38 protein-coding genes (2 of these 38 running past the window's edge) are annotated in these 57,671 nt (G+C 34.2%); 30 read left to right on the forward strand and 8 right to left on the reverse strand.

Annotated features, from left to right (window positions below; genetic code table 11):
- The 11 genes from EMN46_RS08670 to EMN46_RS08720 form a co-directional block, all read left to right on the forward strand.
- On the forward strand, positions 1–377 hold the 3' portion of the coding sequence (locus tag EMN46_RS08670; RefSeq protein ID WP_154200409.1) for a methyltransferase. The gene continues 724 nt to the left of window position 1, outside the view; the window shows 377 of its 1,101 coding nt (coding positions 725–1,101); the start codon falls outside the window, past its left edge; its stop codon occupies positions 375–377.
- A 243-nt stretch (positions 378–620) separates the two neighbouring features.
- Complete coding sequence (locus EMN46_RS08675; RefSeq protein ID WP_154200410.1) at positions 621–3,194, forward strand: membrane or secreted protein; 2,574 nt, start codon at positions 621–623, stop codon at positions 3,192–3,194.
- A 1,279-nt stretch (positions 3,195–4,473) separates the two neighbouring features.
- Positions 4,474–5,220, forward strand: a complete 747-nt coding sequence (locus tag EMN46_RS08680) for a hypothetical protein (protein ID WP_154200411.1) — start codon at positions 4,474–4,476, stop codon at positions 5,218–5,220.
- A gap of 1,098 nt (positions 5,221–6,318) precedes the next feature.
- The gene (locus EMN46_RS08685; RefSeq protein ID WP_154200412.1) at positions 6,319–8,895 is read left to right on the forward strand and encodes a type I restriction-modification system subunit M; all 2,577 of its coding nucleotides are present in this window, start codon (positions 6,319–6,321) and stop codon (positions 8,893–8,895) included.
- Positions 8,895–10,130, forward strand: coding sequence for a restriction endonuclease subunit S (locus tag EMN46_RS08690; RefSeq protein ID WP_154200413.1), 1,236 nt, complete (start codon positions 8,895–8,897; stop codon positions 10,128–10,130). Before EMN46_RS08685 ends, EMN46_RS08690 begins: the two co-directional genes overlap by 1 nt.
- A gap of 17 nt (positions 10,131–10,147) precedes the next feature.
- Positions 10,148–13,231: an HsdR family type I site-specific deoxyribonuclease gene (locus EMN46_RS08695; protein WP_154200414.1), complete on the forward strand. Its 3,084-nt coding sequence runs from the start codon at positions 10,148–10,150 to the stop codon at positions 13,229–13,231.
- A 465-nt stretch (positions 13,232–13,696) separates the two neighbouring features.
- Positions 13,697–14,176, forward strand: coding sequence for a hypothetical protein (locus EMN46_RS08700; protein WP_154200415.1), 480 nt, complete (start codon positions 13,697–13,699; stop codon positions 14,174–14,176).
- Positions 14,177–14,680: 504 nt separating this feature from the next.
- Complete coding sequence (locus EMN46_RS08705) at positions 14,681–15,268, forward strand: Crp/Fnr family transcriptional regulator (RefSeq protein ID WP_154200416.1); 588 nt, start codon at positions 14,681–14,683, stop codon at positions 15,266–15,268.
- 97 nt (positions 15,269–15,365) lie between these two features.
- The gene (locus EMN46_RS08710) at positions 15,366–16,253 is read left to right on the forward strand and encodes a hypothetical protein (RefSeq protein WP_154200417.1); all 888 of its coding nucleotides are present in this window, start codon (positions 15,366–15,368) and stop codon (positions 16,251–16,253) included.
- Between the two features lie 722 nt (positions 16,254–16,975).
- Complete coding sequence (locus EMN46_RS08715; RefSeq protein ID WP_154200418.1) at positions 16,976–18,058, forward strand: Fic family protein; 1,083 nt, start codon at positions 16,976–16,978, stop codon at positions 18,056–18,058.
- Positions 18,059–18,315: 257 nt separating this feature from the next.
- Positions 18,316–19,176, forward strand: coding sequence for a YkgJ family cysteine cluster protein (locus EMN46_RS08720; protein ID WP_154200419.1), 861 nt, complete (start codon positions 18,316–18,318; stop codon positions 19,174–19,176).
- A 619-nt stretch (positions 19,177–19,795) separates the two neighbouring features.
- On the opposite strand, the gene EMN46_RS08725 is transcribed toward EMN46_RS08720, so the two are convergent.
- Positions 19,796–20,575 (reverse strand): hypothetical protein, encoded by a 780-nt coding sequence (locus EMN46_RS08725; protein ID WP_154200420.1) that lies wholly within the window; start codon positions 20,573–20,575, stop codon positions 19,796–19,798.
- A gap of 613 nt (positions 20,576–21,188) precedes the next feature.
- On the opposite strand from EMN46_RS08725, the gene EMN46_RS08730 reads away from it, so the two are divergent.
- The 4 genes from EMN46_RS08730 to EMN46_RS08745 all read left to right on the forward strand — a co-directional run bounded on the left by EMN46_RS08730 (position 21,189) and on the right by EMN46_RS08745 (position 24,653).
- Positions 21,189–22,076, forward strand: a complete 888-nt coding sequence (locus EMN46_RS08730) for a LysR substrate-binding domain-containing protein (RefSeq protein WP_154200421.1) — start codon at positions 21,189–21,191, stop codon at positions 22,074–22,076.
- A gap of 77 nt (positions 22,077–22,153) precedes the next feature.
- Positions 22,154–23,083, forward strand: a complete 930-nt coding sequence (locus tag EMN46_RS08735; RefSeq protein WP_229130316.1) for a YeiH family protein — start codon at positions 22,154–22,156, stop codon at positions 23,081–23,083.
- A 2-nt stretch (positions 23,084–23,085) separates the two neighbouring features.
- Complete coding sequence (locus EMN46_RS08740) at positions 23,086–23,805, forward strand: sulfite exporter TauE/SafE family protein (RefSeq protein WP_154200423.1); 720 nt, start codon at positions 23,086–23,088, stop codon at positions 23,803–23,805.
- 194 nt (positions 23,806–23,999) lie between these two features.
- Positions 24,000–24,653 carry an HD domain-containing protein gene (locus EMN46_RS08745; protein ID WP_154200424.1) on the forward strand — a complete coding sequence of 218 codons (654 nt, stop codon included), beginning with the start codon at positions 24,000–24,002 and terminating at the stop codon, positions 24,651–24,653.
- Positions 24,654–24,829: 176 nt separating this feature from the next.
- Here EMN46_RS08745 and EMN46_RS08750 read toward each other — a convergent pair whose 3' ends face one another.
- The 5 genes from EMN46_RS08750 to EMN46_RS08770 form a co-directional block, all read right to left on the reverse strand.
- On the reverse strand, positions 24,830–25,285 hold the full coding sequence (locus EMN46_RS08750) for a hypothetical protein (protein WP_154200425.1): 456 nt from the start codon (positions 25,283–25,285) through the stop codon (positions 24,830–24,832).
- 118 nt (positions 25,286–25,403) lie between these two features.
- The gene (locus EMN46_RS08755) at positions 25,404–26,300 is read right to left on the reverse strand and encodes a DUF4249 domain-containing protein (protein ID WP_154200426.1); all 897 of its coding nucleotides are present in this window, start codon (positions 26,298–26,300) and stop codon (positions 25,404–25,406) included.
- 2 nt (positions 26,301–26,302) lie between these two features.
- Positions 26,303–28,885, reverse strand: coding sequence for a TonB-dependent receptor (locus tag EMN46_RS08760; RefSeq protein WP_154200427.1), 2,583 nt, complete (start codon positions 28,883–28,885; stop codon positions 26,303–26,305).
- Between the two features lie 6 nt (positions 28,886–28,891).
- Positions 28,892–29,842 (reverse strand): FecR family protein, encoded by a 951-nt coding sequence (locus EMN46_RS08765; RefSeq protein ID WP_154200428.1) that lies wholly within the window; start codon positions 29,840–29,842, stop codon positions 28,892–28,894.
- A 226-nt stretch (positions 29,843–30,068) separates the two neighbouring features.
- Entirely contained in the window at positions 30,069–30,620 is a 552-nt protein-coding gene (locus tag EMN46_RS08770) for an RNA polymerase sigma-70 factor (protein ID WP_154200429.1), read from the reverse strand.
- A gap of 490 nt (positions 30,621–31,110) precedes the next feature.
- On the opposite strand from EMN46_RS08770, the gene EMN46_RS08775 reads away from it, so the two are divergent.
- The 3 genes from EMN46_RS08775 to EMN46_RS08785 all read left to right on the forward strand — a co-directional run bounded on the left by EMN46_RS08775 (position 31,111) and on the right by EMN46_RS08785 (position 35,845).
- Positions 31,111–33,510, forward strand: coding sequence for an ABC transporter substrate binding protein (locus EMN46_RS08775; protein ID WP_154200430.1), 2,400 nt, complete (start codon positions 31,111–31,113; stop codon positions 33,508–33,510).
- A gap of 102 nt (positions 33,511–33,612) precedes the next feature.
- Positions 33,613–35,052 (forward strand): sigma-54 dependent transcriptional regulator, encoded by a 1,440-nt coding sequence (locus EMN46_RS08780; protein WP_195715224.1) that lies wholly within the window; start codon positions 33,613–33,615, stop codon positions 35,050–35,052.
- Positions 35,053–35,329: 277 nt separating this feature from the next.
- Positions 35,330–35,845: a hypothetical protein gene (locus tag EMN46_RS08785; RefSeq protein WP_154200432.1), complete on the forward strand. Its 516-nt coding sequence runs from the start codon at positions 35,330–35,332 to the stop codon at positions 35,843–35,845.
- A 96-nt stretch (positions 35,846–35,941) separates the two neighbouring features.
- Here the strand turns inward: EMN46_RS08785 and EMN46_RS20210 are convergent, their stop codons facing one another.
- Positions 35,942–36,070 (reverse strand): hypothetical protein, encoded by a 129-nt coding sequence (locus tag EMN46_RS20210; RefSeq protein ID WP_255447774.1) that lies wholly within the window; start codon positions 36,068–36,070, stop codon positions 35,942–35,944.
- Between the two features lie 981 nt (positions 36,071–37,051).
- Here EMN46_RS20210 and EMN46_RS08790 point away from each other — a divergent pair.
- The 7 genes from EMN46_RS08790 to EMN46_RS08820 all read left to right on the forward strand — a co-directional run bounded on the left by EMN46_RS08790 (position 37,052) and on the right by EMN46_RS08820 (position 47,002).
- Positions 37,052–37,213 carry a hypothetical protein gene (locus tag EMN46_RS08790; protein WP_154200433.1) on the forward strand — a complete coding sequence of 54 codons (162 nt, stop codon included), beginning with the start codon at positions 37,052–37,054 and terminating at the stop codon, positions 37,211–37,213.
- A gap of 54 nt (positions 37,214–37,267) precedes the next feature.
- Positions 37,268–38,926 carry an L-lactate permease gene (locus tag EMN46_RS08795; RefSeq protein ID WP_154200434.1) on the forward strand — a complete coding sequence of 553 codons (1,659 nt, stop codon included), beginning with the start codon at positions 37,268–37,270 and terminating at the stop codon, positions 38,924–38,926.
- Positions 38,927–39,073: 147 nt separating this feature from the next.
- Positions 39,074–41,905: an FAD-binding and (Fe-S)-binding domain-containing protein gene (locus EMN46_RS08800; protein ID WP_154200435.1), complete on the forward strand. Its 2,832-nt coding sequence runs from the start codon at positions 39,074–39,076 to the stop codon at positions 41,903–41,905.
- A 234-nt stretch (positions 41,906–42,139) separates the two neighbouring features.
- Positions 42,140–43,390, forward strand: a complete 1,251-nt coding sequence (locus tag EMN46_RS08805) for a hypothetical protein (RefSeq protein WP_154200436.1) — start codon at positions 42,140–42,142, stop codon at positions 43,388–43,390.
- A gap of 451 nt (positions 43,391–43,841) precedes the next feature.
- A complete protein-coding gene (gene rlmF / locus EMN46_RS08810) occupies positions 43,842–44,807 on the forward strand; it encodes a 23S rRNA (adenine(1618)-N(6))-methyltransferase RlmF (RefSeq protein WP_154200437.1) in 966 nt (321 codons plus the stop codon).
- 205 nt (positions 44,808–45,012) lie between these two features.
- Entirely contained in the window at positions 45,013–45,777 is a 765-nt protein-coding gene (locus EMN46_RS19630) for a hypothetical protein (RefSeq protein ID WP_195715225.1), read from the forward strand.
- Between the two features lie 361 nt (positions 45,778–46,138).
- On the forward strand, positions 46,139–47,002 hold the full coding sequence (locus EMN46_RS08820) for a phospholipase D-like domain-containing protein (RefSeq protein ID WP_154200438.1): 864 nt from the start codon (positions 46,139–46,141) through the stop codon (positions 47,000–47,002).
- Positions 47,003–47,317: 315 nt separating this feature from the next.
- Here EMN46_RS08820 and EMN46_RS08825 read toward each other — a convergent pair whose 3' ends face one another.
- The gene (locus EMN46_RS08825; RefSeq protein ID WP_154200439.1) at positions 47,318–51,319 is read right to left on the reverse strand and encodes a hybrid sensor histidine kinase/response regulator transcription factor; all 4,002 of its coding nucleotides are present in this window, start codon (positions 51,317–51,319) and stop codon (positions 47,318–47,320) included.
- 394 nt (positions 51,320–51,713) lie between these two features.
- Here EMN46_RS08825 and EMN46_RS08830 point away from each other — a divergent pair, with 394 nt between their 5' ends.
- From EMN46_RS08830 to EMN46_RS08850, 5 genes are all read left to right on the forward strand, one after another.
- Complete coding sequence (locus EMN46_RS08830; RefSeq protein ID WP_154200440.1) at positions 51,714–52,829, forward strand: glycosidase; 1,116 nt, start codon at positions 51,714–51,716, stop codon at positions 52,827–52,829.
- 170 nt (positions 52,830–52,999) lie between these two features.
- Positions 53,000–54,046: a glycoside hydrolase family 130 protein gene (locus tag EMN46_RS08835; RefSeq protein ID WP_154200441.1), complete on the forward strand. Its 1,047-nt coding sequence runs from the start codon at positions 53,000–53,002 to the stop codon at positions 54,044–54,046.
- 3 nt (positions 54,047–54,049) lie between these two features.
- Entirely contained in the window at positions 54,050–55,327 is a 1,278-nt protein-coding gene (locus tag EMN46_RS08840; RefSeq protein ID WP_229130317.1) for an MFS transporter, read from the forward strand.
- Positions 55,328–55,430: 103 nt separating this feature from the next.
- Positions 55,431–57,146, forward strand: coding sequence for a D-glucuronyl C5-epimerase family protein (locus EMN46_RS08845; RefSeq protein WP_229130318.1), 1,716 nt, complete (start codon positions 55,431–55,433; stop codon positions 57,144–57,146).
- 123 nt (positions 57,147–57,269) lie between these two features.
- Positions 57,270–57,671, forward strand: partial view of a TonB-dependent receptor gene (locus EMN46_RS08850; protein ID WP_154200442.1) — the 5' end (the start) only. 2,655 nt of this gene lie beyond the right edge of the window; the window shows 402 of its 3,057 coding nt (coding positions 1–402); it begins with the start codon at positions 57,270–57,272; its stop codon lies off the right edge, out of view.

The raw sequence follows: 57,671 nt of genomic DNA on the forward strand, positions 1-57,671 counted from the left end.
ATGGTGACTTATTTGCCGATTGTTCAGAAGAAACTGAATTGATCGTTTTTAACCCACCTTGGTTGCCAGCTTCTCATAATTTAGAAGGCATAGATCAGGCTATTTATTACGATGAGGACTTATTCCCACGTTTCTTTGCCGAATCATTTAAGCACCTTAAATCTGGTGGACGAATTGCCTTATTATTCTCCAATTTGGGCGAAATTACGGGAGAGGGTGAAGATCATCCAATCAAAAAAGAATTAGCAGAAGGTGGTCGTTTTAAAGAGGAGCTATTTATATACAAGACAGTAAAAGCAGCTTCGACTAAAACACAAAGAAACCAAAAGTGGCGTAGTCAGGAAAAGGTAGAATTGTGGATTCTAAACAAAATTTAATCCTACTATCATCTTTTTATTGTAAGCTCGAAATGTAGCGCTCCTGCAGATATGCCATCTGTAGGTTGCGATCTTGAAAATTTTCGGGAAGGAATTTGTGAGCTCCTTGGTGTTGAGAGTAATATGGAATTGGCAGGAGACAAGCATCATCATACACGGAAATTGATGAGGGTGGGGTGGTGAATATATCTTTGGAATTGTAGATTAAGTAGAAAAGTATAAATAAAAAAAACATCTGTTAAGATGAAAAAACTAAAGAATCTGAAAATTTGTTTTGTAATTGCCTTGATGATATCTGCAATGGTATCGAAAGTTCAAGCTCAAGTTAATATTCCCGAAGGACCAGCTGTGGAGCAAAACACCAGTCTAAATCAAGCAACGACTTATGTGGATGCCAAAGGCATGATGCGTTATACCAAAACGAATGAGGAAATTTGTGCCTTTGCAATCAATTATGCCGTTCCTTTTTCCTATTGGGATTGGCGTGCTCCCATTGGTGCTGATTACGAAAAAGCCATTGACGAAGATGTGTACCATATTGCACGCTTAGGCGTAGATGCTTATCGCATTCACATTTGGAACAAGGATATTAGTGATGATGCCGGAAATTTAGTTTACAATAAACATTTTCGCCTCTTCGATTATTTATTGTTTAAACTTAAGGAACGAAACATTAAAATTTTTATCACGCCCATGTATTCGGCCAATGTAACGGATACAACTCAATGGGCTGCTCAGCAAAATTATTTATCTCAACTTGTGTCGCATGTGAATCCATATACGGGGCTTGCCTATAAAGATGATTCTGATATTATAGCCATGGCGATTGCGAATGAACCTCGTCATTGGAAAGCGCCCGAATTGGTTACTCCATATATAAATACCATGGTGAAAGCGATGCGAGAAGGCGGTTTTAAGAACCCCATTTTTTATAATATGACGACTACCTCTAGTTGTATAGATGCTGTTTTGGCTTCCAATATTCAGGGCGGAACATTTCAATGGTATCCTTCAGGATTAACAGCAAATCACAATCAAAAAGGCAATTTTTTACCCAATGTTGATAAATATTACATTCCTTTTAAGGATAAATTAAAGGCATCTAAAAAGGCTAAGTTTGTGTATGAGTTTAGTCCAGCCGATATTGGTGCTTCATCGCATATTTACCCTGCCATGGCTCGAAGCTTTCGCGAAGCAGGTTTTCAGTTTGCAGCCTATTTTGCCTACGACCCAATGCATGCTGCTTATTGCAATGTGACTTATCGTACGCATTTTATGAACTTGGCATATACACCCAAAAAAGCCATTGGCTTATTGATTGCTTCCGAAGCTTTTCATGCAATCCCTTTGGGGAAAAGTTACGGTCGTTATCCTAAAAATAACAATTTTGAATCCTTTCATCTGTCTTATAAAAATGATTTGGCAGAGATGCTTACGGATAAGAAATTTTTGTATTCGAATACGACATTGAGCGTGCCTCCCAAGGCAGAAGATTTAATGGAAGTAGCAGGAACAGGAAATTCTCCTATTGTGAAATACAGCGGAACAGGAGCCTATTTTCTTGATAAATTAGAAGATGGCGTATGGCGTTTAGAGCTAATGCCCGATGCTTTTTGGGTGGCCGATCCATTTTTTGTTCCCTACATAAAACGAGAAGTGGCTGTATGTGTCAATCGGGTGCAAAAAATGAGTTTACAATTGCCTAATCTTGGCGATGCTTTTAAAATTCAGGCCGTGAATAAGGATAATACTTATGAAACCACTGCGACACAGGGAGCATTTAATATTGAGCCTGGGGCTTATGTTTTGAGCCGAAAAGGCATTGTGTCGAAGTGGAAAAGTACTGATACATTTAAACATTTTAAAGTAGGCGAATACCATGCTCCAACTCGAAAATTGGAAAAAACATATGCCTTGCACACAGCACCAAGAGAGGTTTGTGTTGGTAAAGCTCTAAAATTATCGGTTCAAGTGATTTCTCCTAAAATGCCCGAAAAGGTAGAACTTGTTCTTATGGGCGTAGGTAATGGTAAAGCCATTGCAATGAAAGCCGTGGATTCTTATACCTACGAAGTTGAAGTTCCTGACGCGTATTTGGCAAAAAAAGGACTCTTGCGTTATTACATTAGTGTTAAAAATGGGGATGCGTATTTAATTTATCCTGCAGGGAAAAAGGATGAGAGTTTGGTGAAAAGACGATTTTACGCTGATGACCGCTTTTTAGACGACACGGCACCTTATACGATTCGTCTTGTGTCATCTGATGCTTCCATTTGTATTTTTAATGCAGATGAAGATTGGCGTCTATTGACCAAGGCCGATCGAAAAAATAAAATTGATTTGGTACCTTCATCAACTCCTGGGAAATCGGAAATTCTGTTTCAAGTAAATAACCTGAATAAGGAACCTCACGATTACAGCATGCGTAGCTATTGCAGGGAACGAATAGAAGAGAGATTGACCGATTTGGGAACAAAAAAAGCCTTAGTTGTGCATGGGCATTCTTTAAATAATAAGTCGTGCAACATTCAATTGACTTTGCTTACCAGAGATGGTACTGCCTTTGGTGCAAGTCTTACATTAGATAAAACAAGCGGTAATTATGAATTGCCATTTTCAAAATTGAAGCAAGTTAAATCGGTTCTTTTGCCACGACCTTATCCCAAGTTTCATGCCTATTGGTTCGAACCTTTGGGTAAAAGTAAGTTTGATATTCGAGAAGTGGAAAGTATTCAAATCTCAATTGGACCTGGAATTCCAGAGCCGGAATATGGCGATAAACAGGGTGTTGCCATCGGTTGGATCGAATTGCAATAAGCTAAACTGACTCTTTGAATTTTTATTTTATTAAAATTCTCCTCCTCGTATTTGAGGAGGAGTACCCGAAGAATGAGGAGGAGGTGATTTTAAATTCTTCTTTTTTTCATTAAAATTTCTCCCGGTTCCTGAGCCTGTCGAAGAATGAGGAGGAGGTGGTTTAAATTCTGCTAGCAGCTCATAAGTTGTCGCATTGAGAGTAGTCTTGTTTCGAGTTTGTCTTATCAATTCTCCCTTTCAGGGAGATGCCGCAGGCAGAGGGTGTTCTCCTGTTCTGAATCAGTTTTTGTTTTATTAAATTTCTCCTTCCGATTCCCTAGTTTTGCATTAATCTTGTCGAAATGTGTTCAATGAGCGTAGTCGAAATGTAGTTGAAGGTTAAGTCTCTTCTTCGAAATCTCAGTAAACACTTACCCTTATTCTTCTACTCATTTCCCCTGTCTGAAAAAGTGGTTTCCTTGCTTGGTTTTAAAAGAGCCTGCTAAATTTAAAGTATCTCCTGCCTCATATTAACACCTTCTTGCTTATTTTTTATTCATCCTGCTCGTAAAATTGGTCTCCCTGCCCCGCAGGAAGCCACAAAACACGCTCAAAATATTTTGATAAGATATAATTAAGATTGTGAAATTTTTCTTTGCTTATCGGAATCAGGATAAGGGGTATGAGCTATTTCATCAAATTCATACCGTAATTGACGGATTTCCATTAAAATGGTAGTATATTTTCTTTAAGTCATTATTCCATTTTTTAATGAGCTTTTATTTTTATACTCGATTAAAGTGCTAGCGAATGGTTTTCTTTTTTTTGTTGTGCTTTTCGGAATAAATCACTTACTCCTTTTTTACTTGTACATAAGCAGAATATTGATATTCAGAATAGGTTTATTCGAATTGAGTCTCAACTTGGCACAAATTCAGTAAGCTCATAATCAGCAAATTGTTTTGTTTGAAAGGGTCCTGTTCTTAAAGCTGATTCAACGCCTTTACATGGCACCTACCTTCCCAAGGTATAAAACGACCTCATGCATAGTGTTGCTTTAAATAACTGATATTCGCATAAAATGACATCTACTTATCAGTAAGAATAATGTTAAGGAACATAAGCTAATGAGTGTGAAATATTGTGAGCGTGTTGTTGCTTTTACATAACTTTAAGAGTGAATTGTTAGTTGATGGCTAATAAACGATGATTTTACATCAATTAAGGTGTAATAAAAATATAGAAAATTATAAGAGGCGATTTGTGCTGAAGATTTTATTAACGAAAAAAATTTATAGCAATGTCAGATCAACAAGACCTAATAGACCGCTTAGACGAGATCAAAGCTGTTCTAATAGAAGATATGAAACAATGCGATATACCATTCGGTATTTATTTGCATGAATGTGAAAACTTACATACCCGAGTAAGTGTCGATTTACCTCAATTGACAGCGGTAGGTATGGATCCTATTTTACTTCCCAATCTCCTAGCTTATACCGGCGCAGCGAGAACGGCTCAAAGTAATTGGGAAGAGTTGAACACTGTACGAGATGAGGCTAAGGAAGCTTGGAAGGCTGCATGGCCTGCTTTTATAGAATTCCGCGACGATTTAATCGATAATATGGATTTTGCGTATCGCAACGACGAAGCCCTATTGAAAAAATTGGCTGTCATTAAAGAAGGTGATTCTCATGCCGATGCTGTTCAGGATATGGCGAACCTTTCGGTATTAGGAAAAGCGAATTTAGAGCCACTTGTGGCAATCAATTTCGATGTAACCTTAGTTGATAAGGCAGCCGAAGAAGCCGACAAAATGGGCGGTTTGCTTGGTGCCGTTAACGGTCATATGTATGTCGACGATGAAATTAAAGTAATTCGCGACAAGTCGTATACCTTATTAAAAGGGGTTGTGGATGAAATTCGTAAGTATGGACGTTTTGTTTTCCGTAAAAATCCCGATCATGCCAAATCTTATTCGAGCAAATACAATAGGGATAAGAGTAGTGCTTACAGAAGAAAGCAAGCTGAAGAAGGTCAGGAATAGTAACTGATAATATAAACAAGAAAAGAGAAGCTCATCACCTCTCTTTTTTTATGCTCCGCACTCTGGTTTAATTATTCCGTGCGATGTTTCAACAACACAGTTGGTCGTTTGACTTGCTCCGATAAGAGGTTTCCGCCCTAAGTTTGTTATGGCAGCTGTTAAGTTCGCGACTTGGGCTATTCCGTTCGCCATTTTACCTGCTCCGATCGCGAACGGAAGGCTCACTCCACCGAACGGAGCACTCACCTGTGCGAACGGAAGCCCACAATTACCGAACGGAAGGGGCCCGACGCGCACGGAAGCCTTCCCATACCGACCGGAAGGGCTCGCCTGGCGAACTGGAGGGTCAATTTGTGAACGGGAAGGGTACCGATGCGTACGGATCAATAAACTAGGTGTGTTTTAATTTGTATCAATACTATTTATTTTATTCTGCATTTCGTGAAGTACGAGTTGTCGCTTAAGAATAAATTCTTCTGGAGTATCTGTGGTCATTTTCTTTTCCCTATTTTAAGGGCACACGGCTTAAATATCAAAACGGACTGCTTATTTTATTTTCCTCAGTCCTAAAACTTGGGGTATTCCCTTTATTCACAAATACCCATCTTCCTCTATGACACCTCTTTTAGAATAAGTCCTCAAAACATTTTACAGTATTGATACCTGATGTTTACTCCAAATATGTAAATTTACCAGTCTTAATAGTAAGATGCTAGCAAAACAGGAAACAGATATGGCTACAAAAGGGGCACAATCTAAGAAGTTATTGGTGAAATTGTAGAATAAAAAAGAATATTAAGGCTGAGTCCGCTCCGAAAAGTCGGATATTTTTAATTTTCAACTTCTTCACCCCTCTAGGGGGCAGGGGTTTTTGACTTTTCGGAGTAGATACAAGGCTACATTGAAAGCAGAAATGTAATAGAATATTTAAGTCGTATAAAGAAAACCTGACATTTAGATGAGGACAGGTTTTAGTGCTTACATATAACAGATTTACAAAAGCTTGTTAGCATTTATAGTGTTTGTTATATAAATAAATAATTAAGATTTTAATTGGCTTGCGTAAAGCTGTTAAACATACCAATAGAGAGAAATATAATGATTACATCAGAAGAAATAAAAAGAAGATTGTGGGACGGTGCCACTGATTTAAGAGGCTCAATGGATGCTAGTCGCTATAAAGATTATATGCTTGGCTTAATGTTTTATAAATTTTTAAGTGATAAAACATTAGAAACTTTTAAAATAACAGCAGGCGTCGAAAAATCAACTGAAAAGGAACTGGTTGAAGAATATGTAAAAGCCAAAAAGGAATATGGAGAAGAGCTTGAGAAGATGATTCAAAATGTTTTGGGTTACTTTGTGTCTCCAGAATATTTATATCAAATTTGGCTGAAAGATATTAGTGATGGAAGTTTTGAAGTTGAAAAGGTTGCAGACAGTTTAAATAACTTTGAAAGATCAATAGTAGGCACAAGTGAAGCGAATGATTTTAAAGGCCTTTTTTCGAGTTCGACTCTCGATTTAAGCGATACGGCATTGGGTAGCAACCTACACGAGCGAAGTAAGAATATAAAGTCATTGATCCTATTGTTTGCCGATCTAAATATGGTCGATCTCCAAAAAGGTGACATCCTGGGCGACGCTTACGAGTATTTAATCGGGCAGTTTGCTATGGAGTCGGGTAAAAAAGCCGGTGAGTTCTATACCCCCCATCAAGTAAGTGAAGTCATGGCACAAATTGTTGCCAAAACGACGACTATCAAATCTATTTATGACCCAACAGTTGGTTCTGGTTCTCTATTATTAACAGTAAAGAAACACCTGGGTAAAGACGAGCAAAAAGATTTGTCTTATTACGGGCAAGAAAAAAACACAGCAACCTATAACTTAACTCGAATGAATTTATTGTTACACGGTGTAAGACCCGAAAAGATGACAATAAAAAATGGGGACACATTAAGTAACGATTGGCCCGAAGATCCTGAGAACCCTAATGATGGGGTGCAGTTTGATGCCGTAGTTATGAACCCGCCTTATTCTGTAAAAAATTGGAATAAGGCAGAACTTAAGGTGAGTGATCCCCGATTCGAAATTGCAGGTGCTTTACCACCAGATTCTAAAGGTGATTATGCTTTTCTTTTACATGGCTTGTATCATTTAGGTATAAAAGGAACCATGGGCATTGTTTTACCTCATGGTGTGCTTTTTAGAGGTTCATCTGAAGGTACAATTAGAAAAAGACTTATTGATAGGAATCAAATAGATGCAGTTATTGGTCTTCCGAGTATGCTGTTTACCAATACAGGCATACCGGTTGCCGTTATTATTCTAAAGAAAAGCCGTGCTATAACCGACCCTGTGTTAATGATTGATGCTTCGAACAACTTTATTAAAGTGGGTAAGCAAAATGTATTACAGGAAAAAGATATTGCTAAAATAGTAGATGTCTATACCAGTAAAGAAGAGGTTGCTGGATTTAGCCACCTTGCAACGCTAAAAGAGATTGTTCAGAATGAATACAATATGAACATCCCAAGATATGTACAATCGCTTGATGAAGATATTGCCCACGATGTTGATGCACATCTCTTTGGTGGTATTCCCGAAGCGAATATAAAAGAACTAAAGATATTGCACGAATTAGTACCCGATGTATTAGCAGAAAGTATAGAAGAGATTCGCCCTGCTTATGTGGGTTTAAAGACCTCCATTAAGGAGATGACAGATGCAGTATTAAAGCATGAACGCATCATATCCTTATCTAAAGACTTGGAACTTAAAATCACGGCGTATATTGCTAAATACTGGAATGAGCTAAAAAGTGTAACAGCAGATGCTAATTTAACAGACTTAGAAGCACGAATGCTGCTTGAGATAAAGCAGATTTTAAAAGCCTTTGATCATCTTGATGTGTATTCCGCTTATCAGGTTATTGCTGAGATATGGAAAAATGCATTAACTCACGATACAGAGCTCATTGCCATTGAAGGATTTTATACCGTTGCTCGCCTAAGAGAACCCAACATGGTGACTAAAGGAACAGGTAAAAATAAACGTGAAGAGCAAGACGGATGGAATGGCAAAATAATACCAAATGATCTGATTGCTCAGATGCTTTATAGCAAAGAGCAGCAAGCCTTAGAGAATAAGCGCAATAATATCCAAGAACTAGAGATGGAGCTTAGCGATTTGGTGGAAGCTGCCAAAGTGGAAGATAGTGCAGAATACGATGCCCTATTCGATAGCATAAAAAGAGATAAAGAGGATGAGCCAACAGACTCTTTTGATAAAACTAAATTAAAGGCTGAGGTAAAGAGCACCGATAAGAAGTCAGATAAATATACCTTATTGAAAAAGGTAGACCGCTTGATTGCCGACAGTGCAAAATTGACTAAAGAACTCAATAGTGAAGTAAAAGCGCTTAGGGATGCAGTAGAAGAGAGAATATTAGTGCTTACTGATGAAGAGATAGATAGCTTATTACATTATAAGTGGTTTGGCAAAACGGTAAATGATATGACCAGTTTAATACATACAGCAGTGAAGCGTGAACTAAATATATTGCAAAACTTAGAAGCTCGTTACGCTGATACCTTAGACAGTATCGATGGACAAATTGAAAGTTTACTAGCTGATTTCGAGACACTAAAAAATGACTTGGAGGTAGAATAATGACTGAAACAAAAAAACGTATACCGAAGAGAAGGTTTAAGGAGTTTACTGGGGATTGGGAAGAGTGTAAGTTAGAAGATATGTCTGAAATCATTGGCGGTGGTACACCTAGCACTTGCAATAATGCTTATTGGGATGGGCATATTGATTGGTATGCGCCTGCTGAAATAGATGAGCAAATATATGCTTCTGGAAGTAAAAGAAAGATCACAGAATTGGGTCTCAAAAATAGTTCTGCTAAGATATTACCGCCTTATAAGACTATACTATTTACAAGTCGTGCAGGTATAGGTAAAACGGCTATTTTAAGCCAACCTGGAGCAACTAATCAAGGCTTTCAGTCAATGGTTTTGAAGGATGAATATACCCCTTATTTTATTTACTCGATGAGTAATCAAATCAAGGAAAAGGCAGAAGCTATTGCATCGGGATCAACATTTTTAGAGATCTCTGGGAAGATGCTTGGAAAGCTAGAAATAATGGTTCCTAAAAAAACAGAACAAGATATTATTGCACAGTTCTTTTTAAACCTCGACACCCTTATCACCCTTCACCAGCGTAAGTTAGACAAAATAAAGTCTATGAAAAAAGCATATCTTTCTGAAATGTTTCCTGCTGAAGGTGAAAGTAAACCAAAACGAAGATTTAAGGGTTTTACTGACGATTGGGAGAAGAGGAAGTTGGGAGAGCTTGTAGACATTGGAGACATAGATCATAGAATGCCTCCAACGGTAGGAAACGGTATTCCATATCTAATGACTGGTGATTTTTGTGGAATAAATGAGTTGGATTTTTCTGATGCTAAGTTAATTTCAGAAGATGATTATAATCAGTTATCAAAGAAGATAAAACCTGATAAAGGTGATATTATTTTTGCACGATATGCATCGGTTGGAGCTGTAAGATATATTGATTTCACAAGGAAGTTTTTGATTTCATATTCTTGTGCAATTATAAAATCTAGTAATAAAATAAACTCAAAATTCTTATTTCATTTTCTAAAAAGCAATGATGCACAAAATCAGATTCAATTAGAAATTAATACTGGTTCTCAGGCTAATATTGGAATTGATTCAATGAAGAGTAATCTTATTGTTCAGTTTCCATGTATTAAAGAACAGCAACGTATTTCTTCATGCTTAGATAAATTAGACAACCTTCTCACCCTTCACCAACAGAAGTTAGACAAACTAAAGAACCTTAAAAAATCTTATCTAAATGAAATGTTCATTTAAAAAATGGAGCGAAACTTATGAGTAATACACCAAAAAATGCTTCAGAACGAGCGTTTCAAGATAATTTTGTAAAAGAGTTAGAAAAATATAAATGGGAATCACCTGATTCTTTAAATGGTAACATCAAAAAAGTTACTGTAAACGATCTGATTAATCATTGGAGAAGTGAGCTTAATCGAATCAATGCTGACCAGCTTGAAGGTGCACCCTTAACGGATAAGGAGTTTAAACAAGTGATGTCTAAGGTCAATCAAATTAGCAATAGTTTTGAGGCGACTAAAGTCCTCTCCATGGAAGGGAACAAAGGGAAGATTGATGGGATTTATAGAGATGACAATCCTGATATTACCCGTAAACAGATTACCTTAACCATACTCAAGAAAGCGGAAGTGAGCGGTGGCGACTCCAGTTACACCGTGGCACGAGAAGTGCAAACAGATAATGGAAACCGCTTTGACATCGTATTGTTAATTAATGGCTTGCCTCTTATTAATATTGAGCAAAAACGAACAGACAAATCTTTAGACGAAGCCTTTGGGCAGTTTATACGATATTATAAAGAGGGTGAGTATTGTAACAACTTTATGGCTTTCTCGCAAATGATGGTCATCACCACTGAGATTGAAACACGCTACTTTGCTACGCCAAAATCCGTAGAAGCCTTTAATCCGGTATTCTCCTTTCATTGGGCAGATAAAAAGAATAAACCCATAAATGAGTGGAAGCAAGTTGTGGAGCATTTTTTCATGATCCCTATGGCACATCAAATGGTTGGGGATTACCTGGTTATTGATGAGGCGAGAGAGGAAGAGAACCGCAGGCACATGCTCATGAGACCCTATCAGGTATATGCACTCCAGGCTGTTGAAGCGGCTGCCTTTGGTTTTGATAATAAAGAACGCATTCCTCACGGTGGATTTATTTGGCATACCACCGGAAGCGGTAAAACCATAACAAGTTTTAAAACGGCTCTCTTTTTAGCAACACGAGCAGGCTTCGATAAAGTGGTATTTTTAGTAGACAGGCGAGAACTTGATAGTAAAACAAGTGAAGACTTTAAAGCCTATGCCAAGTATGAACCTGTAGATGTTGACGATACTAAATTTACCTATCAGCTAAAAAAGAAGTTACAATCGGCAAAGCCCGGTATTATTGTAAGCACAACCTTTAAGCTTAATATTCTGGTAAATGAATTAGTAGAAGCAAAAGATGATTCTCTGGCTGAAAAGAAAATTGTATTTATTATTGATGAAGCCCACAGAACGACCATGGGTCATATGATGGGCGATATAAAAAATTACTTTAAGCAAAAGGGCTTGTTTTTTGGTTTTACGGGAACACCTCTCTTTGATGAGAATGAGGTTAAAGGCATGATTAATGAAAAAAGTGAAGTGATTGATACAACAGAAAAATTGTTCGGTCCTATACTTCATGAATATACCATTGATCAGGCTATAGCCGACGGCAATGTACTGGGCTTTTATGTAGACTATATCAATACGGGCGAGTTTAAAAGCCATGAAGATTTAAGAGATCAACTTTTTGATCTGATAAAAGAGAATAAGCCTGAACTTTCTGATAGAGAGATCGAGCGACAAGTACAAGCGTACTCTTTAGCCGATTTAGAGAGGCAGGCAACAAAATATGATCTCTTAGTTTATCAGGATGAAACCCATATACCAAGAGTTGTGACGTCGATGCTTGATAATTGGGAAAACCAGTCTAACAAAAAAGATTTTAATGGGTTTTTGACAGTTGCTTATAAAAAACGTGTTATCGCTTACTACAATGAGTTTAAAAAGCAGTTAGCCAAGCGTGATATGAAACTGAACATTGCCATGACCTTTAGTTTTGGTAATGAAAACGATCCAGAAAATATATTTCCTATTGAATTGGTAAAAAGAATGTTCAAGGACTATTTCGAATATACCGGTATCGAATTTGTTGCAGGAGATAAGAAACATGGTGAATCGGCTTATTTTGAAGATATCATCACCAGAACAAAAAGGGGCGGTAGTGGCAGGAATGTTAAAAACATTGATTTAGTAATTGTGGCAAATCAACTGTTAACCGGTTATGATTCACCGAGACTAAACACCCTTTATGTCGATAGATCGTTAGAGCTTCAAGGACTCATTCAGGCGTATTCCAGAACCAACCGTGTATTTGGTAAAACAAAAGAGTTTGGTACAATTGTTAATTTCCAATATCCCGAGATTACCAGAGAAACTGTTGATGTTGCACTTAAATTGTATGGTAGCGGCGGCAAGAGCAGTAAGGCAATTGTCGATACCTATGAAACTTCGGTTAAACAATTCTGTTTATGTATTGAAGAGATGGTTCAAACCCTACCCAACCCAGCAGAATGGCAGCGTTTAAAGGGTGATGAAGAAGCCTTGGAGAAATTCCTGCTTGCCTTTAAAGATGCAGCGGTGCAACTCAATTTTGTTGAGCAGTATTACGAGTATCAATGGCATGATGAGTCATTCGGCATGGATGAGCATACTTGGCTTAAATATGTTGGTGCTTATAAAAATCTGCTTAGTAAAGAATCTGATCCTGACCCCGTAATCATAAGATCGCTGGTTGGCAGAACGAAACTTGCTGGCACACAAGTTATAGATGCAAATCATATTCTGGGTTTAATAGGGAAAAGAGTAAGTAATGTAAATGGTGTTCAATGCGTTGACGATGAAACCCTAAGAATCATTTACGAACAGATACAGGAACTCAGTGATATGGGTGAAGATACAAAAGCAAATATGCTAAAAGAATTCGTTGATACAGAATTGGTTGAAGGAAAACTTGAATATGGGATCAACTTTGATGATGCTTTTGATAATTGGAAACTTAATAAACTTAAAGATGAAGTAAAGCATGTTTCAGAAAAGTGGGGGATATATAATGACTTGCTATTAAAATCGGTAAACTCTTATATAGCTTCAGAACCTGCAACAATACCCTATATCGATGAAATAACGAAAAGTGTAGATTATGAAAAGGCAAGTGATCAGTCGGCTAGAAATAAGTTAGAGCATAATATGGCGATGACTAAAGATTTACCGAAAACAATCACGAAGATTAAGCTTAAGTACAAATAAATATTGCTTAGGCTGTCGCTAGTCCGAGCATGCAATTATTGCTGGTGCGAGCGTTTCGCTCGTATCTATTTTCAAAGAAAATAAATTATACAAACTCACTTGTAGTAAAGTGTGCCCTTCGGCTCTGCTCAGGAACCGAGGGGGTTATCTTGTAAAAGAAGAAAGTCTTGTAGCTTTTCTTTTGACTGCATTCGCAGAATACGATCCCGATAGCCATTGGGAACAAGCTTGCACTAACGGGGAGAGCTTATTGAAAGCGAAGTTTCACAGAAATTCGGAATTTCCGAATTTCAACAAAATACAAAGTTGTAGATTGATCTACAGTTTTTTTTCTGCCGCAGGCTCAACACAAGCCAACGCTTCATAGCTGTAAGGTTACCAGAAAGAAAAGTAAAGTATAGTGCAACGAATAATCTCACTATTTGATGCGATATTAGCATCGAACAATTTTTAAAATAATAGAACATGGTGATAAAACCGAATTATTTCAAATATTCAACACGTCTATTTAACGGAATGATTAAGCTTGTATTGATATCCGCGGGATGGATAGCATTTGTATATCTTTATGACTTAGGAGAATATGAAACCTATATCTCATGGGGAATTTGGGTAATAATGAGTTTTCTCTTTTCTCTATCTGTTTTAAGAAAAAACAAAAGATATATTGGAGAAATTAAACTAGGTAAGGAAGAGTGTGAGTTTCTTGTTTATGAGTTTGATAGACCATTAGAAATAATTAAAACAAAGACCTCTGAAACACGAATTAAAATACGTGAAATGTTTTTCTCTATTACAAAACCTGGTCGAAATTATAAACTTGTTATCGAAACGAAACAAGGTTTGACTTATAAAATGATAATAGAACAACATGAAATTGGAAATTGGCATTTTGATAAATTTAAAGAAACAATGAAATTTTATAGAAAGGTGAAAGGATATTAATCATCAACGGCATCACTTTCCATAGGCATTTTAGGTTAGAGTAATTATATTACTAACAATTATGCATTCGTATGTAGAACAGCTCAATAGGTACGGTGGGTTGAAGTAAGCGTTTATAGAATTGCTGCTTTATTTGGGAATCGTTTAGTTTGCGGAACTATTCTATTTAACTTGTAACTCAATTTATATACGACAAGAGCCGTATGATGGGTACCGGAACGTAGAGGAGATCATGACCAACGGGAATAAACTATCAAGTACGTACCGATGACTATCGGTACTGTGAGAGGTTTAGGGTGTACGCCGCAGGCCTCATGGAGCGAAGCGGAATAAACTTCCTTTGCCTACTCGACCAATTTACCGTTAGCCACAAGCAAAAAATCCTGCACATGATACATATTGACTAATTTATAGACTTGTTGTATACAGGTATTTTCAAACATGATAAATATTTATAGTACATTCATAACCTATTTTAGAAGAAACTTATTTTATAATACTATTATGAATTTACCTTATTTCAAAGAAGTTCGGAAAAGATTCTCTGCTGATGTGGACGACCTCTTTATTGAAGATATTATTCAAAATGGCAAATTTATTGAAGTAAAAAAGAATGAAGTATTAGTTGAGCATCAGACTATAGCAGATGGTACGTATTTTATTATAAAAGGTAGCTTTATTAAAAACGTTCTGACCTCAAATAATGAAGAAAAGTCAACTATGTTTCACACTGATTCTTTCTTTTATTTTATGGTTTGCTCCGATAGTTATGTACATGGTGGAAAAACAGATTATATTATACGCGCAAATGAAGATTCCGTTGTTTTAATACTGAATAGAACCTATATCGAAACAGCTATTAATACAAACGTAGGTTTTGTAAAATCACATTCTAAATATTTAGAATATGCATATAAATCTATGGAATTAATTAAAGATAAATATCTATCTCTTACTTCAGAAGAGTATTTATTATGGTTATACGAGCACTTTCCTTTTATCATATTAACGTTCCCTTCAAAAGATGTCGCTAGTTTTATGGGTATCACTCCAGTTTGGTATAGTAATTTAAAACGCAAAGTCCTTTCTTAAATTAATTTAAGTGCTTATTTCTTCAATTCCCCTTTTCTTTGTAATACATTTTAAGATGTGAATTATAAAGCGAATATTAGTATAACAAATTATCATTATGGGAACGTTTGGAAATTATTTCTTTTTTGGAATTATGACTATTGTAGCAAGTGTATTACTTGTTTATTTAATTAAGTATGGATTAAGAAAACTGGTTTTAAAAGGAACAATAAAAACCGATTTTTCTTCTTGGAGTAGAAGAAGAAAAAGAACTCTGAGTATATTACTTGGATTTGTGATTTACTTAGTATTATATAATGGAGTTTGTGTACCTTATCATAATAATTGGGGTTCCACAAAAGAAGAAAGGTTGAAAGAGTGGCCAGATGAAGATTTTGCGAAAGATGCAAAATATATTGGTTTTCATGCCATTGATATTGATGCCCCAGCCTCAGAAGTATGGAAATGGTTGGTGCAAGTTGGAGGATACAGAGCAGGTTGGTATACTGCTACTTTTTCTGAGAACTTATTTGGAATGGGAATTTATAATAAATATGAAATCAGACCAGAATGGCAAAGTATGGAAAAAGGGCAGTTACTATTGTATAATCAAATTGGGAATTGTACTGTTATTGAAGACGTAGAACCTGGTAAATATTTCGTTCAACGTGTAGACCCAAGTGTGGACTATTCAGATTGGGGAACTGCTCTTTATGCTTCAACTGGAAAAACAGTTCCGCTAACGCCTTGTAATCTTGGTGTTGAAAAGGGGTGGTCTACTTGGGTATTATATATTGATGAACTACCTAATGGGAAATGCCGTCTTTTATCTCGTTCAGCAAACGATTGGGATACTAGTATTTTAGGGAGCTTTGCGTTAAATACCTTTTTACCAATTGCACATAATTTGATGGACATAGAAATGCTTAAACAAATTAAAGATTGTGCCGAAGGGAATGCTTCTAAGTATGAAAATACACCACTTCCTGAAGGTGGGATTCATTAGTATCTAATTAAAAAAACAATAATTGAAATGCCAGTCCCGATAAAATCGGGATTGGCTTTTTTTATTTATTCTATCCTTTATTATGAGTATCTAAGCCCAAGTTCCCATCCACTATTTAATAAACGATAAAAGCCATCTCTTCAGTGTAATGCGGGCTAGTTAGGTCTTGTGAGTTAGTCTCAATTTGCTATCTTTTGTAACTTTCCATTTTGCAAAATTAGATAAAAAGATTGATGATGTAAATTTAAAAACAATTAAGATATCAATGCCAGTGGCTAACAACTAAGCGTTCGTGTGGCAGGAACTGCCCAACATGAACGGTGGGTTGACGTAACCGATGACAGAATTGCTACATTATGGGGAATGGTCTAGTTTGCGGAACTTTTAGCAAAGGAAACTTGCAATATGAAGCCCTTTAAATGCGGTGGTTTCAAAAAAATATAAAGTTGTAGATTGATCTACAGCTTTTTTTGTGTTTTGGATTGAGAATAGTTGACAATGAAACATAGCTATCGCAGTAGCTCTATTTAATACCGATTGGATAAATTAGTGGGTTATCTTATCGCTTCGTTCAAGCTTATTTCTATTTATTTCATCGGTATTATTCCTATAAGCTAATTACTTACGTTTCTTTTACTAACCGTTAGGTTTCATGTACTAAAAAGCACCTTATTTTTGGTATATGTACCTTTTTTAGTAATTTTAGTACAAATAAGAAACATATGGGACAAAAAGCACCACAATATATTCTAGAAAAACTTCCACCTCTAAGAGAAAAAGTTGAAACAATTGAGATATTAAGACAGACTAATAAAGCAGCAGCTGCTTTAGCTGAATTAAAAGGTATAGCAAAAACGATTCCGAATCAAGCTATGCTAATTAATGCAATTGTACTTCAAGAAGCAAAGGATAGTTCTGAAATTGAAAATATTATAACAACACAAGATGAATTATACAAGGCTCTAGCAATCAACAAATCTAAAATTTCATCTGAAACTAAAGAAGTTGTAAATTATCGGAAAGCCATATTTTATGCTTATGAAACTGCCAAACAACAAGGTTTTTTAAAAGTCAATGACATTATAGATATACAGCAACAATTAGTTGACAACATAGCAGGTATTAGAAGTACTCCTGGTACTGTTTTAAAAAATGATACAACGGGTGAAATTGTATATACACCACCACAGGATAAAGCTGAAATTATTGAATTATTAAGCAATTTCATTAAACACTATAATGAAACTGATAACGATTTATCACCATTGATTAATCTAGCAATCCTACATCACCAATTCGAAAGTATTCACCCATTCTATGATGGTAATGGAAGAACAGGTAGGATATTGAATATTATTTACTTAATTCTTAACGACTTAATTGATGTTCCAATATTGTATCTAAGTTCATATATTATCGAAAACAAACCAGAATACTATAGATTACTAAATCAAACTAATAGAACTGGAAAATGGGAAGAATGGATAATATTTATGCTTAAAGCAATAGAGTTTACTTCAAAAGACACTATTGAGAAGATAACAAAAATTAAAAACCAACTGGATAGGACAATACAGAAGGTACAAATTGAGGCTCCCAAAATATATAAAAAGGAATTGGTTGAATTGTTATTTGAACAGCCATATTCTAAAATTGAATTTGTTGTTAAGAAACTAAAAGTTGAACGAAAAGCAGCATCAAGATATCTAAAAGAGCTTGAAAAAATAGGAATAATTGAATCACAAAAAGTTGGAAGAGAAACTTTATATATTAATAAGGGCTTAATAGAAATTTTAAAACAATAAACACGAAAACCTAACAACTAAGCGCTCGTGTGGCAGGAACTGTCCAACATGAACGGTGGGTTGACCTAAGCGGTGATTATATGGCTATTTTATAGGAAAAGATACAATTAAGTCCAATATTGCGATTTTGTAAGGCATATTAACTCTCTTTTTAGGGAATTTTATAGCTTTGTGCTTTCAAATCATGTTCTAACAATTTAGTCATTGAAACTTGTCTGCCTTGCTAGATATGAAATATAAAAAATTGGACAATTATAATGCAGACACATAAGCTTAGCCTTCAAGATAGATTGCCTCTTACCTGTTCACGAACTGGAAATTGCTGCTTTGGAAAAATTATTTATATAAATCCATGGGAGTTGCTTCATCTTGCCAAAGAGAAAAAAAAGACGGCAAGAGAATTTCGAGATCTATATTCCGATTTTGGAGGTATTCGCTTAAAGTTTGATGGAAAAGTAGGATGGAAGGGTCGCCATGCATGCTCTCAATATGTTGATAATTTTGGGTGTGATGTTCATTTAGGACGTCCATTGGCATGTCGTTTATATCCACTAGGTCGTCAGTTACAAAGTGGCGAAGTTAATTATATGTATCAGGGTGATTTATTTCCTTGTGTGGAAGAATGTTCCGAAGTTCAAAAATTAGCTTATTTAAGTGTTGGCGAGTATCTTGAAGGTCAGATGACTGATGCCTTTGAAAAAGCTCAGGATGCTTATTTGGAGCTCATGCAAAATATTGCTGATATCGCTTTTGAATTGCTACTTGAAACGGGTTTGTCTGAATCTGGAGACAAGAAAACATTGGCAGAATGGAGAAAAATGGGGTGTGAGCTTCCCGAAGTATTGGCAGACAGAATAGGACAGGAGTGGATGGATTGTTTGATGATTCCAAATATCTCTGATGAGGATTCAATTGCTTTTGTTACCAAGCATAACGAGTTGATCAATTTAAAGGCACAAGAGAAATTTGGAGCCTTGCAAACGCATCAAGAATTGCATGAAGCTTCTGTGTTGATAATGGGAGTAGCCTTGCATTTAGCTCGTGGTTTAGGTGCCAATCCTAAAGAATTGTCTGAACTTTGGATCGATATTGCAAAGCAGAATGGCGCTCAGGAATAGCTTGGTGCTAATCTTCAAAGGTTAAAATATCCTAGAGTTTGCTGAACGTTTGAAAACAAATGAAAAAGCTAAAGAATATTTGGCAAGTATCAAGCGGAAATCACCCTATGGATCAAGGGTGTCGCTTCTATGGAGCTCTATAAAAACATGAAATAAACGAACTACCATACTAGCGTTCCTAACGGAACTAAAAAGAGAGAGAAAATTAAGTGTAAAGCTTAAAGTAAAAAGTAAATAAGGCTAAGTGAAACAATTCAGATATCCATTTGAATGCCTTATGTGTGATTAAAGTGAAAAAAAGGAAGTATACAGAAAGCTCGTAGAGCTGAAAGTATGGTAGACAAATTAGAATGCATCCAAAATAAAGTCCCTGAGGGACGACAGATGAAAATATTTATGCAAAAAACGCCACTTGTATTAAATATTCTTAGAGAACAAATGAAACAACTCATAAGGTTAACTATTATTGATTGAGTCGTTTACAAAGCAAACTAGGTCTGTTTGATAATATTATAGAGAGAATGGTAAATTCTGACAAAAAATATCAATCCGAATTTATATGTTCCTAACTACTGACCTCTAATCTGATTTATTGTTGGTATCAGGTGATCCGAAAAAATTAAAGGAACGACAGATTGGTATTAGATATAATTAGAAATTGAATCTCTAAATATAGGCTTTTTCGAGTTCTTTTTCTTAGTTTTAAGAGTCTATCGGTGTAGTAAGCTTTTAGTTCTTCGGCAAATAACATAGGGTTCTCATAATCTTTTAAAACACTGTAGGTTTGTCTGTTTTTTGCTAAAAATAGTTTCTTTTCAAGCTCTTCTTTTTGGTGTTTCAAATAGGAATCAATTACTGTTGTGTTTGAATTCGAAGATTCAGTGTTCTTTTTCTCTAGGATGGTGTTGCCAGTGAAAATATGATTGTGATAAAGCTGTAAGTCTGCCAAACTGCCTGTTTTATATATTTGAATCAATTGACTTGTAATTTCTGTAGCCAAATCAATTTTATCCTCTTTCATCGCAAATTTATCGGGATGCACATGTAGCATCGCTTCTCTGTAGAGACGTTTTTTTTCTTTGCTATCTTCATCTGTTTCGAGAGGTTTAGCCTCTTTAGTTGAGCTTATCTTTAATCCTTTAGGTTCTTGGTAATTCTTGCCACGTTTTCTCTGTTCTAGGCGTTTCTCTTTTTTTGCCTTCTGCATTTGTCTATACAAATCACTAAGCTCTTGCTCTTCTATAATCATATCAATAAGAATGGCACGTAAGCTTGCTTCAAAAACCGAAGTTTCATATTCAACAACTTCTAACTCATTAGTTAAAGCCTGAATTTGAGCTTCAATTGAGAGCTGTTCTTGTAAAAGGTTTTTAGTGTTGGGAAGATTCTGTTTAGACATAAATGAAATTATGAGGCTACAAAGTTGCAGAATATTATTTGAGAAATGAAAAGGAGTACTGCATATTTAATGACGTAAAGCAAAGTGTATTGTATAAGTATGAATTCATAGTTTAATGTCCTTCTGGACGGGTTCGTACTTTTTTCTTGAAAAAAAAAGTACCAAAAATTCAAGACTGCGGCATTCGCTGACCCATTACGACTTAAAGGCTAAACGAAATGAACTCGCTACACTCAAACAGCATTTCGTTTTTAACGCCTTTTTCATCTATGGGGCCCCAGCTGCCATTGCCGATGTCGTCATAAAAGACAATTCAATCGCTGATGAAAATATGATTATTTACTTGTTTCAACAAATGTGATTGAATTGACACTTCAACAGCATAATAATAGCCTGTAAAAATCAATAATTACTATATTTGACTCACCAGTTTAATCAAAATATGACCTATTTAAAAGAAGTTCAAAATACGTCAATAATTGCACATTATTACTTAGTAGGATTTTATGGAAGAATAATTCTTTTTGTTTTATGTATTCTTTAGATACCTCAAAGAGATTTTATAAGTTTGGGAAAGATTAGTGTTTAGCTAAAATGAATAAGTATAGGGTATATGGATTATAGAGATGAAGTTTTTTTATTGGTTGCAGAGAATTTAAGCTTTTCACGAACTGCCGAAGATTTATTTATTAGCCAGCCTGCAGTAACCAAACATATTAAGGAATTGGAATCCAGATTGAAATTGGCATTATTCGAAAGAAAAGGAAATAAAATATATTTAACCAAGGCTGGTAAACTCACTTATACTTATCTCAAAAATATAAAGCAGGAATACCGAGAAATGGAATACGAGCTGGGTCGATTGAACGATACCTTTAAAGGAACTTTGCGTATAGGTGCCAGTTCAACAATCTCTCAATATCTTATTCCTAAGGTTATTGCAGCTTTTTATAAACGGTATCCAAATATTGAACTTCACCTTCTCAATGGGAATTCATTTGAGATGGAACAAAAATTGATTGATAATGAGATCGATTTAGCCTTGGTTGAAAATGAATCGTCACAGGCGAATATTAAGTATGTCGATTTTCTCGACGATGAGATTATTGTTGTGACGGGAAGTAATAGTGTTTATTCAAAAAAGAAATTAATATCCGTTGCAGATTTTCAAACGCTTCCTATTGTTCTTCGGGAAAAAGGGTCGGGAACTCTTGAGGTGATTCAGAAGTCTCTTGCACGGCAAAATATACATATCGATAAGCTTAACATATTTATTCATTTAGGAAGTACTGAAGCCATAAAAAATTTTTTATGTGAATTTGATGGGATTGCTCTTGTTTCGGAAAAAGCCATAGAGAAAGAATTGAGACTAAAAGAAATTACAAAGCTTAAGTTGAAGAATATTAATTTGAATAGAAAATTCAGAATCGCTCTGTTACAGGGACATAAAGTTTCATCAACAAAATTATTTATAGAATTCTTGTCTGCGTATAACTTTTAGTTATGCTCTATAATAATTCACTATTTGCTTTGGTTATAGATAGAGTGTAGGTTTGTCATGAATTAAATATGACAAATATGACTCTCAATCAAAAACAAATTAACTTGATTTATGGCGGAATGCTAATACTCTGCTTTATGCCATTTATCTCCCCTGCCATTGCATTACTCTTTGGTATTGTTCTTTCCTTATTTGGTATAAAACATACCAATATTGCAAAGTATACATCTTTCTCTTTGCAAGCCTCAATTGTACTGATGGGTTTTGGTATGAACCTAATGCAAGTGATACATACTTCACGTACTGGTGTTTTAGTTACGGCTATTTCGGTTACTTTCGTTATGGTTGCAGGACTTCTTATAGGTAAGTTTTTAAAGGTTGATCCTATAATCGCTATTTTGATATCCTCAGGAACTGCTATTTGTGGAGGAAGTGCAATTGCAGCAATAGCTCCAGTCGTAAAAGCTAAAAATGCTCAAATCTCTTTTGCACTCGTTGTGGTTTTTATCCTAAACGCTGTAGCTTTAGTTATATTTCCAAGTATTGGACATTATTTTCATCTAAGTCAGGAAACTTTTGGCTATTGGGCCGCTGTCGCTATTCACGATACGAGTTCGGTAGTTGGAGCTGGAGCTACCTATGGTGCAAAAGCGCTCGAAGTTGCAACAACAGTGAAACTTATACGAGCTTTGTGGATTATTCCACTATCTATTGTAATATTCCTTGTTCAAAAAGAAAAGTCTAATGGTAAACTTAAATTGCCTTGGTTTATAGGTCTTTTTATTGTCAGTATTCTTATTGCATATCTATTACCTAGTATGCAACCAATTTTTACTGATTTAAGTTGGTTAGGCAAACGAGGCATGGTAATCGCTCTGTTCCTAATAGGATCTAATATATCAATGGCAGATGCGAAAAAGGCTGGCTTAAGAAGTTTTGTTTTAGGTATAGGTCTGTGGATACTCATTGGTGTTTCTTCTTTTTTAATGCTTACATCTAACTTATAATTATGATGTTTTATTTCTGGATTATTTTAATAGTATCGGTAGCTAGTTTGGTTAAAGGAATTACAGGATTTGGTTTTGCCTTAATTTCGCTGCCTCCTTTATTGATTTGGTATTCGCCTAAAGAATTAATTCCAGTCTTAATCCTGTGTAATTTATTTGCTTCATTAGTTATTGTTTTACAAAAAAAAGACAAAAAATTAGTGAATAAACAGTTCCAATCATTGATAGTTTATGGCGCTTTTTTCACTGTTGTTGGTGTTTTAGCACTCAAATATATATCGGAGGACATACTAATTACAATTATGAGTATTTTCTTTATCTTATTGTCTGTAGTTTCTCTTATAGGAATCAAATATTCGATTAAATTATCAGATCTTTCCTATAAATTAGCAGGTATGTTCCTCGGATTTTTAACAGGTAGTATATCTATTAGTGGTCCGCCATTGGCTCTTTTTCTTAATTCAGCAAATGTTGATAATCAGGAGTTTCGTGAAATTTTCTCTTGGTTTAGTATTGTTACATCTCTTGTTGCTTTAGTTGGTTATGCATTTTTGGGTTTATTAACGACGACAACATTTAAAATGGTACTCATATTTCTGCCCATACTTTATTTGGGTTCATTTGTTGGGAAAAGGTTAAATCATCGGATACCACCACTATTGTTTAAAAATATAAGTTTGTGTATCACCTTACTTTCAAGCTTGTTTTTACTTTTAAAATAAGATTTTAGTCGGGTTAGATTAATGAATAGAGACTTGCTTTATGATTTAGTTTTTTATGACTAGATGTTACAGAATACTTTAATTTTTAAAAATTGTAAATAATCCTCGAGGCATACCTTGGGGATTATTTACGTTTAAGATATATCGTGATTTTCTTTTTACATTTGTGCTTCATAAATAATAAATGTAGAGCGATGAAACAAACTCAAATTATAGATAGAACAGTTGCATTTGTGAAGGAAGTTTTAGCTGATGCTGAAGGTGGTCATGACTGGTGGCATATTTACCGTGTATGGAAATCTGCCAAGCAAATAGCTCAATCTGAAGAGGTCAATTTGTTTGTTGTAGAGTTGGGTGCTTTGCTTCACGATATTGCCGATTCTAAATTTCATGATGGTGATGAGACTGTCGGTCCTCGAAAGGCTAGAGAATTCCTTGAAACGCTTCAGGTTGATGATTCAACGATAATGCATATTGAGCGTATTATTACGAATATTTCATTTGGTGGTGGTAATCAAGGTCAGAAGTTTAAATCTTTAGAGCTTGATGTGATTCAGGATGCCGATCGTTTAGATGCTTTAGGAGCTATAGGTATAGCAAGAACCTTTAATTATGGTGGTCATAAAAATAGGGAAATATATAATCCCGATATTAAGCCTAATTTGAATATGACTAAAGAGGAATATAAGAAATCTGATGCACCTACATTGAATCATTTCTACGAAAAACTTCTTTTGTTAAAGGATAGAATGAATACCGAATCGGGAAAGAGAATGGCAGAACAGCGTCATGACTTTATGAAAGTCTATTTGGATCAGTTTTATATGGAATGGGAAGGAGAATTATAAGTTATTATCATTGGGGTAGAGGCTTTAATTTATTCTATTTTAGGTTTTTAGTTAAATGTGAGTTTAGGAAAATATTTGCGAGCTGGAGGTGAATTTTATTGGGTTAAGTAGATATAATACTAGAAAAGGGTACCTGTTGGTACCCTTTTAAATTGATTCAGAAAAAAAACGATTTATTAAATCATTTTCTTAAAAATATAACGTGTGATGAAGATACCTTTACCATCACCTTTTCCGCTATCACTTTCAACAGCTGAAGTAACAAAGGCTAATTCCCAACCATCAGCTACTAGTGTGTTTATTTTTGATGATATTAAGGCATCATTAGATGCGATATTTTGAAAGTTGATACCTGCAACGCTGTAGAAGTTAAGCAATTTTGTTTCTGAGAATAGACTTACTTTTGCATCTTTTCTTTTCACTTTTCCTTGCTTGCTCTTTTTTCCATCAGTACGGTCCGTAGTGAATGACTGTGCATCAATAGGTGATTTTTCTTCAACAATTCTAGAACGACCAAGTCCCATAGGAACAATAGATTCTATCGAAGTTATAACTTTGTATTGTACTGATTGTGCATTTGATTCAAAAACCAAAGTGGTTGCGATTAGAGCTAAAAGAATAATTTTTTTCATGTGTTATTTTTATGATTAGGTATTTATTAACGTCTTAATTGTTCAATATTGAACGAATGTAAGATAAAAAAATGTTGTGTTAAATGTTAATTATCAATTTGTAAAATATATTTTATTACTATTCTGCTTTGTGAATAATGCTTGTTCTTGTAATAGAATAGACGGAAAAAAAACCAAGCGCTCCGTTCGAAATATTAGTTTTAATATTTCCTGGAGGGCCCGAAAACATATTTTGTCCTTCGTCCATTTCTTGCAATTGGGTTACGAAATCATAGTAATCCTTGTTTATTGCATAGGTTTCTAATGTTACTATATCAGAGTCATGTAGAATCTCATCAGCTTTATTTTGATTGAATTCGCTTACATCTGCACCTTTCGTTTTTTCTCCGTTAAAGTAAGTGTCTTTTTGAACCAAAACTTCTGTAATCGTATCGTGAACCATAAGATTGTTTATACGGCTAGCAAAGGCATAATAATCTTCCTTGTCAGGATTATCTTGCATGTAAATAGATAGTAACCAAAACTCGCCATCTTCATCTTCATCATCATTTCTTCCTCTATCAGATTCATGATCAGAATCGAAGTGCAGTTTAATCGAATCTACAGCATAGGCTTGTTGCATAGTTGAGCTGGCAAGGTATTCTTCCATATCACCATCTTTGTTTACATCAACATTGTTGATACTAAGTGTGTAGGTTTTCCCTGCTTCTCCTGCAAATTCAATTTCACTTTCATAAACGCCATCATTTACTTCTATATAAGTAAAATTGCTTACGCCATCACTAACCAAAACATTTGCATTCTTAACGGGTACAGCTTCTTGATTATAGAAAACATCACTCGTTTCTTTTAATATGACAAGATGTTTCTTTAAGTCTGAGTTGACTTTAGCTTCAACCGATAGTCGCGTTTCTTCATTATCAAGCTTGACCGTTATTTCTTCAGTACACGAAAAAAGCCCCAATGCAATTAGCATTAAACTTGCGAGTTTATTTATAGAATATATTTTTTTCATCTCTAGAATTTAAAGTTGTAGGTAACTGAAGGAACAAATGTGAATAAGTAGGTTTTTTCCGCTTTCATCACTTTTGAGTTATCATCATCTTGTTTGAAACTTATGAACCAAGGGTTCTTTCTTCCGTAGGCATTATATAGCGAAAAGTTCCATTCGCCTTCCCATTTACGACCCGGTTTCTTTTTCCCTTTTAGAGTTAGGGCTAAATCTAACCGGTGGTTATCGGGCATTCTATATTTATTTCTTCCTGAGTAAATTTTAATCAATGAACCTTGATATTCTGCTCTTCCAACAGGATAAGTAATAGGAGCACCAGTTGAATAAGTAAAATTGGCTGATATAGTTGTTCTCTTACTTAATTCATAGCTTATAGCCGTCTTAAAATTATGAGGCACATCGTATGGCGAACGATAAGTTTTGCCATCATTAATACCTTTAACTGTTCTTTCTGTTCTCGACCATGTGTAACCGAACCAACCATTCAATTTGTTGAGATTAAGCTTTGTCATAAATTCGAACCCGTATGCCTCTGCATGGCCAAAACGTAATTCGGCTTCTAGTTCTTTGTTTAAAAGTAGATCTGCAAAATCTTTAAAATCGATGGTGTTTTTCATCTTTTTATAATATCCCTCTAGAGACATTTCAATGGTGTTATTTGAGAAATTCCTGAAATAACCTAGAGCAACTTGATCAGCAATCTGAGGTTTTACATTGGGCGAAGAAGGAAACCAAATATCCAAAGGCAAACCACCTGTCGAATTTTGTGTCAGCTGCATGTATTGACTTGTTCGTGAATAGCTCATTTTTACAGATGAGCTAGGACTTAATGTATATTTCAAACCAAAACGAGGCTCCCAGTTGGTATATGTGTTATAGATATTTCCACTTTTGTAAGTTTTAGTATTGGTAACTTCATAGTTATCATCGAAATCGTAAACTGTCCCTTTTCCAACATTGTTGAACATACTAAAACGAAGCCCATATTTAAGTGTTAGTTTATTGCCAAATTTTTGTTCGTTTGATATATATAGTGCTTGTTCGTAGGAATTCGATTGATTAACACGATAGTCTGAAAAAAGTGCTTGTTCTCCTAAACCATAGGCATGCCCAGGATCAATTTTGTGATTTGTGAATACGCCACCAAACTTGATGTTGTTATTGGAGTTGAGGAAGTAATTGAAATCCAGTTTTGCAGAGAAGTCTTCCATGTCCGCAACCCACTTAAAAGCATCTGCTCCTAATTTGTTTGAGATTTCGTAATCGTATTTACTATATAATAAAGTTGTGTTTAAAAAGAGTTTGTTTGAGAATAGATGGTTCCATCGAATACTAAAGGTTTTATTACCATAGTTCAATTCATTCTCGTCGCTGGTAAATTTATCTTTACCTAAATAAGTTGATACAAAAAGTCTATTCTTATCGTTAAAGCGGTGATTAACTTTTGCGTTAACATCGTAAAAATAAACCGTGTTATCTTTTATGTCGTCGTTTGATGAAAGTTTAAGGAATAAGTCAGCATAGCTTCTTCTACCTGAAATCATGAAAGAGGTTTTTTCATTCTTTCCAATTGGACCCTCTAAGGTTAAGCGAGACGAAACGGTTCCAATACCACCATTCCCTGAGAATTTCTTCGAGTTTCCATTCTTCATTCTGATATCAAGAAGAGAAGCCAAGCGACCACCTGTACTTGCAGGCATATCACCTTTGTAAAGTTTAATATCGCTTAAAGCATCGTTGTTGAATACAGAGAAGAAACCTAAAAGGTGAGAGGCATTATAAACAGGTGCTTCATCGAGTAATAGTAAATTTTGATCGGGATCTCCACCACGCACACTAAAACCACTCGATCCTTCGGCAGCAGGTTTAACACCTGGTAACATTTGTACTGTTTTAATCAGGTCAACTTCGCCCATTAAGGCTGGAAGTTTCTTTATTGTTGCAGCAGGAAGTTTAACAACGCTCATTTCTGCGCGCTCCACATTCTTATTGGCATTATCACCTCTAACCATAATTTCCTTCATTTGTAGATTATCGGAATCTAACTCTATATTAAGTTTGGTATCTTCCTCTACCTCTATGACTTTAGATTGAGTTTTTGTTCCCAAAAAAGAAAATGAGATCGTATAAAACCCTGAGGGAATACTTAAAGAATAAAAACCATAGGGATTAGTTACAGTTCCTCTTTTTAATTCTTTAATATAGCAGGTAGCTCCAATTAAATCCTCTCCATTTCCTTTATCCTTTATGTAACCACTGATAGTCACTTTCTTTGGAGGTATATTTTTAAAGGCAATTTGTTGACCAATGATTTTACATTTCAACTGAAGTTGAAGGCATATTTTATCAAGAATAAATTCAAGCTGATAGGATTCTTTACCCAGATAAACCTTTTTATAATCAAGCTTACTTTTACTTGGGTAAGTCGCATTATACCCTGTTTGTTCTTTTATTAGTTTTATTAAGTCAGTAAAAATGTAATTATCTTGTTTCGTCTTAACAAGGTGAGATGTTTTGGTTTGAGACAAAACGATGTTGGCTCCCAGCAGTAATGTTAATATGATGAGAGACAGAAATATATTCTTCATTTATAATTATTTTAGTAGGATGTGGTCGTTATTTTTTTCGATATCGAGATCTAATGAGAAGCATATTGATTGTAGTATATTCTCAAAGTTTTGATTTTCAAAGGTTGTAGAGATTCTAAGCTCTTTAATTCTATCGTTTCCTAATTTGATATCTGTATTAAATATTTCTTTAAAATCTTTACATATTGTTTCAAGTTTTGCGTTCTTATATTCTAGATGTTTAACTCTGAATTCCTGATTACTAGTTTGGTTGTTTTTAGATAAAAGAACTTTCGTTCTTTCAAAGAATCTTGCAGATTCACCTTTTAAAAGCTTAACCTTATTGCTTGTATTCAAGTTTTCCATAAACTCAACTATTCCAGAATAAACAGTGATGTTTGTATACGAATTTTCTTCTGAAATTCTGAATGATGTTCCTAGAACCCTTGTTTTTGTTCGCTTGGTAGTAATAATAAAAGGTCTAGTTTTATCTTTTGATACATTAAAAAATGCTTCACCTGATAATTGAACCAATCGCTCTTTTTCATTAAAGCTCTTCGAATACGATAGTGTACTCCCTTGAGCTAATAGAATCTTAGATCCATCTGGTAATTCCACTGACTTTTCAGATAACATTTGATTTTCGATTATAACCTTATTGAAATCTGTAGAAACGAAAATATAAGAAGTAATGCTAGTTGCGATAAGTAAAGTGATAACAGCAGCATAGCGAAGTAGCTTTTTAAATCTGAATTGCTTTTTAGCAGCTCGTTTGTTCTGTATCGATTTTAAAGCTTCCTCTGTATCAAACTCAATTTGTCTAGAATTTTCTGGTTCATTATGCCAATAAAATTGAAGCTCTTCAAAGTAGCGTTTGTTTTTGGGTTCTCTCTTTATCCAAGCTTCTATTTCTTTATTAGTTGCTTCATTAGATTGTTTGTTTAAATAGTCTGTAAGTAACTCTGTAGTTATTTTCATGGCCCTGAAATTTTACGCGTTGCAATACAAAAATGATATTGAAATTTATAGAATAAGTTTACCGGTAAATTCCTTACTCTAATGGTAAGACATCATAAACTGGTTTACCCCTAGTCTAATTTCAATTATTTTATAAAAAATATTGATGAATTGGAATTTGAGAATATATTTTGTGTGGTAATGTGTTTATTTTGGGGAGGTTATGGACTCAGTGGAGGAGGTGTGATTATTGAATGTTTTTTCCTATTATCAAGAAATAAATCAATAAATCAGACTTGTTTAGTTCTGAACGTAACTTTTTTATGGCTGAGTTCATCTGGTTTTCAATCGTTTTTTTAGAGATATCTAATATCTCTGAAATTTCGTTGTACGACATTTGCATATTACGACGCATAATAAAGATTTCTCTACATCGTGGAGGTAAATTCTCTACGGCTGTTTCAACCTTCCTCTTAACTAGTTCAATATTTTCTTCTCTATTAACTTCGTAAGGTGTATCAATTGGATCTTCAATATCTTCAATTGGTATAATAGCTTGTTTTGTTGTTTTTTTTAGCTGATTTATACAGGAATTTTTAACAGATCGGTAAAGATAGGATGAGATAGAACTGTTGATGTTTGGCTTTTTATCCCAAATTTTAAGAAAAATTTCTTGAACGAGATCTTCACACATATCTTGATCAAAAATAAAGGAATTGGCATATTTACACAAAGGCTGGTAATAGTCTTTGAAAGTTGTTTCAATATTCAGTTTTGTATTGTTAGCTGAAAGCTTCATCTTTTATTTTTCTTGAATCGGCTCAAAAATAGAAAATAAATTCACTTGAAAATAGATTAAGCTCTTTTAAGTCGAGAATTTTTTCTTTAAGTTTTTGTCTTTTTATGATGTTAGGTGCTTATCAAGTGAATATTACAAAAATATTTAACGCTTAATAGTATTGTATGATGAATAATCATTATTTTAACAAATTGGAAGTGTCAATTTATGTACAAAAGGTCGATCTTTTAGCATATAAAGATGATTAAGGCTTTTTTCAGCTTTTTAATAGAAGGGATGAAGTCTTTATTATTGAAATCTATAAGCTTGGTTTAAAATGATAATTATTAATTTTTGTGGCATTATCATAATCTAATATTTTTGTATTTAGAACCACTTAAAATAACCCATTATAGTGGGTTTAGATCAAATAATTATAGGTTGAAACGGAATTTATCTAGCATAATTCTTACATTAGCCTCCTTAAATTTCCAACTTTAAATCCTGATTTATGAAGTGGATACACTATATCGCTTTAAGTTGCTTTCTACTATTTTCTCTTCAATCTTTTTCTTCAGAACGAAAAAAAGTTCTTGTATTACATTCCTATCATCAAGGTCTAAAATGGACTGATAATGTGAATTCTGGTATTCAAAACATATTTGATTCATTGAATAGTGAATTTGAAATAGATTATGAGTATTTAGACACTAAACGGAATCCATCACCTGAGTATCTTAATAAAGTTATAGAACTTTACGACTTAAAACTTCAAAAGGAAAAGTACGATGCTATTATTGTTTCGGATAATAATGCTTTGTCTTTCGTAATAGATCATCGAAAAATATATTTTCAGAATACCCCTATCATTTTTTGTGGAATTAATCATTTTAAAGATAAAATGATTCAGAACATGAATAATATTACAGGTATTGCTGAGACTGTTGATTGGAAAGGTACTATTGATTTGGTTTTAAGTACCAAACCGAATACTAAACATCTCATTGTTATTAATGACGACAAAACAACAACAGGAAAGTTGAATAAACTGTTGATGCTCGATCTTGAAAAAAAATATAAATCCAGACTGGATTTTGTTTATTATGAGGATGAAAGTATTGGAGACTTGGCTGATAAGATTAAAAAAGTAAAAGGGGATACTTCAATTTTAATGCTGACTTTTAATAAAGATAAAAACGGCAAGTTTATCAGTAATCAGGACAATTTAGATATTCTAGTTCCCCAAAGCCATGTGCCTGTTTATACTACATGGGCATTTTTAGTATCCGATGGTGTACTTGGAGGTAAAGTTGTGAGTGGAAAACTTCATGGGCAAATGGCTGCCAAAATGGTACTTCAGATTATTGCAGGAACGCCTGCTGATTCAATTCCAATTTACCGTAAACCACTTGATGAGTATGTGATCAATTATGACGAATTGAAGAGATTTAATATTAAAAAGGCTTTACTTCCAGCTGAAACTTTAATGGTTAATGAGCCCAAATCTTTTTATAGTGATAATGCGGAATGGATTCATATTGTTTTATTTATTTTTCTTGTTGCAGCGATTATCATTTCGGTTCTTTTCAAAGCAATTCTGCGACGAGTTATGGCTGAAAAAGCCTTGTTGAAAGAGCAGGGAAGACTGAAAGTATCTGTCATGCATGAACGTTTATTGGGTAAAATTGGACGGTTTTTAAATGCGTCGGAGGATTTTAAAAATGTTTTGGATGATGTTTTAAAATTAATGGCCGATGAGATGGATGTGGCGCGTATAGGTCTTTATTCTTTTAATGATTCAACAGATGCTGCCGAGAAAATAAATAGTCGATTTATTACAAAAGGTGATCGTATAAAGGATGTTGATAGTTTCTATTTTACAGAAATAGAGAGTGTTATCAATCGCGTTAAGATGAATTTTAGTGTTGTTTCTAATGATTTATCCAATTTAAATAAGAAGGAACAAGCTTATTATAGAAAAAGAAATATTGAGGCGATTGTTCTTTTACCTGTTGTGGTTGAGAATGAAGTTTTGGGATTGATGGGCTTTTCACAAAATGAAGTTCACAAGTGGACACGCAATGAAATAAATATTTTCTTCGCAAGTGTTAACTTAATTGCTAATGCATGGGAACGTAATTCGTTAATGAATGCAAGGCTAGAGGCAGAACAAAAAAATGTTGAAGCAATGAGAATGTTGGAGGAATCTTCACTTTTGGCATCAATAGGCGTATTGTCTGCAGGTATTACTCATGAAATCAATCAACCTCTAAATGCTATTAAAATTTCTGCTGATAGCATTCTATATTGGCAGAAGCGTAATCCAGGACTATTGCCAGAAATGTTTGTTCGGAAAATTAATACCATTTCGGATGAGACTTCTCGTATTGATTCCATTATTAAGCATATGAGAACTTTTTATGACAAACCTCATGAGGTGGAGAATGAGAGTATGGATATGGTTGAAGGTGTCAATAGATCTTTGTCCTTAATTAAACGTCAGATTTGCGACCATAGCATTGAACTTATTGAAGAACTTCCTAGAAGTTCGGTTTATGTTTGTGCTAATTATGTGCAATTTGAACAAATTGTTGTGAATTTAATTGTAAATGCAATTCATTCTCTTGATCAAGTTAAAAAGGATAATAAAAAAATAAAACTTTGCGTTTCTCAGGATGCCACTTATGGTATTTTGGAAATTCATGACAATGGTACAGGTATAGAAAATAACATTCGTGAGAAAATATATGATCCTTTGTTTACGACTAAAGGATTCGGTAAAGGCAGTGGTTTAGGTATGGCAATTGTAAAATTGTTTATTGACAGGTTCCAAGGTGAAATATCGGATTGTAATAATGAAGATGGGGGTGCTAGTTTTGTTTTAAAATTTAAAAAGCAGGAATGTAAATAGCTTCGTATTTTCGAATTAAATATGAAAGAGGTTTGTTGTCTAGTTTTGATGCAAGTTGATTCATGAAAGACGCAGTAATCATAAATGAAAAATGACATTGATATGAAAATTCTTATTGTTGACGATGATATTTCAAGTGGATCTGCAGTAGCGGAATTTATTAAGGAACAATTGGAATATGAAATAAAACTTTGCCACAATGGAGAAGATGCTTTGCTTGCTCTAAAAAGTGAAGATTTTCAAATGGTTATATCCGATATGAGAATGCCAGGAATTTCTGGTTTGGATCTTTTACGAAAAATAAGGCTTTTGCCCAATGGAGATGCTATTGAAGTTGTTATTATGACGGGTTTTGCAGATATGGAATCAACCATACAAGCCTTGCGTAGTAATGCCTATGATTATTTGATGAAACCTGTTAATATAGAAGAACTGGCTATTCTTATTGAACGTGTTGCTGAAAGTTTTCGATTAAAAGAGAAAAATGTAAATTCAAATTCTAGCGATCATATTTCTAATGATAAAAAAGAAGAAACAGAAAGGGTTAAGTATTATGAAACCACAATTAGGGATATAACTAGTGTGGGGAAAATAGGTGTTTTTTCTAATGCTATGCGTAATGTGGTGAAAATGGCTGAACAATTTCATGAGGATAGGAATATACCTGTTCTTATTGAAGGTGAAACAGGAACAGGAAAAGAAGTTATGGCACGTTTGGTCCATTTCGGACAATACACAGATCTTCAACAGCCTTTTGTATCTATCAATTGTTCAGCTATATCTCCAACTTTGTTCGAAAGTGAACTGTTTGGATATGAAGCAGGTGCTTTTACGGGAGCTCGAAAAGAAGGTAAGCCGGGTAAATTGGAATTAGCTCAGGGTGGAACTCTCTTTCTGGATGAAATAGGTGAAATGCCTTTGGATATGCAACCTAAATTGTTGCGCGTGTTGCAGCAAAAGGAAATGTATCGTGTAGGTGGTAATAAAGCTGTAAATTTGGACGTAAGAGTTATTTTTGCCACCAATAGGAACCTGAAGCTTATGGTGGATGAAAAGACATTTAGAAGTGATCTTTACTATCGTTTGAATACAGGTAGATTGTATATTCCGCCATTGAGAGAACGTAAAGAGGCTATTTTATCCTTTTCACAAGTATTCTTAGATTTGTATTCCAAGAAAAGAGAACGTCGATTTCGTTTTATTAGTAAGGACGCAAAAAAGATGTTGCAGGACTACGATTGGCCTGGAAATATTAGGGAACTAAAGAATTCTATCGAAAGGGCAACTCTATTGTTTGACGATTTAGAGTTAAAACCGGAACATTTACGATTTATACAGGCCGACGATAATAATTTTGATAATTCGGATCAAGTTTTGGTTCCTGGAAGAATTATTTTACCCGAAGATGAATTGGATATTGAACAATTGGAGTTGGAAATTGTACGAAAAGCTCTAAAAAAATTCGATAACAATAAAACTAAAACAGCAGACTACCTCTGTATTACAAGAAGTGCACTTAGGAGTAGAATGAACAAATTATAGTGTTTCTTTTGGCTTCAAAAGAGCTGTAATTTCCTATGAATTACTTTATAATTAAAGAGTGTGCGATTTGGCGCAGTATTTGTTTTTAGTGTGACGATTCCGTTATCTGTTCAAAAATGAACAGTCTTATAGGGTGTTCATAAATAGACTTATTGCTTGTTAAGTATCTTATGATGAGGAGTTAGTAATCTTTTGATTCGTTTTGATCAGTTTCATAGACCTTTGGCACTTCTTTTGTTTTCTTTTAAGTAAATATATCACTTAAATTAAAATGAATATGGAAGTTAGAACGGATACACAGCTACAAAACACCTTGGGTAGTGATCAAAATAAAAAACTTTTGGATTTATTTTTCTCAAACTCAAAAACCCTAGGTCATGATTCTTTGAAAGTTGATAGTCATTTATTTGTTGAGGCTGCAAGTAAAAATAATGTTCAGTTTGAATTCATTCGTTTAAAGAGTTTTGATCTGAATAAATCAACTGTGAATATGAGTCATTCCAGCAGTGTTTTGTTAGAAGCTGATTTTGGTATAGCTGATTCTGGTAAATTGATTATTGATACACAGGATCCTGATATTATAGTGAAAATGTTATTGGTCGATTCCTTGTATATTATCCTACCTTCCAGTAAAATTATTCCTTCTATGGCTGAGTATGAGTTGTTGAATGGAAAGCCAACAGTTGATTTGTTCCAAGGTATTTCAAGTTATACGGCGATCTCGAGTGATAATGAACTTGCTTTGTCCTCTAAAGATTTTCAAATACAGGTTTATGTTATTGAGGATCTTTAATCGTTTTTTACTATTTGTTTATTTAAAGCCTTCATATTGTGGAGGCTTTCTTACTTTATCGCTAAATTAAGTCTACAATGAAAAATCTAATAACTTTTAATTGTATTGACTATTAAGGTTTAATCGCATTTTATAATCTAGAACATTTTTATTATTCTGTCCATTTTCTACATTATAATACCAACCTAAGCTTACTTCTCCTTTATTGCAGATTGTTTTACTCATAAATATCTAATTTTAGATTCAATACGAGTAAGAGCCAACTGTTTTTTTAGTGGAATTCAATGTACGTATGTATTATTGTTTGAGTAAACGTTCTGTTGATTAATAGGGTGTAAATGTACTTCGAGCTTTTTAAATGGGTTTCTAGTCTTTCTTGATGGGTTTGTTCTCATTCTAAAGAGTTTATAAGCTTGTCTTTCTTGACACTAAGGTGAGAACAGAAAATAGCTTTGAAGCTTCTTCTGAGTATTTATAAATTAATTATTGTTACTAAACTATCTACTCTAATTGTTTTACTTCTTTAGGTCGATACAAATAGAATCACATTTCAAAACAGCTTGATTTCTCATGTTTAATTTTCTATCGAAAATAGACCCTAGAGGATTCGAATTGTATATCAGTTAGAATCTAAATATGTTGTTTCCTTTTCTCAATTATCTAATCCAAACAAATGTCTTGTAGAATTTTTTGAGGTGTTAAGATGCAAGACGAATCATTTTGTACGCTTAATAAAATGTGATTTTGAGCTAATATTCAATAAATAGCTCTGTTTTTAGACCATTAAATGAACGCTTATTTAGAGAGTGTAACTTTTCAAAATGACCTAAAATTCCCTGTTCGTATATAGCCAAATGTTCAGTATGGTATAGCTAATGTTTGTTGTGTGTTCATAATTGAACAGTAGCGAAAACGATTTAAATTACAATAATGCAAACCTTTTCGAAACTTAATGTGTTGATTGTTAGCTTTATCATTGTTAGACTAATTCTAAATAGGATTTTGCGTGATTTTTGGCACTGCTATTGGTTAGTGGTTTTACAGTAAAAAGAATATCGAAGTTCTATTATAAAGACTGTTTATGAAATGACTTGATCAGTTTTGGAAAATATGTCTTTGTTGACAATTCATCATGAGAAATGAGAATTTTCAGAGATACTTTGAAAAATGAAAATGTTGAATCAATATTAATGAAAAATAAACTTTATGGAATTCAATGTAACTAAGATGGAAACAAGTAAAGATTTAATGGATTTGAAACACAAGCTTGCTGCTTTGGATAGTATTATGCAAGTAGAACTTAAATCAATTTATTCGCATGACTCTAACTATTCTAGTAGTGATAGCAATAGAGAATTAAAGTCATAAGATATAAACGAAAACAATAAACAAATAATAATAATTTAACCTAAAATCTAATTTATGAATGCATTACTGGCGTTTTCTCCAATTCTGTTAACTATCATTTTGATGGTTGGCTTTAACTGGGGTGCAAAAAAAGCATTACCGTTATCATTATTACTGGCAATAGCTATAGCTCTCGGTGTTTGGCAAATAGACCTTCACCATGTTTTAGGTTATTCTTTTTTCGGATTTTTAAAAGCACTTGATATTCTTATTATCATATTTGGAGCCATTTTAATTCTGAATACCATGAAAATATCTGGTGCCATGTCTGCCATTAACAATGGTTTTAATGGTATAACAACAGATAGACGTATTCAGGCTATCATCATTGGTTTTATGTTTGGAGCATTTATTGAAGGTGCAGCTGGTTTTGGAACTCCTGCAGCTTTAGCAGGTCCTCTTTTGGTTGGTCTTGGTTTTCCTCCTTTGGCAGCAGCAATGGTTGCTTTAATTTATAATTCAGTACCGGTTCCTTTTGGTGCGGTGGGAACACCTATTACTGGTGGTGCCATGGCTACTCTAGGTAAAAACCTTGATGGTTTAAGTGCAAATGCTGAAGGTTTTAAATTAATATTGACCAAATGGGTTGCAATACCTAATGCTATGGTTGGTGTTTTGATTCCTTTATTAGGACTTATGATATTGACACGTTTCTTCGGAAAAGAAAAATCTATAAAACCAGCTTTGGCTGCAGCGCCATTTGCAATTTTTGCAGGTTTAGCTTTTGTAGTACCTTATGTTTTAATTGCAGCTACTTTAGGTCCTGATTTACCATCTCTATTGGGAGGTTTTATCGGATTAGGAATTGTTGTTTATGCAGCTAAAAAAGGATTTCTTGTTCCTAAAAAGAAATGGGATTTCCCAATTAAATCAGAATGGGAAAAATCATGGATGTCTAATGAAATTGTTCAAGCACCAGTTGAAAATAAAATGGGTCTTTTCAAAGCTTGGATGCCATATGCATTAATTGCGATTATATTGGTTGTTACACGTATTCCTTCATGGGGATTAAAATCATTCCTTGCTTCTCAAACTATAACAATTCCAAACGTATTGGGTATAGAGCATTTAAATTATGTATTGAAATGGGCTTACCTTCCAGGAACTATTCCTTTTATATTGGTTGCATTAATTACTAATGTAATGTACCGTATGAAGACAAAGGATATTATCTCTTCTTGGAAAACGACTTTTAAACAAATTAGTGGTGCTGCTATAGCTTTGCTTGCTGGTGTTGCTATGGTTCAATTAATGTTGCATTCAGATACAAATGGTGCTGGTTTAGATGGTATGCTAACTGTAATGGCTAATTCTATTGCCGATTTATCAGGAGCTGCTTATCCAGTAATATCACCAATTGTTGGTGTTTTAGGATCTTTCATGTCAGGTTCTGCAACAGTATCTAATCTATTGTTTTCTTCCTTACAATTCGAAACTGCTACTATTCTTCATATTCCTGAGGTATTAATTGTTGCTGCTCAAACTAGTGGTGCTGCTCTTGGAAATATGATTTGTGTAAACAATGTTGTTGCTGTTTGTGCAACTGTAGGTTGTGTTGGAGCTGAAGGAACTATTATACGACGAAATGCAATACCTGCATTTATATATTATCTACTAATTATGGTTATTCTTGTTGTTTTCATCAGCTTGGGTTTTGACCCAATGCCATTGTAAGCAAACAGAAAATTATAATTTAAATATTGGTTTTGGCGCTTTTATTTTAAAGTGCCGATTCCAAATTATTATCAGTTTTTTAAAGAGCTTGATTTTAGAATTAATTTAGGCTTTATCTGTGATTGAAATCTTATAAAAAAATAAATTATGTTGAAAGGAAATTATAAGAAGTTTTACGACGAAATTAAATCGACAATTGAAACTTCACGCTTGTATACAGATGAATTAAGAACTTTGGCCTATGGAACCGATGGTGGTTTTTATAGATTAAATCCTAAAATTGTTATACGTGCGATAGATGAGTCTGAAGTTCAAAAAGCATTGCTCTTAGCTGATAAATATCAATTACCTGTTACTTTTAGAGCTGCAGGAACAAGTTTAGCTGGACAAGCTATTACAGATTCAATTCTTATTTTTGCAGGAAAAAATTGGACTGATTATGACGTTCTTAATAATGGAGCTGAAATTCGCATGCAACCAGGAATTGTTGGTGCTCGCGTAAATCAAATTCTTGCGCCTTATGGTCGTAAAATGGGACCAGATCCAGCTTCTATTAATTCTGCCATGATTGGTGGTATTGTAATGAACAATGCATCTGGTATGAATTGTGGTACTCACGAAAATTCATATAAAACAATTCTTTCTGCACGTTTAATCTTTGCTGATGGAACTATTCTTGATACAGCAAGTGAAGACAGCAAAAAAGACTTTTTGAAATCACATGGTGATTTTATTAAGAAGATCGAAGAAATGCGAGACAGTGTACGTGCCAACAAAAAGTTGTCAGATCGTATTCGTTTCAAGTATGGTATTAAAAATACGACAGGACTTAGTATTAATCCTTTTATCGATTATTTCGATCCTTTCCAAATCATTGTGAATTTAATGGTTGGTTCTGAAGGAACTTTGGCTTTTATGTCTCAATTAACGATGAAGACTGTTGAGAACCCTAAGTTCAAAGCCAGTGCTATGATGTATTTTAGCGATATCGTGAATGCATGTGAGGCTGTAGTAACAATGAAACCAGGTCCTGTTGATGCGGCTGAATTACTTGATAGGGTTGCTTTACGAGCTGTAGAAGATCAAGATGGTATTCCTGCTTTTATCAAAGATTTTCCAGATGGTGTAACAGCAGTTCTTGTTGAAACTATGGGAAATAGTAAAAAACAAGTGCAAGCTAACATCGCTGAAATTAGAGAACTTTTAAAGGACTACAAAACAGTTCGTCCTATCGAGTTTACTGATAAACCAGAAGAGTATTCTAAATATTGGGATATTCGTAAAGGTGTATTCCCAGCAGTTGGTGGTTTACGTGAAGTTGGAACAACTTGTATTATTGAGGATGTTGCTTTTCATATTGAGGATCTACCAAAAGCGACTGCTAAATTGCAGAAATTGATCGCAGATCATGGTTATAAAGGTGGTGTGATTTATGGACATGCTTTAGAAGGTAATTTCCATTTTATTTTCAACCAAAATTTTGATAAGCCAGAAGAGCTTGAACAATATAAGAACTTCATGGCTGCTATCGATCACTTGGTGGTTGACGAGTATGATGGTTCATTGAAAGCTGAACACGGTACGGGACGAAACATGGCTCCATTTGTTGAGCATGAGTGGGGTACTGAAGCTTATCAATTGATGAAAGATGTTAAAAATCTTTTTGACCCTAAAAATTTATTGAATCCTGGTGTTATTATTAATAATGATCCAGAATGTAATATTAAAGATTTCAAAATACTAACACCAGTTAATAGTCTTGTTGATTTATGTATTGAGTGTGGTTTTTGTGAAGTAAATTGTCTTACTGCTGGTTTTTCTATATCTGCTCGTCAGCGTACAGTTGTACAACGTGAAATTAGACGATTAGAATTAACTCATGAAGATGACGAACGCTTAAAGGAACTGAGAAAAGGTTTTGAATACCTTGGTAATGCAACTTGTGCCGGTGATGGTCTATGTGCTACTTCTTGTCCTCTAGGCATCGATACTGGAAAATTCATTAAACATTTGAGATCACTAGATATGGCTGGTGAAAAAGCTCAAAAATACAGTAAAATGGTTGCTGATAATTTCAGTAAAATCCATCCTGTTATTCGTTATGGTTTAGGTTTTGTAAATGTTGCTCATGCTGTAATGGGTACAACATTATTAGGAGCTGTAGCTAGAGGTTTTAGAACTTTAAGTGGTGATAATATTCCTCTTTGGACTTCATCTATGCCTAAAGGAGCTAAAGTTGCAAAACAGCATCCTATCAATAAAAAGAATCCTTTAAAAGTTGTTTATTTCCCATCTTGTATTGCTCAAACAATGGGACCTGCAAAAGGAGATCCTTATAAGAAACCTTTGCATGTTGTTACTCAAGAATTGTTGGAAAAAGCTGGATATGAAGTTATCTTCCCAGAGAAAATGAATTCTTTATGTTGTGGTACGCCTTGGGAGAGTAAGGGTCTTAATAAGCAAGCAGATCAAAAATCTTCAGAACTTGAAGCTGCTTTGGTTAAAGCTTCAGAAAATGGAAAATATCAAATATTATGTGATACATCTCCATGTCTTTACCGTATGCGTCGTGTGATGGATAAGAAATTAAGACTTTATGAACCAGTTGAATTTATTCATGAATTTTTAATGGATAAATTGAAATTCACTAAGGTGGACGAAACGGTTGCTGTTCACTCTACTTGTACAACCACTAAAATGGGATTAGCTGGTGAATTGATTGAAGTTGCTGAAGCTTGTGCTACGAAAGTGGTAATGCCTGCTGAAGTTGGATGTTGCGGTTTTGCTGGTGATAGAGGATTTAACTTTCCTGAAGTTAACGCTTATGCTCTTCGTAAGTTGAAACCAGTTATCGTTTCAAATAAGGTTGTTGCTGGTTATTCAAATAGTAGAACTTGTGAAATCGGTTTAAGTCATAATGGCGGCGTACCTTATCAATCTATTATTTATTTAGTTGATAAAGTAACTGAAGCAAAATAATAAATTTTGAAAATAGTTTTGGCAGTATAGTTTATTTATACTGTAGGTTGTTGTGTTTAATGCATATGGAAACAAGTCTGACGTTCTATAAAAATATATAGTTGACTTCGTTTTTAAAGAATAATCAGATTTTGTTTTTATATGTATTTATAATCTTTTTTTACCATTATAATAAAAACCCCAAACACTTAATTCGATTTGTTATATACAGTCGAGTGTTTTAAATTGAAAATGATGAAAAGAATTCTAATAATGATTATTGCTTTTGCTCCTCTATTTAGCTCGGCGCAAAATAAAGAAGAAGTTAAGAAAGAAGGCGTTAAAGTGAAATTAAGCGGTTTCGTTACTGCTGAAGCAATATACGATAGTCGTAAATCTGTTTCTGCTCGTGAAGGGGATGTCCTTCTTTACCCAGCAGCAAAATCGTATGATAAAAATGGTAACGATTTAAATGATCGTTCTGAATTTTATATGACGACTATTCATTCACGACTAAATGTTGGAGTTTCTGGATTTGAAGCTTTTGGAGCTAAAGGTACTGCTACTATTCAAGGTGACTTTGCTAGTACATCTAATTCCACTACTGGTTTATTCCGTTTAAGACATGCTTTTGTTAAATTAGATTGGGGAAAAGATGAATTACTACTTGGTAAATTTTGGCACCCTATGTTTATCACTACATGTAATCCTGGTATTTTGGCTTGGAATGGTGCAATTCCTTTCAATGTTTTGGGAAGAGCTCCTCAAATTAGATATACTCGCGATTTAGGTGATAAAGGTTCTGTTATGTTTGCTGTATTGTCAGAAATGGATGCAAAATCTACAGGTCCTAATGGTGCTAGTGTTGAGTATATTCAACAATCAGGTGTTCCTGAATTTTCAGCTCAAGTTAAATATGATGTAGCTAAAGGTCTTACTTTAGGAGCAACAGGTGTTGTTAAAACTTTAAAACCAATGCTAACAGATTTTGCTGGAGTTGAAACTGATGAACTTTTAACTAGCTACCAAATGAATGCTTGGATGACTTTAAAAACAGACAAATTTGTTTGGGATGTAGCCGGTATTTATGGACAAAACCTATATAATTTTGTAATGTTAGGTGGTTATGGTGTAAAAGCTACCGATAATGGCAACTTAGAATATACCAATATATCAACATCTTCTTTTTGGTCAGATATCTATACAACTACAGGAAAAGTTAGATATGGTCTATTTGCTGGTTACACAAAAAACTTAGGTGCTGATGATGATTTGGCAACAGAAACTGATGGTAGTTTTACTGGCTTATATAGTAGAGGTGGTGATATCGATTACGCTTATCAGTTTGGACCTCGTGTTGAGTTACATTCAGGTAAAGTTTTGGTTGGTGCACAAGTTTTATATACTGCAGCAGCTTATGGTACTACTAAAGTTGATGGTACAGTAGCTGATTCAAAAGAATTTTCAAGCACTAGAAGTTCTCTATATTTAAGATATTCTTTTTAAGACGTTATAAGTCTTAGTTAATTTATACCTTTCAACTAGGCTTAATGTCTGTAATAAGCCGATTTGTTTAAATAGCCTCAGCCTTTGGTTGAGGCTATTTTTATTATTAGAGTTTGAATTTGTGTTTATTTGTAGTTTCGATTTGACACCTTAATCCGCCTAAGGCGGACTTCGCTACTCTCAGCCTTACTATATTCTACTTTATCCTTAATTTCTTTTAATTACGTCATATTCTCTTTAATTTTTACACTTTAGTCTTTCCTTCCTTTACCCTTTTCCCATTATCCTTTAACTTTTTTACTCCTTATCTTACTTTAACCTTTCCTTATCCTTTTTTTCTTAGTTCGTGAGAATAGTATTATTATCCTTAAAATAGTCGTATTTTTGCAAACCGCTGATGGTTTATTTAAACCAATAAAATATTGATTATTCATATACAGATTATAAAGCTATGCTTCCAGATAAGAAAGAACACGCAAAAGTAAAATCAAGATTACACCCTCGAAATAAGAACCGAGAACGATACAATTTTAAAGAATTAATAGAGGCTTGTCCAGAATTAGAGTCTTTTGTGATTCTAAATAAATATGATGATCAATCTATCGACTTTGCTGATCCAAAGGCTGTAAAGATGCTAAATAAGGCCTTGCTTATACATTATTATGGATTGAGTGATTGGGATATCCCAGAAAACTATTTGTGTCCACCTATTCCTGGACGTGCAGATTATATCCATCATATTGCTGACTTGTTATGTGCTAGTAATTTTGGTGCGATGCCAAAGGGAGAGAAGATTAAGTGTTTGGATATTGGTGTTGGAGCCAATTGTATTTACCCAATCATTGGACGAAAAGAATACGGTTGGTCTTTTATAGGTACCGATATTGATCCTGTGGCTCTTGCTTCGGCTAACAAAATTATAGAATTAAATGCTGGTTTAAAGGGTGCTGTTGAGTGTCGCTTTCAGCCAAGTTCTAAAGATTATTTCTATGGTGTATTTAAACGTGAAGAACGTGTAGATATGACTGTTTGTAACCCACCATTTCATGCATCTGCTGAAGATGCTCACACTGCCGCTAAACGTAAGGTTACTAACCTAAGTGAAAAGAAAGTAGAGTCGGTTAAATTGAATTTTGGCGGACAAAGTAATGAGCTTTGGTGTGAAGGTGGCGAAGGACGTTTCATTAAAACGATGATTTCGGAAAGTAAGAAGTTTGGTAAGAGTTGTTTTTGGTTTTCTTGTTTAGTTTCAAAACAATCGAATTTGAAAATGGTAAACAAAACATTGAAGAGTCTTGAAGCAGTAAAAGTTGAAATTATTCCAATGGGGCAAGGCAATAAAACGAGTCGTATAGTGGCTTGGACATTTTTAACAGCTGAAGAACAAAAAGAATGGCGAGAGACTAATTGGGTCTAGAGTTATATAATAGGTATAAAAGGAGAGGTGAAACAACTGTGTTTTGCCTCTTTTTTTATGCACAGAAATGTTCGCATAGCCTTTATCAGTGAATTTAAATATATCTTTGCACTCCATTAAAGCGCAAATATGCTTGAATAATTGAGAATTGTTAACCACTTTTTTGTGGTACAATCAAATAGATATATAAATAAGTCACATCAACATGAAAGATCTTTCAAAAATAGAAAAGATAAACACGGTAATTGAAGAATATTTTAAAGAGAATGCTTCTCTTACAATCGTACCAGTAAAAAATTTAATGCCTGCTTTTATTAAAGCTGGCATATTTACAAAAGATGTAAAAAAAGGCTTACCAATTCGTTTAATTCTTAGAGAACTCGACGAAAGTAATGAGTTGACATTAATTCCTTTTGTTTATGTCGAAAGACATGGAGAACAAACTTATTGGTATTTTATTCCAGCCAATGCAAGTACTCCAGATGTACCTTACAAACAGGAGAAAAAGAAAATAGAAAACGATCCCATTGCTACTCGTTTAAACAGCGATGAAACTTATGTTATTGGTTTATGCGATAAAGTATTATCTCTTAAAGCAGATCGACATAAAAGATTTGATTTCCTTTTGGGAGATTTGCATAAAAACAGAAAAACAAAAACCAAACTTCCTGTTGATGCATATTATGAAGAATTGCAATTGGTTGTAGAATACAAAGAAGTACAAAATTTTAGACCTCTTGCTGTTCACGATACTGACGATGAAGAAGAGGAGATTACACATACTTCAACAAGAGAAGAGTTACGAAGATTATATGATGAACGAAGAGCTAAAGTACTTCCAAAGAATGGAATTTCATTGGTCGTAATTTCTTATTCTGATTTTATGTTTAACGATAATAATCGAATTATTCGAGTGGAAGAAAACGATTTGGGAATAGTACAAAAAGCATTAAAAGATTTTTGTAAGTAGAGAAAATAAGACCAATAAATAGAAAGCTTGACAGAACTGATGATCAGAGCTGTCAAGCTTTTTTTATTTATTAAGTCAGGTTCTGACTAAAGTTTATATGAAAATATTTATAGCTAGATAAGAAGTTATGATTTTAAGCAGGGTAAGAAGTAAACGGTAAATTTATTAATATATGAAATTCAATTCTGCTAAATGGTTTCCATAATGTCGTTCTACATATCTATTAATTATTTATCTATATAATCAATTTAGTAAATATTATTTGTGCATAATAAAAGAGGGGTAATGTTTACAGTATTAGATAATATTTAATAAATTTACTTGACTTTTTGAGTGTTTCGGAATATTAAATAAATAATTAATGGCAGAATTTTTTACTACAAGAGGACTTTCATATCACATAGATGAAATTATAAAGAATGGAGATGATTTTGTTATTCTAGTAACACCCTATTTGAAATTCTCTAAAACTTTATACGAAAGACTTAAATCATTAGTAGATAATAATGTTGAATTGTCAATTGTATATGGAAAAACACAATTGACAAAAGAACAAGAACGTTTAATTAATCAATTAGGATGCAATATATTTTTTAAAGAGAACCTTCACGCTAAATGTTATATTAATCAAAGTGATGCAGTAATTTGCTCAATGAATCTTCATTCGTTTTCTGAGGTTAATAATATTGAAATGGGTGTGAAATTGGACAAAAGGAGAGATAAAAGCGCTTATGTAGATTGTCTATCAGAAGTTCAGGAATTAATAAAGAATTCACAAGCACTAAAAATAACGAAAAAGGTTACTGAAGAGACTTTTCAAAATACAAATGAAAAGTACACTAATGATGAATTCATCAAAGAGTGGTATATGTCCATAAAACAGAATTTTAAAGATTTTGATTTTACATTAGAAGGAGCTAAAATAATTACATCAAAAACAAATTTTGAAAAATTTACACTTACAAACGATTATGGTTTTATTACAATAGTGTTAAAGGGGAATCCCAGTTTTTTAAAGTTATTTAGAAATGTTTGTCAGAATAAAATACTTGAAAATTTGGATAATTATAGATGCTATTGGAGTCATCCTTATAATAAAATTTTCTTGTATCAATTAAAAGGTATTGAATTTTCAAATATACAAGACGATATTGATTATTGTTTGAAAGGGACAAAAATTCTTATATATAATTTAAAAAGCACTGTATATTATAGTCGTCTCTAATTAAAGCAGAAGTTCACAAAGTGAATTCTGACCAAAGTTTATAGGAGTATATTGAGAACCTCACAAAAAAAGAGTGAGATCCTCAATTCATTCTCTCATTATTAATTTTCAAATCTGAAATGAGCTTTGGGGAAAGTATCCTTTTTTCTGTATACGCTCCGCTAAATTAGTGGAACTATTTTTGGTGGCTATTCTTTGCTTGTCTCATCGAGAATATATTAAGAATTCCAATGAATTCTCATCCATTAAAAGTTGGCGCATTAAAAAATAGTGAAATCTTGTGTTACTCCTTAGTTTCTACAAATTGATCAGTTATTAGATTGTTGGTCGATTATTTTTTTTTGAATAATTTCCCGGAGATATACCAAAGACTTCTTTAAAGGAGCGATAAAAATAGGTTCTATTGTTAAATCCTGTTTCATAGATCACTTCGCTTACTGTCATAGATGTTTCTTTTAATAGACGGGCTGCTTTTTTTAATCGATAATGCTTGATATAACCATGTGGTGTAAATCCTGTAACTGCTTTTACTTTACGGTAAAGTTGAGTTTTACTCATAGCAAGAATATCGGACATTTGTTCTGCATCTAAATCTGACTGATCCAAATTCTCATTTACAAATTTTTGCAATTTGGAAAGAAACTCAATATCGCGATTATTTAATCCTTCTAAATTTTCAATAGGTTTTTCAGGTTCTGTTTTTAAGATATCTTGAATTTGTATACGGGTAGCAATTAGTTTCTTTATTCTAATTTTCAGATGGCGTGGTTCGAATGGTTTAGGGATGTAACTGTCGGCTCCTACTTCAATACCTTCTATTCTATTCTCTAAATTTCCCTTTGCTGTGAGTAAGATAACAGGTATATGACATGTATTTATGTCGTTCTTAATGGTTTGGCAAAGTTTTAGACCATCCATTACTGGCATAATAATGTCACTAATAACTAAACTGATATTTTCATATTTGATGATATTGAGAGCTTCTAAACCATTAGCAGCTTGTTTGATGGTATATTTATTTGATAATATATCGTAGACTAAGCTTCTTAGTTGTGCATTATCATCTACAATCAGAATGGTATGTTCACACTGTTTATCTATTTTTAGTTGGTTGAATTTATTATCTAAGGATACGGGGTTTATACCTCTGAATTCGTCGTCGGCTTTTTTCCTAATCAAGGATTCGTCAATAACCATGTTGATTTGTCTTTCGCTTATTTTATAGCTTTCTTTTGCTAGTGGAATTATCAAACTAAAGCAGCTACCTTCTCCAGGTTTACTCTTTAACTGAATGCTGCCATGATGTCGTTCAACTAGACTCTTGGTGAGAGCAAGTCCAACCCCTGAACCTTCAGGAGCGTCTTTTAGATTAGGTAGCTCATCAGAATGATGAAAGAATCGATTAAAAATTTTTTCACGTACATCATCTGAAATCCCAATACCAGTATCTGTTACATTAATGTGAGCATTTTTTCCTTTCTTATTTAAGGCTATAGAAACAGAACCCCCAGCAGGTGTGAATTTAATTGCATTGGAGATAAGGTTCAAAAGAATTTTTTCAATAATCCCATTATCGAACCAACCCATAGTCTCTTGGTTTGAAGGTTCAATGCTTAGTTGCACATTATTTTGTTCCGCATATTGAGTAAAAGCATTTACAATAGTTGAAGTAAGTGTAGTTAAATTGCCTTCTCTAATCTTAAGGTCTAAATGACCAGTTTCTACTTTTCGGAAGTCAATCAATTCACGTATAAGTTGGTGTAGACGTTTCGAATTATTATATATGGTTTTAGCATATAAACCAACCTTTGGATCATTTCCATGGAATTCCATTAATTGTGCTGCAGGAGCCATAATTAGGGTTAGAGGTGTACGAAATTCATGGGCAATATTAGTGAAAAACTGCAACTTACATTGGTTCATTTCTTTTGTTTTTTGAACCTTTAATTGCTCCATGGCTAGCTGGTTTTGTATGCCTGCTCGTCGTAATATTGCGTAGATAACTGATACGAATATGAGACAAATGAACAAGAAGTATAAAAGATAAGCCCATGATGTTTTCCAAAATGGAGGAGAAATAAGAATGTGAATTTCTCGTAATTGGGGATTCCAAATTCCATCTTCATTGGTGCATTTTACTTTAAAAACATATTCTCCAGGAGGCACGTTTGTAAAGATTGCTTTTTCTTCTCCTTCGGTATTTATAAAATTTTCATTGAAGTTTTCTAGTTTGTAGGCATACTTGCATTTTTGTTTGTTGTGATAGTTTAATGTTGTGAATTGAAATTGAAAAAAGTTCTGATTGTGTTTGAGCCTCAATGTATCACATAAATCGATATGCCATGAAAGATTAGTGGTCGCTCCTGTGGTATTTTTAAAATTGGTAATTGCTAAACGAGGAAAATAAGGTGAGTCGGTTATTTTATAGGAATTAAATTTATCGAAGCCATTAACACCCCCGAAGTATAATAATCCCGTGGTCTGCCCCATACATGAAGCACCATCAGAGTATTCGTTGTTTTGAAGGCCATCTGATTGAAAATAGTTTCTAATTTCTCCAGTTTCTTTATTTAGCTTTGATAAACCCTTATTGGTACTTACCCAAATGTTTTTAAGGGAATCTTCAAGTATGGCATGAATCGTATTATTCGGAATTCCGTCTTGTTCTGTGTAATGAGAAAATGAGTAGGGACTAGTAGACATATTTAATCTGTTTAATCCTCCACTAGTTCCAATCCAAAGTTCTTGATTACTAGATTTCCACAAGCTAAGCACATCGTCATTGTTCAGTGTATTTGAAAGTTGAGAATTACTTTTAAAAACTTCAAATTTATCGGTTAAGGTGTTGAGTCGATAAAGTCCGCCTTCACGCGTTCCAATCCAAAGAACATTGGGGCGTCCTTCAACAATAGCATAAACGATGTCACTTTGCAAACCTTGTTTTTTAGATGGATCGTTATGGTAATGTTTATGGTTTAATAGAAGGTATTTTCCATTTTCTTTTTTTGTGACGGTAAATCTAAAAAGACCATATCCACTGGTTCCGATCCACATATCACCAAAAGCATCTTTACATATTGAATATACCGATCCAAACTCAATTTGGGGTTTGTTAATAAAATTTCTTGGGAAATGTAATATTTTGTTGGTCGAAGTTTCAATCATATCTATTCCCTCACCATCAACTCCAACCCATATATTTCCATCGGAATCACTACCTAATGAGAGGACTGCATTATTTGAAAGACCATTTTTGGTGTTGAAAATTTTGGTGGGTGCACCCTCAGCAGGAATGCAATTCAGTCCATTCCCTCGTGTCCCTATCCAAATATTTCCTTTGTCGTCCTCATGTATAGCTCTTACGATATTGTGGTTTATTTTCCCCTTAGTGAGATCTCCTTTTTGAGTAGAAATAAATGAATTTCCTCTTGTATCATATTTGTGTACGCCATCACCATCGGTTCCAATCCATAACAGATCTGGATTGGTTTCGGTGATTGACCAAATTTTCACTTGTTTATTTGAGAGAGCATGGAGTTGATCTTCGAAAAAATAGACTTCTATATTGGGGCTATTGATTATTTTGAATAGTCTACCTGAATCTGTTCCTCCCCAAATCACGCCTTTTTCAAGTCCTTTAGAGATTGTTGTGACATTCATATTTATATCTCCAGAATGAATGCTTGTATATTCTTCCTTATCCAAGTTTACTTTTAGAATGCCTCCCTTTGCCATAGCTACAAAGAGATAATGGCTTGCTCCATCTTTTACAAACCAATGTTTTTTTGGAAGGATTTCGTATTTCGAGGATAGTGTATATTCCTTTACGACTTTCCAAGCGGAATTTTTCTTTAGCCCTAAGACTGATCCGTTTTCTTTCATTACCCAGAGTGTGCTATCGGATGAAAATGACAATCCAAGAATATTACGGAGTAAATTGGGTTGTAGAGGAAGCTTAATAGGAGTAACAAATTTTTTGTTATTCTGATCAAAATGAGTAATTCCCCAATTATAAACACTACACCAAAGGACACTGTCCAGACTCAGTGTTGCATGAAAACTGTTTTCTATATAAATATTATTGTTAATTGTATCGAGATAGGGGGTGAAATTTTCTTTATAGGGATCATACTGATTGAGTCCTTTTTCGGTTACAATCCACAGATTTCGACTCTTGTCCTCGAGGATTTTCCGAATAATGTTGTTGTTAATGCTTCCCTTTTGAAAGATATTTGGCTTGAATACTTTGATATTGCTTCCATCAAATCGATTTAGACCATCCCAAGTTCCAAACCAATTGAATCCCCTTGAATCCATAAAAATGGAGGTAACTGCACTATTTGATAGGCCATCGGTATTATTGATGTGTGAGTGGGGCCAGTTATGAGGTTTAAAGCTGCATAAAGTTATGATGACTATAGTTACAAGTATAAATTTTCGCACCAGTTAGATTTTCGTAAATTACAGTTTACTTAAAGGTAATAAAAATTATGATTTAAGATTCTGTTTGTTAGCTAGAACAGCAAGTTTGGTATTCCTGTATACACATTGGAGAATGGGGTGAACTACTTCTTGATGTGTTTGTCCTTAAATTTGATAATACATTGTTGAATGGAGATAAATATAAGGATCGTGAGTTCTAATAATTACTCAGTTCAAGTAATTTATCAGTTTAGAAAATGAGTTGGATTATTTAAATGAAAATATTTTTATGGAAAATTTATCGAGGAAACTGTCTGTATCTGGTTGGCAGGCTGAAGTTAATTTAAATAAACCATTAGATCGTTTTATAAACAATCCCATATTAACCTGTCATCAGGTGAATGGCGTGTGGACTGATCCTAAATATCAGGTGAAAACGGTACACAATGTAGGAATTGCTCAATATAGGGATGAGGTTGTTATGTTGTTCCGTTCACATTTAAGAAATGGTATTTCGGTGATAGGAACGGCCCGGAGTAATGATGGTGTGCACGGATGGAAAGTAGATCCAAAATTGGCACTTAAACCGTGTAATACTGACGATTTATTTGCTGATGGAGTAAATATTGAGTCTTTAATTGAGAATGAGGCGGGAGGTGTTGAGGATCCTAGAGTTTCAAAAATTGGGGCTAATTATTTTATTACCTACAGCGCTTATCATGGAACTATAAAAGATCGAGTTCGGGTTTCACTAGCAACAACAACTGATTTTAGAAGTTTTGTACGTCATGGTCCTTTAATGGATGTGGATATGAGGAATGTGGTTATTTTTCCTGAACAATTTGGCGGTAAGTATGCCGCTCTTTTTAGACCAAACGATCATAATATTGATCAGACGGGAGGTGTTTTTAAGGAAATACAAATTGGGTTTACGAAGGATCTTTTTAGTCACGAGTGGGACTTGATGCCAGAACCTTTAATGAAACAAGAGGGTGGACCTAGTGCTTTTTCAGATAAAATTGGTCCCGGAGCGCCTCCTATTAAAACCAAGTATGGTTGGCTAAATATTTTCCATGGTGTTAGAGGTACTATGGATGGGAATCCCTATACACTTGGAATTGCATTGCATGATTTGAATGATCCACAAAAGGTGCAAGTGTCTAATATTCCTATCCTTTTTCCAAGTGCTGCTGATTGCAAAACTTTACCTGAAGATTATATCCACGTTCCTAATGTGGTATTTTGTTGTGGGGCTCTAAGAAGAGATGATGGTTCAATATTGATTTATTATGGAGGAAATGATACAGTAACGAATGTAGCAGTAACTCATGAAGATATTTTGGTAGCTCTTTGTGAAAATTATCCTCAGAACCCATTAAGTGGTGAACCTGCATATGTTTTGTAAAGGTCAGTAGTGAATGATTTATAGTTTGGGTGATTGTATACTCAGTTTCCTTAGTGTATGGTATATTATCAAAAAGCCATTATGTACACTATACCATACATAAACGGGAGTATAGTACATCGATTTATGATAAAAATGGTATTCCTTTACTATAGATAAAAAATATAATGATGGATATTGCAAAAAGATTTGAGCAGAATCCTTTGCTCGCACCAAAAGACATAAGGCCTAGTATGCCAGGAATGGAAATAGAATGTTTATTAAATCCTGGTGTATTTCGATATAAAGGGAAAACGTGGCTTTTGTTGCGTGTTGCCGAACGCCCTAAACAAGAAGAAGGTAAAATAAGTTTTCCTGTTTATAATAATGACGGGAAAATTGAGATTTTGACTTTCGACGAAGATGATCCTAATCTAGATATTTCAGATCCTAGAATTGTCATTTACAAAGGTGATTTTTATTTAACGACACTCTCTCATTTAAGATTGGTTTCTAGTGAAGATAACGTCACTTTCGAAGAGTCTCAGGAATATCTTCCAATTATGGGAGTAGGCACACAAGAAACATTTGGAATAGAAGATTGTCGTATTGCTACGATGAGTGATGGTTATCATTTGACCTATACAAAGGTTTCTGCACATGGAGTAGGAGTAGGGTATATTTATACTAAGGATTGGAAACATCTTGATCGTCGAGGGATGATTTTCCCACCACATAATAAGGATTGTGCCATTTTTGAAGAAAAGATTAATGGTAAGTATTATGCACTTCATCGTCCGAGTAGTCCTGAATTAGGAGGAAATTACATATGGATTGCAGAATCTCCTGATCGTATTCATTGGGGAAATCATAAGTTGTTGGCTACTACTCGACCTGAGAAGTGGGATAGTGAAAGGCTTGGTGCCGGTGCCGCTCCAATTCGTACCGAAAAAGGCTGGTTGGAAATATACCACGGAGCAACAAAGGAAAACAGATATTGTTTGGGTGCTTTATTACTGGATTTAAATGATCCATCAATAGTTCTTGCACGTAGTAAAGAACCTATAATGGAACCCATTATGGAGTATGAGAAAACAGGATTCTTTGGTAATGTAGTTTTTACAAATGGACATTTTGTTGAAGGTGATACAATTACTATTTATTATGGAGCTTCGGATGAAGTAATTTGTGGAGCGAAATTTTCTATCAATGAAATTTTACAATCATTAAACGAATAACCTATGGTTGCTTTTAGCAAAATACTGAAAAAAACACTTTCTGAATATTATTTTTTCCTCAGTAATCCACGTGATATGCGGGTTCTGTTGATAACCAATATGATTTATGCTTTTGTGCTTCCAGTGGTCGATGTTTTTGTGAGTGCTTACATTATGCGATTCACTAATAATGATTTCACATTGGTAGCCTACTATCAGCTGGCTATATATACGGGAATCCCTCTTACTTTTTTTATCAATGGTTTTCTGTTAAAAAGAATAAAAATTGCTAATCTGTACAGTTTTGGAATGATTTTAAGTGGGATCTCCATGTTGTTTATGATGACGCTCGATAACCTTGATCTTGTTGGGGTTATTCTTGCTGGTTTAATTATGGGAGCATCATTTGGCTTTTTCTGGGCTAACCGAGATTTTCTTGCTTTGAATACCACAAATGATACTAATCGAAATTATTATTATGGATTAGAGACTTTTTTCTTTACGATTACATCAATCATAATTCCCCTATTCGTTGGATGGTTTATTATATCTTCAAAAACAATGGGGTGGTTTGGTGAACAGAGGGCTTATCAGTTCATTACATTTGGTGTGTTTATTTTAACAATTATTTCATCTATTGTAATTCATAAGGAAAAATTTAAAAATCCAAAACAGAAGAGATTCTTGTATTTCCACTTCGATAAATTATGGCACAAAATGTTGTTTTTGGCAGGATTAAAAGGACTTGCTCAAGGCTATTTAGTAACTGCACCAGCCATTCTAATTATGTATTTAATTGGTGATGAAGGGTCCTTGGGAACTATTCAGGGGATAAGTGGAGTCGTAACGGCAATAGTATTATACCTGCTAGGTCGATTTTCTAAACCTGAACATCGTATTTACATATTTACAGTGGGTTTACTTCTTTTTGTAGTGGGTACAATGGCTAATGCTATTATGTTCTCTGCAACTGGCGTAATAGTATTTATGTTGACGATGGTATTGTTCCGACCACTACACGATATTGCTTATTTTCCTATTCAGATGAGAGTTATTGACGTACTTTCTAAAAAAGAGAATCGAAACGAATTTACCTATATTTTTAATCATGAATTTGGACTTTTTATAGGGAGAGTATTTGGATTAGTGATGTTTTTGATGTTAACACATTATGTTTCGGATGTGTTTGCCCTTAAGTATTCTTTATTAATAATCGCTCTATTGCAATTATTTTCTATTCCTGTTGCTAAAATGGTGATTAAGCACACAGGTAAAGAGGAATTTAAAGAAAAAAATACTTGAAGTAGAATTTGAAAATGGGAGCAATGAATTAGTTGGATATCTACTATCAAATTAATTAAAAGGCTTTTAGATATAAAATGAGAAAATTTAAATACATCATCAGATGATACGTAACTATTTATTTTGGTTGGCATGTTGTTTCGTTTTAGTTTCTTGCTCGACTCAACCTCAAACACCTGTAAAAGAACTAAGCATTAGTCGTGTAGAAAGCATGCCTAATCATCCACAGCCATATAAAATGCTCGATTGGCATGAAAAGGCAGTGAATTTCGATGAAGCAATATTCGATTTTGATGCTACCGGTGAATTTCGTCCTTTTATATGGTTGGATAGTGCAAAGAGAAATATTCCACAGACAACATTTGGTTTGTATACTGTTATTGGTGATGTTAGACAAGGTCCTGATAAAAACAATGGTGAGTTTCACGAGGCAATCAATTCATTGGGAGCTTTGATGAGTGCCGGATTAGTGGGAATTGATAAGCGGGATCAGAAGGGATATAATTTTGTGAAAATGGTTCAGAATTATTTCAATACCGATAACGGTTGGAATATCATGATGAACAATACTTGTCCTGAAGTAGCTCTTTTAGGTGGAGGTTATGGTCGTGATTGGTGGTACGATGTTTTTCCAAACGTGTTGTATTATGCTGTTTCTGAATTACAGCCAAATGTAGAAGGAGCAGAAGCAATCCAAAAAGCTATTGCTGAGCAATTTTTCAAAGCAGATTCTACCTTAAATGGAGATTATGATTATTCCTATTTCGACTATGCCGAGATGAAAGGAAAACGAAATCAGATTCCTTATCAACAAGATGCAGCAGCAGGACATGCCTATGTGCTTTATGCTGCCTATCAAAAATTTGGAGATCCTCGTTATTTGAAAGGTGCTGAATCGGCAATTGAAGCTTTGTTGAGCCAAAAAGAAAGTCGGTTTTATGAAGTGTTGATGCCTTTTGGAGCTTATGTGGCAGCACGTTTAAATGCTGAACAAGGAACTAACTATGATGTCTCAAAAATAATTGATTGGACCTTTGATGGCTGTAAAGCCAAAGATGGACGTACCGGATGGGGGATTATAAGTGACCGTTGGGGTGATTATGATGTGAGTGGCTTGCAGGGAAGTATTACCGATGGAGGAGGCTATGGCTTTTTAATGAACACCTTCGATATGGCTTGGCCTTTAATACCTATGGTTCGTTATGATCAAAGGTATGCTCGATCAATTGGGAAATGGATGCTGAATGCTGCAAATGCATCCCGATTATGCTATCCTTACGAAATACCTGATGCAAATCAGTACTTACCAGAAAATAAAAGCATTACTCGTAATGTAATTGCCTATGAGGGATTAAAAAAGGTTGATGCTTACAATAATGAGGAGTTTAAAGGGGTTTCTCCAGTGGCTTTAGGCGATGGTCCAAATTGGGTTGTCAGTCAGCCTAAACTATCTATGTTTAGTATTTATGGATCGGCTCATGTAGGTGTTTTTGGTTCTATCATAAAGACTACAAACGTCGAAAAGATTCTTCAATTAGATTGTTTGGCAACTGATTTCTATAAGAATGATTCATATCCTACCTATTTGTATTTCAATCCTTATGATGAGGAGATGAAGATTGAATATTCATCTGAAGCTTTGGTTGATTTATATGATATTGTTTCAGGAAAAGTAGTTGCAAGAAAAATATCAGGAAAAGGAAGTTTTTCAATTGAGGGGAATAAAGCTATGGTTGTGGTTGAAATTCCTTCGGGATCAGAAATTGAAAGAACAAAAGGAAAGGTTATGGCAAATGGGATAGTTCTCTCCTTTTATTAAATAGCATTAAAATTAAATCAATACAAAAACGATTACAAATATGCTATGATAGCATTTGATGAAATTATTACATTATGAAAAATAAATACCATTTTAATTCATGTTGTTATTAAATCTAAATCTATGAAAACTATTTTTTTAAATTTTAAAAGAGGAATACTAGGTTTTGTATTTGTCTTTTTGACAAGTTCTGTTTTCGGGCAGATTCTTGTGTCGGGAAAAGTTACTGATGTAAGTGGGGAATCAATACCGGGTGTTAGTGTTGTTGTAAAAGGCACAAGTACGGGTTCTACTACCAATATCGATGGGAATTATAGTTTGGAAGTACCTAATGAAACACAAGTACTGGTGTTTTCTTTTATTGGAATGAAAACGCAGGAAGTGGATTTCGCAGGCCAAACAAACATTAACGTTGTTTTACTGGAAGATGTAACTGGTTTAGATGAGGTTGTTGTTGTTGGTTATACTGCAAGAAAGAAATCTACTTTAACTGGTGCCGTATCTGTTGTTAAACTTACGGATATG

Origin of the sequence: Ancylomarina sp. 16SWW S1-10-2, assembly GCF_009669305.1 — a bacterium.
In the GTDB taxonomy this organism is placed as follows: domain Bacteria; phylum Bacteroidota; class Bacteroidia; order Bacteroidales; family Marinifilaceae; genus Ancylomarina.

Excerpts from the sequence above, each read along its gene's own strand:
- EMN46_RS08675 (WP_154200410.1), top strand. The coding sequence starts at position 621 with ATGAAAAAACTAAAGAATCTGAAAATTTGTTTTGTAATTGCCTTGATG.
- EMN46_RS08680 (WP_154200411.1), top strand. The coding sequence starts at position 4,474 with ATGTCAGATCAACAAGACCTAATAGACCGCTTAGACGAGATCAAAGCT.
- EMN46_RS08685 (WP_154200412.1), top strand. The coding sequence starts at position 6,319 with ATGATTACATCAGAAGAAATAAAAAGAAGATTGTGGGACGGTGCCACT.
- EMN46_RS08690 (WP_154200413.1), top strand. The coding sequence starts at position 8,895 with ATGACTGAAACAAAAAAACGTATACCGAAGAGAAGGTTTAAGGAGTTT.
- EMN46_RS08695 (WP_154200414.1), top strand. The coding sequence starts at position 10,148 with ATGAGTAATACACCAAAAAATGCTTCAGAACGAGCGTTTCAAGATAAT.
- EMN46_RS08700 (WP_154200415.1), top strand. The coding sequence starts at position 13,697 with ATGGTGATAAAACCGAATTATTTCAAATATTCAACACGTCTATTTAAC.
- EMN46_RS08705 (WP_154200416.1), top strand. The coding sequence starts at position 14,681 with ATGAATTTACCTTATTTCAAAGAAGTTCGGAAAAGATTCTCTGCTGAT.
- EMN46_RS08710 (WP_154200417.1), top strand. The coding sequence starts at position 15,366 with ATGGGAACGTTTGGAAATTATTTCTTTTTTGGAATTATGACTATTGTA.
- EMN46_RS08715 (WP_154200418.1), top strand. The coding sequence starts at position 16,976 with ATGGGACAAAAAGCACCACAATATATTCTAGAAAAACTTCCACCTCTA.
- EMN46_RS08720 (WP_154200419.1), top strand. The coding sequence starts at position 18,316 with ATGCAGACACATAAGCTTAGCCTTCAAGATAGATTGCCTCTTACCTGT.
- EMN46_RS08725 (WP_154200420.1), bottom strand. The coding sequence starts at position 20,575 with ATGTCTAAACAGAATCTTCCCAACACTAAAAACCTTTTACAAGAACAG.
- EMN46_RS08730 (WP_154200421.1), top strand. The coding sequence starts at position 21,189 with ATGGATTATAGAGATGAAGTTTTTTTATTGGTTGCAGAGAATTTAAGC.
- EMN46_RS08735 (WP_229130316.1), top strand. The coding sequence starts at position 22,154 with ATGACTCTCAATCAAAAACAAATTAACTTGATTTATGGCGGAATGCTA.
- EMN46_RS08740 (WP_154200423.1), top strand. The coding sequence starts at position 23,086 with ATGATGTTTTATTTCTGGATTATTTTAATAGTATCGGTAGCTAGTTTG.
- EMN46_RS08745 (WP_154200424.1), top strand. The coding sequence starts at position 24,000 with ATGAAACAAACTCAAATTATAGATAGAACAGTTGCATTTGTGAAGGAA.
- EMN46_RS08750 (WP_154200425.1), bottom strand. The coding sequence starts at position 25,285 with ATGAAAAAAATTATTCTTTTAGCTCTAATCGCAACCACTTTGGTTTTT.
- EMN46_RS08755 (WP_154200426.1), bottom strand. The coding sequence starts at position 26,300 with ATGAAAAAAATATATTCTATAAATAAACTCGCAAGTTTAATGCTAATT.
- EMN46_RS08760 (WP_154200427.1), bottom strand. The coding sequence starts at position 28,885 with ATGAAGAATATATTTCTGTCTCTCATCATATTAACATTACTGCTGGGA.
- EMN46_RS08765 (WP_154200428.1), bottom strand. The coding sequence starts at position 29,842 with ATGAAAATAACTACAGAGTTACTTACAGACTATTTAAACAAACAATCT.
- EMN46_RS08770 (WP_154200429.1), bottom strand. The coding sequence starts at position 30,620 with ATGAAGCTTTCAGCTAACAATACAAAACTGAATATTGAAACAACTTTC.
- EMN46_RS08775 (WP_154200430.1), top strand. The coding sequence starts at position 31,111 with ATGAAGTGGATACACTATATCGCTTTAAGTTGCTTTCTACTATTTTCT.
- EMN46_RS08780 (WP_195715224.1), top strand. The coding sequence starts at position 33,613 with ATGAAAATTCTTATTGTTGACGATGATATTTCAAGTGGATCTGCAGTA.
- EMN46_RS08785 (WP_154200432.1), top strand. The coding sequence starts at position 35,330 with ATGGAAGTTAGAACGGATACACAGCTACAAAACACCTTGGGTAGTGAT.
- EMN46_RS20210 (WP_255447774.1), bottom strand. The coding sequence starts at position 36,070 with ATGAGTAAAACAATCTGCAATAAAGGAGAAGTAAGCTTAGGTTGGTAT.
- EMN46_RS08790 (WP_154200433.1), top strand. The coding sequence starts at position 37,052 with ATGGAATTCAATGTAACTAAGATGGAAACAAGTAAAGATTTAATGGAT.
- EMN46_RS08795 (WP_154200434.1), top strand. The coding sequence starts at position 37,268 with ATGAATGCATTACTGGCGTTTTCTCCAATTCTGTTAACTATCATTTTG.
- EMN46_RS08800 (WP_154200435.1), top strand. The coding sequence starts at position 39,074 with ATGTTGAAAGGAAATTATAAGAAGTTTTACGACGAAATTAAATCGACA.
- EMN46_RS08805 (WP_154200436.1), top strand. The coding sequence starts at position 42,140 with ATGAAAAGAATTCTAATAATGATTATTGCTTTTGCTCCTCTATTTAGC.
- rlmF (WP_154200437.1), top strand. The coding sequence starts at position 43,842 with ATGCTTCCAGATAAGAAAGAACACGCAAAAGTAAAATCAAGATTACAC.
- EMN46_RS19630 (WP_195715225.1), top strand. The coding sequence starts at position 45,013 with ATGAAAGATCTTTCAAAAATAGAAAAGATAAACACGGTAATTGAAGAA.
- EMN46_RS08820 (WP_154200438.1), top strand. The coding sequence starts at position 46,139 with ATGGCAGAATTTTTTACTACAAGAGGACTTTCATATCACATAGATGAA.
- EMN46_RS08825 (WP_154200439.1), bottom strand. The coding sequence starts at position 51,319 with ATGGATTCAAGGGGATTCAATTGGTTTGGAACTTGGGATGGTCTAAAT.
- EMN46_RS08830 (WP_154200440.1), top strand. The coding sequence starts at position 51,714 with ATGGAAAATTTATCGAGGAAACTGTCTGTATCTGGTTGGCAGGCTGAA.
- EMN46_RS08835 (WP_154200441.1), top strand. The coding sequence starts at position 53,000 with ATGGATATTGCAAAAAGATTTGAGCAGAATCCTTTGCTCGCACCAAAA.
- EMN46_RS08840 (WP_229130317.1), top strand. The coding sequence starts at position 54,050 with ATGGTTGCTTTTAGCAAAATACTGAAAAAAACACTTTCTGAATATTAT.
- EMN46_RS08845 (WP_229130318.1), top strand. The coding sequence starts at position 55,431 with ATGATACGTAACTATTTATTTTGGTTGGCATGTTGTTTCGTTTTAGTT.